The sequence below is a fragment of the Leptospira ognonensis genome (assembly GCF_004770745.1).
Lineage (GTDB): Bacteria > Spirochaetota > Leptospiria > Leptospirales > Leptospiraceae > Leptospira_A > Leptospira_A ognonensis.
In genome coordinates this window covers 171,479-229,149 of the sequence record NZ_RQGD01000014.1, presented here as the reverse complement: position 1 = coordinate 229,149, position 57,671 = coordinate 171,479, and the positions used below count along the sequence as shown (strand labels likewise).

At 40.8% G+C, this 57,671-nt stretch carries 51 protein-coding genes (2 of these 51 running past the window's edge); 24 read left to right on the top strand and 27 right to left on the bottom strand.

Features of this window, described 5'->3' with window-relative positions; genetic code table 11:
• Nucleotides 1–99: the start of a DNA polymerase IV gene (gene dinB / locus EHQ58_RS04855; protein WP_135622716.1), read on the bottom strand. The gene continues 981 nt to the left of window position 1, outside the view; the window shows 99 of its 1,080 coding nt (coding positions 1–99); its start codon is at nucleotides 97–99; its stop codon lies off the left edge, out of view.
• A 46-nt stretch (nucleotides 100–145) separates the two neighbouring features.
• Here dinB and EHQ58_RS04850 point away from each other — a divergent pair, with 46 nt between their 5' ends.
• Nucleotides 146–1,273 carry a PP2C family protein-serine/threonine phosphatase gene (locus EHQ58_RS04850; RefSeq protein ID WP_135622714.1) on the top strand — a complete coding sequence of 376 codons (1,128 nt, stop codon included), beginning with the start codon at nucleotides 146–148 and terminating at the stop codon, nucleotides 1,271–1,273.
• Nucleotides 1,270–2,781: a PAS domain-containing sensor histidine kinase gene (locus EHQ58_RS04845; RefSeq protein ID WP_135622712.1), complete on the top strand. Its 1,512-nt coding sequence runs from the start codon at nucleotides 1,270–1,272 to the stop codon at nucleotides 2,779–2,781. Before EHQ58_RS04850 ends, EHQ58_RS04845 begins: the two co-directional genes overlap by 4 nt.
• 1 nt (nucleotide 2,782) lies before the next feature.
• On the opposite strand, the gene EHQ58_RS04840 is transcribed toward EHQ58_RS04845, so the two are convergent.
• Nucleotides 2,783–3,181, bottom strand: coding sequence for an ExbD/TolR family protein (locus EHQ58_RS04840; RefSeq protein ID WP_135622710.1), 399 nt, complete (start codon nucleotides 3,179–3,181; stop codon nucleotides 2,783–2,785).
• A 4-nt stretch (nucleotides 3,182–3,185) separates the two neighbouring features.
• Complete coding sequence (locus EHQ58_RS04835) at nucleotides 3,186–3,638, bottom strand: MotA/TolQ/ExbB proton channel family protein (protein ID WP_135622707.1); 453 nt, start codon at nucleotides 3,636–3,638, stop codon at nucleotides 3,186–3,188.
• A gap of 17 nt (nucleotides 3,639–3,655) precedes the next feature.
• Between EHQ58_RS04835 and EHQ58_RS04830 the strand changes: the two genes are divergently transcribed.
• The 4 genes from EHQ58_RS04830 (at nucleotide 3,656) to EHQ58_RS04815 (ending at nucleotide 9,580) form a co-directional block, all read left to right on the top strand.
• Entirely contained in the window at nucleotides 3,656–4,381 is a 726-nt protein-coding gene (locus tag EHQ58_RS04830; RefSeq protein WP_135622704.1) for a ubiquinone/menaquinone biosynthesis methyltransferase, read from the top strand.
• Nucleotides 4,382–4,564: 183 nt separating this feature from the next.
• On the top strand, nucleotides 4,565–6,394 hold the full coding sequence (locus tag EHQ58_RS04825) for an LruC domain-containing protein (RefSeq protein WP_135622701.1): 1,830 nt from the start codon (nucleotides 4,565–4,567) through the stop codon (nucleotides 6,392–6,394).
• 166 nt (nucleotides 6,395–6,560) lie between these two features.
• Nucleotides 6,561–8,351, top strand: a complete 1,791-nt coding sequence (locus EHQ58_RS04820; RefSeq protein WP_135622699.1) for an LruC domain-containing protein — start codon at nucleotides 6,561–6,563, stop codon at nucleotides 8,349–8,351.
• A gap of 68 nt (nucleotides 8,352–8,419) precedes the next feature.
• Complete coding sequence (locus EHQ58_RS04815; RefSeq protein WP_135622696.1) at nucleotides 8,420–9,580, top strand: AMP-binding protein; 1,161 nt, start codon at nucleotides 8,420–8,422, stop codon at nucleotides 9,578–9,580.
• Here the strand turns inward: EHQ58_RS04815 and EHQ58_RS04810 are convergent.
• The 5 genes from EHQ58_RS04810 to EHQ58_RS04790 all read right to left on the bottom strand — a co-directional run bounded on the left by EHQ58_RS04810 (nucleotide 9,577) and on the right by EHQ58_RS04790 (nucleotide 14,368).
• The gene (locus tag EHQ58_RS04810; protein ID WP_135622693.1) at nucleotides 9,577–11,448 is read right to left on the bottom strand and encodes a hypothetical protein; all 1,872 of its coding nucleotides are present in this window, start codon (nucleotides 11,446–11,448) and stop codon (nucleotides 9,577–9,579) included. The genes EHQ58_RS04815 and EHQ58_RS04810 overlap by 4 nt on opposite strands.
• Before the next feature lie 256 nt (nucleotides 11,449–11,704).
• Entirely contained in the window at nucleotides 11,705–12,172 is a 468-nt protein-coding gene (locus EHQ58_RS04805) for a TraR/DksA family transcriptional regulator (protein ID WP_135622691.1), read from the bottom strand.
• A 6-nt stretch (nucleotides 12,173–12,178) separates the two neighbouring features.
• Nucleotides 12,179–12,340, bottom strand: coding sequence for a 50S ribosomal protein L33 (gene rpmG / locus EHQ58_RS04800; RefSeq protein ID WP_135622688.1), 162 nt, complete (start codon nucleotides 12,338–12,340; stop codon nucleotides 12,179–12,181).
• A 34-nt stretch (nucleotides 12,341–12,374) separates the two neighbouring features.
• Nucleotides 12,375–13,316 (bottom strand): bile acid:sodium symporter family protein, encoded by a 942-nt coding sequence (locus tag EHQ58_RS04795; RefSeq protein ID WP_135622686.1) that lies wholly within the window; start codon nucleotides 13,314–13,316, stop codon nucleotides 12,375–12,377.
• Nucleotides 13,313–14,368, bottom strand: a complete 1,056-nt coding sequence (locus EHQ58_RS04790) for an aminotransferase class V-fold PLP-dependent enzyme (protein WP_342776210.1) — start codon at nucleotides 14,366–14,368, stop codon at nucleotides 13,313–13,315. The genes EHQ58_RS04795 and EHQ58_RS04790 overlap by 4 nt, the downstream gene beginning before the upstream one ends.
• A gap of 202 nt (nucleotides 14,369–14,570) precedes the next feature.
• On the opposite strand from EHQ58_RS04790, the gene alr reads away from it, so the two are divergent.
• Nucleotides 14,571–15,701 carry an alanine racemase gene (gene alr, locus EHQ58_RS04785; protein WP_135622806.1) on the top strand — a complete coding sequence of 377 codons (1,131 nt, stop codon included), beginning with the start codon at nucleotides 14,571–14,573 and terminating at the stop codon, nucleotides 15,699–15,701.
• A gap of 10 nt (nucleotides 15,702–15,711) precedes the next feature.
• Nucleotides 15,712–16,599, top strand: coding sequence for an alpha/beta fold hydrolase (locus tag EHQ58_RS04780; RefSeq protein ID WP_135622680.1), 888 nt, complete (start codon nucleotides 15,712–15,714; stop codon nucleotides 16,597–16,599).
• Here EHQ58_RS04780 and EHQ58_RS04775 read toward each other — a convergent pair whose 3' ends face one another.
• Nucleotides 16,600–17,667: a PP2C family protein-serine/threonine phosphatase gene (locus EHQ58_RS04775; RefSeq protein ID WP_135622676.1), complete on the bottom strand. Its 1,068-nt coding sequence runs from the start codon at nucleotides 17,665–17,667 to the stop codon at nucleotides 16,600–16,602.
• A 95-nt stretch (nucleotides 17,668–17,762) separates the two neighbouring features.
• On the opposite strand from EHQ58_RS04775, the gene EHQ58_RS04770 reads away from it, so the two are divergent.
• Entirely contained in the window at nucleotides 17,763–18,464 is a 702-nt protein-coding gene (locus EHQ58_RS04770; RefSeq protein ID WP_167883535.1) for a lysophospholipid acyltransferase family protein, read from the top strand.
• Between the two features lie 8 nt (nucleotides 18,465–18,472).
• On the opposite strand, the gene EHQ58_RS04765 is transcribed toward EHQ58_RS04770, so the two are convergent.
• Together EHQ58_RS04765 and EHQ58_RS04760 are read right to left on the bottom strand one after the other, a co-directional pair.
• The gene (locus tag EHQ58_RS04765; protein ID WP_135622670.1) at nucleotides 18,473–18,784 is read right to left on the bottom strand and encodes a hypothetical protein; all 312 of its coding nucleotides are present in this window, start codon (nucleotides 18,782–18,784) and stop codon (nucleotides 18,473–18,475) included.
• A 10-nt stretch (nucleotides 18,785–18,794) separates the two neighbouring features.
• Nucleotides 18,795–19,757: a DUF1554 domain-containing protein gene (locus EHQ58_RS04760; protein WP_167883534.1), complete on the bottom strand. Its 963-nt coding sequence runs from the start codon at nucleotides 19,755–19,757 to the stop codon at nucleotides 18,795–18,797.
• A 131-nt stretch (nucleotides 19,758–19,888) separates the two neighbouring features.
• Here EHQ58_RS04760 and EHQ58_RS04755 point away from each other — a divergent pair, with 131 nt between their 5' ends.
• The 6 genes from EHQ58_RS04755 to EHQ58_RS04730 are packed head-to-tail and all read left to right on the top strand — an operon-like array spanning nucleotide 19,889 to nucleotide 24,923.
• The gene (locus EHQ58_RS04755) at nucleotides 19,889–20,914 is read left to right on the top strand and encodes an SPFH domain-containing protein (RefSeq protein WP_135622666.1); all 1,026 of its coding nucleotides are present in this window, start codon (nucleotides 19,889–19,891) and stop codon (nucleotides 20,912–20,914) included.
• Complete coding sequence (locus tag EHQ58_RS04750; RefSeq protein ID WP_135622664.1) at nucleotides 20,898–21,836, top strand: sugar kinase; 939 nt, start codon at nucleotides 20,898–20,900, stop codon at nucleotides 21,834–21,836. The genes EHQ58_RS04755 and EHQ58_RS04750 overlap by 17 nt, the downstream gene beginning before the upstream one ends.
• Nucleotides 21,837–21,842: 6 nt before the next feature.
• On the top strand, nucleotides 21,843–22,703 hold the full coding sequence (locus tag EHQ58_RS04745) for a hypothetical protein (RefSeq protein WP_135622662.1): 861 nt from the start codon (nucleotides 21,843–21,845) through the stop codon (nucleotides 22,701–22,703).
• Nucleotides 22,700–23,446 carry a type 1 glutamine amidotransferase domain-containing protein gene (locus tag EHQ58_RS04740; protein WP_135622658.1) on the top strand — a complete coding sequence of 249 codons (747 nt, stop codon included), beginning with the start codon at nucleotides 22,700–22,702 and terminating at the stop codon, nucleotides 23,444–23,446. The genes EHQ58_RS04745 and EHQ58_RS04740 overlap by 4 nt, the downstream gene beginning before the upstream one ends.
• A 31-nt stretch (nucleotides 23,447–23,477) precedes the next feature.
• The gene (locus EHQ58_RS04735) at nucleotides 23,478–24,017 is read left to right on the top strand and encodes an NADPH-dependent FMN reductase (RefSeq protein ID WP_167883533.1); all 540 of its coding nucleotides are present in this window, start codon (nucleotides 23,478–23,480) and stop codon (nucleotides 24,015–24,017) included.
• A gap of 33 nt (nucleotides 24,018–24,050) precedes the next feature.
• A complete protein-coding gene (locus EHQ58_RS04730) occupies nucleotides 24,051–24,923 on the top strand; it encodes a DUF4349 domain-containing protein (protein WP_135622654.1) in 873 nt (290 codons plus the stop codon).
• A 56-nt stretch (nucleotides 24,924–24,979) separates the two neighbouring features.
• Here EHQ58_RS04730 and EHQ58_RS04725 read toward each other — a convergent pair whose 3' ends face one another.
• From EHQ58_RS04725 to EHQ58_RS04715, 3 genes are read right to left on the bottom strand one after another with little or no spacing between them, the layout of a single operon-like run.
• Nucleotides 24,980–26,950: a CASTOR/POLLUX-related putative ion channel gene (locus EHQ58_RS04725; protein ID WP_246047153.1), complete on the bottom strand. Its 1,971-nt coding sequence runs from the start codon at nucleotides 26,948–26,950 to the stop codon at nucleotides 24,980–24,982.
• A gap of 53 nt (nucleotides 26,951–27,003) precedes the next feature.
• Nucleotides 27,004–28,767, bottom strand: coding sequence for a GAF domain-containing SpoIIE family protein phosphatase (locus EHQ58_RS04720; protein ID WP_135622651.1), 1,764 nt, complete (start codon nucleotides 28,765–28,767; stop codon nucleotides 27,004–27,006).
• Nucleotides 28,768–28,818: 51 nt separating this feature from the next.
• Nucleotides 28,819–29,472, bottom strand: coding sequence for a TetR/AcrR family transcriptional regulator (locus EHQ58_RS04715; protein ID WP_135622804.1), 654 nt, complete (start codon nucleotides 29,470–29,472; stop codon nucleotides 28,819–28,821).
• A gap of 116 nt (nucleotides 29,473–29,588) precedes the next feature.
• Here EHQ58_RS04715 and EHQ58_RS04710 point away from each other — a divergent pair, with 116 nt between their 5' ends.
• Nucleotides 29,589–31,583, top strand: coding sequence for an oxidoreductase (locus EHQ58_RS04710; protein ID WP_135622648.1), 1,995 nt, complete (start codon nucleotides 29,589–29,591; stop codon nucleotides 31,581–31,583).
• Entirely contained in the window at nucleotides 31,570–33,321 is a 1,752-nt protein-coding gene (locus EHQ58_RS04705) for an acyl-CoA dehydrogenase family protein (RefSeq protein ID WP_135622645.1), read from the top strand. Before EHQ58_RS04710 ends, EHQ58_RS04705 begins: the two co-directional genes overlap by 14 nt.
• Here the strand turns inward: EHQ58_RS04705 and EHQ58_RS04700 are convergent.
• On the bottom strand, nucleotides 33,313–34,134 hold the full coding sequence (locus tag EHQ58_RS04700; RefSeq protein WP_135622643.1) for a carbon-nitrogen hydrolase family protein: 822 nt from the start codon (nucleotides 34,132–34,134) through the stop codon (nucleotides 33,313–33,315). The two genes, EHQ58_RS04705 and EHQ58_RS04700, sit on opposite strands and share 9 nt — an antisense overlap.
• 58 nt (nucleotides 34,135–34,192) lie before the next feature.
• On the opposite strand from EHQ58_RS04700, the gene argB reads away from it, so the two are divergent.
• Together argB and EHQ58_RS04690 are read left to right on the top strand one after the other, a co-directional pair.
• Nucleotides 34,193–35,065 carry an acetylglutamate kinase gene (argB, locus tag EHQ58_RS04695; RefSeq protein WP_135622640.1) on the top strand — a complete coding sequence of 291 codons (873 nt, stop codon included), beginning with the start codon at nucleotides 34,193–34,195 and terminating at the stop codon, nucleotides 35,063–35,065.
• Between the two features lie 12 nt (nucleotides 35,066–35,077).
• Complete coding sequence (locus tag EHQ58_RS04690) at nucleotides 35,078–36,823, top strand: SpoIIE family protein phosphatase (protein ID WP_135622636.1); 1,746 nt, start codon at nucleotides 35,078–35,080, stop codon at nucleotides 36,821–36,823.
• A gap of 5 nt (nucleotides 36,824–36,828) precedes the next feature.
• Here EHQ58_RS04690 and EHQ58_RS04685 read toward each other — a convergent pair whose 3' ends face one another.
• Nucleotides 36,829–38,136, bottom strand: coding sequence for an ATP-dependent 6-phosphofructokinase (locus EHQ58_RS04685; RefSeq protein WP_135622632.1), 1,308 nt, complete (start codon nucleotides 38,134–38,136; stop codon nucleotides 36,829–36,831).
• 84 nt (nucleotides 38,137–38,220) lie between these two features.
• Between EHQ58_RS04685 and EHQ58_RS04680 the strand changes: the two genes are divergently transcribed.
• A complete protein-coding gene (locus EHQ58_RS04680) occupies nucleotides 38,221–39,057 on the top strand; it encodes a hypothetical protein (RefSeq protein WP_135622627.1) in 837 nt (278 codons plus the stop codon).
• Here EHQ58_RS04680 and EHQ58_RS04675 read toward each other — a convergent pair.
• The 9 genes from EHQ58_RS04675 to EHQ58_RS04635 all read right to left on the bottom strand — a co-directional run bounded on the left by EHQ58_RS04675 (nucleotide 39,054) and on the right by EHQ58_RS04635 (nucleotide 53,107).
• Nucleotides 39,054–39,341, bottom strand: coding sequence for a hypothetical protein (locus EHQ58_RS04675; RefSeq protein WP_135622624.1), 288 nt, complete (start codon nucleotides 39,339–39,341; stop codon nucleotides 39,054–39,056). The two genes, EHQ58_RS04680 and EHQ58_RS04675, sit on opposite strands and share 4 nt — an antisense overlap.
• Nucleotides 39,342–39,343: 2 nt before the next feature.
• The gene (gene metH, locus EHQ58_RS04670) at nucleotides 39,344–43,066 is read right to left on the bottom strand and encodes a methionine synthase (RefSeq protein WP_135622621.1); all 3,723 of its coding nucleotides are present in this window, start codon (nucleotides 43,064–43,066) and stop codon (nucleotides 39,344–39,346) included.
• A 58-nt stretch (nucleotides 43,067–43,124) separates the two neighbouring features.
• A complete protein-coding gene (locus EHQ58_RS04665; protein ID WP_135622616.1) occupies nucleotides 43,125–43,424 on the bottom strand; it encodes a DUF362 domain-containing protein in 300 nt (99 codons plus the stop codon).
• A gap of 10 nt (nucleotides 43,425–43,434) precedes the next feature.
• Nucleotides 43,435–44,754, bottom strand: a complete 1,320-nt coding sequence (ahcY, locus tag EHQ58_RS04660) for an adenosylhomocysteinase (protein WP_135622611.1) — start codon at nucleotides 44,752–44,754, stop codon at nucleotides 43,435–43,437.
• Entirely contained in the window at nucleotides 44,738–45,721 is a 984-nt protein-coding gene (locus tag EHQ58_RS04655) for an ArsR/SmtB family transcription factor (protein WP_135622607.1), read from the bottom strand. The genes ahcY and EHQ58_RS04655 overlap by 17 nt, the downstream gene beginning before the upstream one ends.
• A 54-nt stretch (nucleotides 45,722–45,775) precedes the next feature.
• Nucleotides 45,776–48,316, bottom strand: a complete 2,541-nt coding sequence (locus tag EHQ58_RS04650) for a methyl-accepting chemotaxis protein (protein ID WP_135622602.1) — start codon at nucleotides 48,314–48,316, stop codon at nucleotides 45,776–45,778.
• A gap of 69 nt (nucleotides 48,317–48,385) precedes the next feature.
• Nucleotides 48,386–50,932 carry a methyl-accepting chemotaxis protein gene (locus tag EHQ58_RS04645; protein ID WP_135622597.1) on the bottom strand — a complete coding sequence of 849 codons (2,547 nt, stop codon included), beginning with the start codon at nucleotides 50,930–50,932 and terminating at the stop codon, nucleotides 48,386–48,388.
• Between the two features lie 63 nt (nucleotides 50,933–50,995).
• Complete coding sequence (locus EHQ58_RS04640) at nucleotides 50,996–52,123, bottom strand: Lsa36 family surface (lipo)protein (RefSeq protein WP_135622592.1); 1,128 nt, start codon at nucleotides 52,121–52,123, stop codon at nucleotides 50,996–50,998.
• Between the two features lie 54 nt (nucleotides 52,124–52,177).
• Entirely contained in the window at nucleotides 52,178–53,107 is a 930-nt protein-coding gene (locus tag EHQ58_RS04635) for a DMT family transporter (protein ID WP_246047147.1), read from the bottom strand.
• 43 nt (nucleotides 53,108–53,150) lie between these two features.
• Between EHQ58_RS04635 and EHQ58_RS04630 the strand changes: the two genes are divergently transcribed.
• Nucleotides 53,151–53,438: a hypothetical protein gene (locus EHQ58_RS04630; RefSeq protein WP_135622588.1), complete on the top strand. Its 288-nt coding sequence runs from the start codon at nucleotides 53,151–53,153 to the stop codon at nucleotides 53,436–53,438.
• 43 nt (nucleotides 53,439–53,481) lie between these two features.
• Here the strand turns inward: EHQ58_RS04630 and EHQ58_RS04625 are convergent, their stop codons facing one another.
• A complete protein-coding gene (locus EHQ58_RS04625; protein ID WP_135622583.1) occupies nucleotides 53,482–53,760 on the bottom strand; it encodes a TIGR04454 family lipoprotein in 279 nt (92 codons plus the stop codon).
• Nucleotides 53,761–53,825: 65 nt separating this feature from the next.
• Here EHQ58_RS04625 and EHQ58_RS04620 point away from each other — a divergent pair, with 65 nt between their 5' ends.
• The 3 genes from EHQ58_RS04620 to corA all read left to right on the top strand — a co-directional run bounded on the left by EHQ58_RS04620 (nucleotide 53,826) and on the right by corA (nucleotide 57,128).
• Nucleotides 53,826–54,167 (top strand): VOC family protein, encoded by a 342-nt coding sequence (locus EHQ58_RS04620; protein WP_135622578.1) that lies wholly within the window; start codon nucleotides 53,826–53,828, stop codon nucleotides 54,165–54,167.
• A 270-nt stretch (nucleotides 54,168–54,437) separates the two neighbouring features.
• Nucleotides 54,438–56,165: a M61 family metallopeptidase gene (locus tag EHQ58_RS04615; RefSeq protein WP_135622574.1), complete on the top strand. Its 1,728-nt coding sequence runs from the start codon at nucleotides 54,438–54,440 to the stop codon at nucleotides 56,163–56,165.
• Nucleotides 56,166–56,171: 6 nt separating this feature from the next.
• Nucleotides 56,172–57,128: a magnesium/cobalt transporter CorA gene (gene corA / locus EHQ58_RS04610; protein WP_135622570.1), complete on the top strand. Its 957-nt coding sequence runs from the start codon at nucleotides 56,172–56,174 to the stop codon at nucleotides 57,126–57,128.
• On the opposite strand, the gene EHQ58_RS04605 is transcribed toward corA, so the two are convergent.
• Nucleotides 57,125–57,671, bottom strand: the 3' portion of a protein-coding gene (locus EHQ58_RS04605; protein WP_135622566.1) for an SDR family NAD(P)-dependent oxidoreductase. 191 nt of this gene lie beyond the right edge of the window; only the last 547 of its 738 coding nucleotides appear in the window; the start codon falls outside the window, past its right edge; it ends in the stop codon at nucleotides 57,125–57,127. The two genes, corA and EHQ58_RS04605, sit on opposite strands and share 4 nt — an antisense overlap.

Genomic DNA, 57,671 nt, shown 5'->3' with positions numbered 1-57,671 from the left:
TCCACCAACAACGACTGGTTTTCCTTGCCATTCTTTATGGTCACGCTGTTCAACGGAGGCATAAAATGCATCCATATCAATATGAATGATCTTTCTCATTAATTTTATCTTGCAAAATCTTCTGTCATAATATCAATTTAAGTTAGTGCAGGAAATTCCATCAAAAATTCTGGTCGTCGATGATAACGAGACGAACGTCGAAATTATCACCCATATCCTCCTTGAAGCCGGATATGAGATCGCTGTCGCTTACGATGGAGAATACGCACTTGAACTTGCAAGTGCATTGGATTTAGACCTCATTCTTTTGGATATCTTATTACCAGGTATCAGCGGACTTGAGGTAGCAAAAAAGCTCTCCGAAATTGAAAAAACGAAAAATATTCCCATTCTGTTTCTTTCTGCCCTGAACGAAACTGGTGACATTGTTCGTGGTCTAGAAATGGGGGCCGTCGATTATATTACAAAACCTTTCCAGGAAGCAGAAATCCTTGCCCGGATCAGAACTCACTTAAAAATAAAAAAATTAGAAAAGGAAAGAATCGATTTATTACAAGCCATCCAACAGGATCTGGAAGTTGCTAGATCCAATCAACAAAACTTAGTTAGCTTTCATTTCCCTCCATCTAAAGATTTCAAAATTTATTCTTCCTATAAACCCATGGACCTCGTCGGTGGGGACCTCATAACTTATGATCTGCTTACTTCAGGAGACTTAGATATTCTATTTGGTGATGTCACAGGCCATGGAATAGCAGCGGCTATGGTTTCTCTCATGGCAATCATTACATTTAAAACCATGAATAAGTCCTTTTTGACACCTAGCGAATGTTTATACTGGATTCACAACACATTGACACCCATGATTTCGACTCATTATATTAGTGCGATCTACCTAAGATATAATTCTACGGATAAACTTTTGTCCTATTCTATGGCAGGTCATCATGCCATGCTATTAATTAGAAACGGCGAATTGATCAAACTCGGAACAAAAGGTTTCTGTTTGATGATGTTCCCACATCTCCTAACAGAGAATAGAGAGTTTAATCTTGAATCAGGAGATCGATTGTTTCTTTTTAGCGATGGAATGTTCGAAGTACCAGATGAAGAAGAAAACTATTTGGGTGAAAAAACATTCTACGACATAGTCGAATCATTTATCTCGATTACAGGTCGGGCATTTTTAGATGCGATACAAAAAAAGGTACTTGAGCATTCCAAACAGAAAATTGCTGACGACATGACGATGTTGGTGTTAGAATTGTTATGACAAAGAAGGATCGTTTTTTCAGAAAATTTTATTCGCTTTTCAGAAAGAAGAAAAAAGCCAAGTCAGTAGAACTTGAACAAAAGTTAGTCGAAAAGGAAAAACAATATCAGGATATTTATGAGACTGCCAATTCGATCATCATTAAATGGAATCCCGAATTTAGCATCCTTGCCATCAATCCCTACGGAGAAGAATTTTTTAATGTAAAAAGCAGAGATATTGAGGGAAAAGACTTAGTGAGAGATCTTTTCAATGTCCATTCCGAAAAAATTAATGCGATGAAATCTGTTCTCTGGAATATTTTTCATCTTCCGGATCAGTTTATCATTCAAGAGTACGATGTTTATCTAAAGAATAACGAGAGGCGCACGATTTCATGGTCAAACCGTATCTTTAGAAATGAAACTGGATATCCTTATGAAGTCTTATCCATTGGCAATGACATTACGAACAGAAAAGTAGCAGAAGAAAAGTTAAAACGTGCCGTCGAGGAAGCGAAAGCGGCAAACAAATCAAAATCCATTTTCTTCTCAAAAATTACGCATGAGCTAAGAACACCCTTACATGCTGTGATTGGTCTCTCTCAGATCTTAACAAAAGACCAAGAACTACCACAACATCTGAAAGGTTATGTGGACTCACTTCATCAGAATGGCCTTCATTTACTCAGCATGATCAATGACCTTCTTGATATTTCTAAGATCGAGGCAGGCAAAATGACAGAAAACAAGGAAAGATTTTCCATCCCACAGCTTTGGGACACTTTATTTTCCTTGTTTGCTTATCGATTTTTAGAAAAAGGCATTACCTTCCGATTAAAAAATCAAGAAAATATCCATAATAAATTTTACTTTGGGGACTTGCAGAAGATCCGCCAAATTCTTGTTAACTTAATTGGGAATGCCTTAAAATTCACAAATTCGGGACAAGTTTGTTTAGATATCATTATAAAAGAACCAAATAACAAATCTTTCGATCTAGTAGAGTTTAAACTCGCGGATACGGGCATTGGTATACCTTCCGAACAGTTTGAAATCATTTTTGAAGCATTCCATCAAACCGAAATTGGATCTTCCTACCAGGAAGGAACAGGTCTTGGCCTTTCCATTTCACATCAGTTAGTTGAGCTTTTGGGTGGGACCATTTCAGTCACTAGCGAACTTGGGAAAGGTTCTGAATTCTCCTTTGAAATCCCTTTAACGATTTTAGATTCCACGGAAGAAAATCAAAACCAAATCACAAAAATAAAGTTTTTGAGTTCGGATGATTTGAAATTGGAAAAGATAGAAGAGATTCGAGAAGTGGACCAAGTGAAAGTCTTTTTGGATTCTTTAAATGAGCTCACAAAAAAAGAGCTTATAGGCTTTATTCGATTGCAAGATTTTCAAAGACTACTTGAAGCACTAAAGAATGTGAAACAAATCTCTCAAGCAAAGAATCTTTTAGAAGAAAAAGCGAGAGAAAGAAAGTTTAAATTTTTTATTGAATTGATTCAATCCTTAAATTAACCTACCTTCTTGTTGCAATTTGGACATTCTCAATTGATTTTTCTTTCAGTGCATTCGTAATCTCGAAAAAGTCACCAAACTTTGATTCACTATCGACTTCTAATATCACAGTCGGGCTTTCCTCCACTTTCACTTCCGCAGCGATATAATTAATCAAATCCATTTTTTCAATTGGCCTACCATTCAAAAAAAATTCACTTAATTTTGAAATTGAGATTTTAATTTCGTTTTTTGAATCTCCGACAATTTGGGCTTCTGATTTCGGTAGATTAAACTCAGAATATGTGTACGATTCTGAAAATCGAACAGATACCATAAGAAATATCAGAAGTATAAAAAGAATGTCTATGAGACTACTGATCTCTATTTGTTTTGATCTTTGTCTGCGTTTTCTTATCATCAATTTAAAGTTTGGTGCGGTAAAAAATTTCTTGTAGTTTTGAGAGCATACTCTCCAGAATTTGCGAGTATAACATGCACGGGATAGCACAAGCGAGCCCGGCAATCGTCGTAACAAGGGCGTCCTTGATGCCACCAGCAAGCACGTCAATCGTTGCTTTTCCCGATAATTGCATTTCTGCAAAAGAAGAGTAAATGCCAATCACCGTACCAAAAAGACCCAGCAACATTGAAATTGATGCGAGGGAAGGTAGCCAGTCTAACAAGCGCTCAAGCGAAATGATCATGACTGAGAATAGTTCCTCTGAGATCGGATCTTTCTCTGGAGAATCAAGAAGTGATTTTTGAAGTGCTTTTATTTTGGACCATGTAAAAAAAAATAAAGCCAAGCTCGTGACAGAAAAAGTGAATAAAACAAATAAAATGAAATTTGCGCCAAAAGAAAATGTCCAATTCATGGAGGAAACAACCTTTTATGAACCAATATCAGCTACCTACTCCTGAAAAGAAACCTGAATATGTGAAAACCAATTTTGATCATATTGCTAAAGCATATGACCGCTTCAATGATTGGAACAGCTTTTTCCTTCATCGAAAATGGAAAAATTGGATCATAGAGAAAGCAAAGCGGGAAATTCCTGACATTAAAATTGCTCTTGATCTTTGCTGCGGAACGGGAGACATCACATCCCGTTTATCTAGAATGCCAGAAATTCTTGAAGTGACTGGCTTGGATTTTTCGGAGAATATGCTATCCTTCGCAAAACAGAAAATTGGTGAAGGAAAAAATGTAAAACTTGTGCTAGGTGATGCAATGAATCTGGCAGACTTTAAAAATGATAGCATTGACCTGATCACTATGGGTTTCGGCCTAAGAAATGTATCTGATTTAAAAAAATGTCTCCTTGAAATTAAGCGAGTCCTGAGACCGGGTGGAGTATTTATCAATTTAGATGTAGGACGAGTCCGACCATTTTTCTTAAAGTGGTTTGCTGATTTTTATTTTTTCCAGATCGTCCCTATTTTCGGTTATCTCATTTATGGAAAAAAGCATGAGATGTTTGATTACTTACCACATTCATCGACGACATACCCGGACCAAGAGACGTTACAAAAGATATTATTTGAAATCGGTTTCTCGGAGGTTCATTTCCAAAATTTTGTCTTCGGAAATGCTGTTGGTCATGTAGCCAGAAAATAATGTTTCCGGAATTTTTCTAGGGTACGTACGAAATTGTGTTGCAAGAGTATTGCAAATCTTAGTCGAAACAAGGGAATCCTGCAAATTCAATTGGAGATTTCGCTAATTTTTCTCAAATCCACTTGATTTTTGCTACAAAATCTGCGATGATGTTAGGAGAGTTCGCTCTAACCGAGGTTTATCATGCTGAAAAAAATTTTAATTCTGATCCTCATCACAGGATTTCAAATGTCCTGTTCTTCAAAGAAGAAAGGAATGCCTTTATTCTTACTCATGCTTGGCGGTGGAACTGGCGGGTCTACAGACTCTGTTCCTGCATCGACTTCCACGATAGAAAATGCAACTGATGGGAGTGCCTTCACGGTTGTTCCTACTGACGCGTCCACATCTGATACTGGAACGACCACTCCTCCTCCACCCTCATCGAATACCACTTCTGGAAACGGGAATGACACTTTTACACCAGACTCCTCAGGGAATGCTGGGTCCACCCAAGTTTCGTCAAACATTCGGTTCCAAGTGGTCAATGACACGTTTCAATGGGACAATACAATCAGCACAAACATTACCATTCGTGTCTCTAATGAAGACGGTGCGATTCCTGGAATTACAGTAAAAGTGAGCGAGGATCAGTCCACAGCAGGTCTGGTTCAATTTTTATCTCAAGGTGTTACAGGTGCCAACGGAGAGGTGACCATTAGAATCACTGTTAGACCAAACGTCAGCGAAGTGATTGTCACGGTATTCGGAATCAATCCGAAAACAGGCCAACCACAGGAAATCACAGGTCGCATCCCGATTCAAGTTCCGGCTTCCACTGTGGCAGATGGAGGTTCTAATACCGGCAATGGAGGAGGATCCAATGGCGGCGGGACTGTTGTAGTATCGCCTGACATAGACCTTACGACTGGTAATTTTGGTGGAAGCAATGGTTGCGTTACCTCAATTGACTCAGACTGTGATGGCGTTTTAGATGCTGATGATGATTATCCGACAGACCCCACTCTCGGTTGGATCGTTAGGTCGGGAAGAAATACTTTGGCTTGGGAAGACTATTATAAAGTCAGTTACATCCAAAATGGAACACGGAATCCTAATAACGATATGGATCTTAATGACCATGTCACCGTTTTTAGCACAGAAACGGATTATACGCCTGCAGGGAAAGTGAAAACCATACGAGGTATTTTCACTCATGTCGGTAAAGGTGCCGGATTCAATCACGACCTAAGATTGTCCCTTGACGTACCTACGACTGCGAACGTGAGCATCAGTTATACGAGCCGAGATGGCAATCCCATTGGAAACATGAATTGTTCCTTAGCACTTGCCTCGGCAGCCAATGCTGGAGATTGTGTTGGTGGTAATTTGACCTCTGCTCAGTTGAAAAATGGTATTTTGATTTTCCCAAATTCGAGCAATACTCTCTATGGAAATAAAAATGCGCCAAATGTAGGCGGAACCTTGAACTTCGTCTTAGGTATGACCGCAAACTTTACCATTACATTTGCCGAAGCCGTGGATTTGAATGCTGGGAAAAATCTTTCTGGTGGTCACCTTAACTACTTCCTCGCTGTCAGTGGAACAGGTGAAAAAATCTTCCGTCCTGGGTTTTATCACTCCTCTGGTGAGAACTCCTATGACCTTTACATAGACCGAATCACTGGGTTTCCCTTTGGCGTGATCGTTCCCGGAGTTTTCAATTATCCACGAGAAGTAACGAACATAATGGATCCAAACAATGAAGGAAAAACGGGATACCCTGCCTTCAAAGAATGGGCAAGCTCGAAAGGTAGCGTTTCTCGAAACTGGTTCGAGCAAATCATGACCGAAAATCAGAAAGCTTACATCGTAGACCTAAAAACCAATTACACAACCAAACCATATACAGCGGTTCTGATCGATTCTGTCCATAAATTTGCATGGCAGATCGCGTCAGGACTTGTTCTGATTGGTTTTGCTTTTGGACTTTATTTTAGAAGGAAACTTCTCCAATCCTTAGCACTGATCTAAAGTTAGTTGGTATTAAGAAGACATAAGGGCAGAAATGATAAATTTTTTTTCTGCCCTTTTAGTACTTTCAACAAGAAATCCTATGGATTTCCCTAATTTTTTTTGAATCATTATTGATTTTTTTTCTATTTCGTCGTATATTTCACTATAAGCAGGTCCATCTCACATGAAAAAGATAATCTTAATACTAACCATCCCGCTCCTTCTTTTCGCTTGCTCGAATAAGAAAAAAGGGCTTTTGCTCTTTCCCGGACTCCTCGGGGGAGATACAAGCACTTCCACCGAAACCCCAGCTGCAGCAGCCTCTACCGGCTCGAGTGATTTTACGGTTGTCGGACTTGATGCAACTACTACCACGACAACGACAGGTAGTAGCTCAACAGCAACCGAAACGAGTCCTACACCGAGCACAGGCACATCCGATGCAACAGCTTCGACGCCGACCACGGGGGAAGAAACAACGCTAACGCCAGCTCCTACTCCTACCGAGCCAGTCGTAGCAGAAACCACTGTCACCACTAATACCTCAACGTCTGTCGTGAACCAATCCAATGCCAACGGCGGTTTTAGTTTTGAAACAAACATTACTGTCCCTGTGACTGTGACTGTCGTGACTGCATCGGGTCCAGTAGCCAATGCACCGGTGACTGTTTCCGAATCACAATCCAATGGAGAAGTGAATGTTTTAGGCCAGGGTACGACAGATAGCCAAGGAACGGCCGTCATTCCGATTTCTGTTCCACCGACGGTAACACAGGTGAACATCAGTGTCATCGGCGTAAATCCAACGACGGGAGAAGTCCAAGAACTCACTGGATCCGCACCTGTGCAAGTTTCCTCGGGAAATACTGCGTCCTCTGGAACCGTTGCTGTGGCTCCGACAATCAACCTCGAAACAACAAATTTCCAACCAACGGGTGGTTGCGCGACTTCAATCGACACAGACTGCGATGGTGTCATCAACCAATACGATGAATTCCCTTCTGATCCTACACTCGCGGCAACTGCAAGATCTGGAAGATACACGATTGCGTTTGAAGATTTATTTCCAAATGCGGGGGATGCTGACCTAAATGACCATACGACTGTATACAGCACGGAACTAGACAAAACTCCAACAAACAAAGTGAAAACGATTCGTGGTACGTTTACTCATGTAGGAAAAGGTGCTGGTTACAATCATGAACTTCGACTCAAATTAGATGTTCCCGTAGGAGCAAAATTTGAAGTATCCTACTTAGATGGTTCTGGCAATCCATGGAATGGTTGTGCAGCTGCAACAAAATATGTAGCAGGTGCTAGTGGAGATTGTACAGGTGGGAACTTATCCGCTGCTGCTCTCAAGATAGGTGTTCTTATCCTTCCAAGTTCCGATAAAACACTTTTCGGGAAACAAAACTCTCCTGCTCCAGGGGCTACGTTTGCAGCAAAAGATTTCGTTCGTGGCGTAACAGCTAACATTACCATAACGTTTGATGAAGCAGTCGATTTGAGCACTACTAAAAACACGGTTGGTGGACATCTAAACTGGTTTCTCGCGTTCAATCAGAAAACCAATGGTGTTTACAGACAGATTTTCCGACCAGGCTATGTGTTTGACGGATCAGGAAAAGACGTTTATATCGACTCGAAAGGTTTTCCTTGGGCCATCATCGTTCCTGGGGTATTCAACCATCCTACAGCAGGGTCTGACATTCGTGCCGCGTCTTCAACAGGTTATGCTTACTTCAAAACTTGGGCTGAATCGCAAGGTGTCGAACATAAGGATTGGTACACACAAATTACAAATCCTGTATATGTCGTACGCATTAAAGACTTTTACACAGATAATGGTTTTTCTGCTTACCTAATCAAATCTGTTAGAAAAAACATTTTTGAGGTGTCCGCAAGTCTCATCGTCATCGGTGCGGCTATGGGTTTCCTATTGAAGAAAAAACTGAATACGAAAACCGCTTAACAAAAGATAACGGTTCTCTCACTTTCAAAAACCCTTCCCAAACCAACTGGGGAGGGTTTTTTTGTCTTATGGCAGTTCTCCGCTTCGCGGATTTATCGTATTTCACTGCAGGACAGTGGGAAGAAGACCTAAAGTTTGCGAGGGAACCAATACTCGTAGACCCAAAATGGGAAAATACAATCCTCGCAGAATCCCTTCTCTCTCAGTTGGATTCGCTTCCGTCTCGGGAACCAAACGTGTTTTGGATGGCAACCTCAGGAAGCACCGGACATCCAAAATTGATTCGAAAAACAAAGGATCAGATTTCCTCAGAAGCACTCTATTGGAAAAACAATCTAGAATCCGCGCTAGGATGGAAATGGGTGCCTTCAGATCGGTTCCAGGTGACAGTTCCCCTCTGCCATCTCTATGGCCTTATATGGGGCTATGAACTGCCTCGACTCCTGGGAGCAGACATCCGATACTCATCGCCCTCTGCCATCCTGGAAATCGAATTTCTGGATTCGGACGTTCTGATTGCCATCCCATACACCTTACGGTCCTGGAAGGAAAAACACATACCATTACCAAAGCGGATCATCAGCTCGGGTTCTAAATTTCCGGTTCCTTTAGCTCAAGCCTTTCGTGCAGAGGGAAAAGTAGACATCAGAGAGATCTATGGATCGACAGAAACAGGCGCCATGGGCTTCCGTAACCCCATGTGGAAGGCAAGGTTTACTTTGCTTCCCAACGTTACTCCCAGACTTGTGTCGATGAAAGAGGAAGAAGTCTTGCTTGTGCGAAGTGAATTTGTTTCAGAAGTTGCTTGGGAGCTGAAGCCAGATACCGATAAACCGTCGCATTGGGAGGAGACAAAGCTAACAGATGAGAGCGGATTCTTTATGACCAATGACATAGGAGACTATTCTGAAATTGGATGGAATTATTTTGGAAGAATTGACCGCCTTATCAAAGTGAAGGGGAAACGAATTTCTTTAGATATTGTTGAATCCCTGATTGCATCTATGCCTGAAGTGGCAGATGTTGCTGTGGTTAGTTATGCCGATCAGGAGGATACAGAGATAGCATGCATGATCCGTTCGAATTTGAGTCCTGTCGAGATTCAGAAAAGTTTAGCCAAAGACTTACCTGCAAGCCACCTCCCCAAAAAAATGGTTTTGGTAGAAAAAATACCAAAACTTCCAAATGGAAAAACGGATTACCGCTCTGTTATGCGGGGATTCACTTAAAGCCTAAACTCTCCATATGCTGAAAAATAATTTTTAGAAATTTTGAGAATCGACTTTCGACTTGTCCGTAGGAAGACATATTCAGAGCCTGCAGGCATAGTCCCTTTCCAAATGTAACGATTCCCCGTTGCCGGTTCCATTACAGATTCAAAGAGCGTAACACGTTCCCCGTTTTTCCAAATCAATTCAATTTGTAAGTCTTTATCATCCGTGCGAACAACAAAATCACCTTTACGAAAACCGGGCTCCTTAGCTAATCTCCACTCATATTTATTTCCGTGAAATTCATGTTCTACGCTACTTCCCAGTGCAAAAATTGATGCCTGGATTTGATAATTTCCAATCTTCTCTTTTCTAAATTCAGACCCGTAACCGAGCTTAGGAATGTCCCCCGTATAAAGCAAAAAATAATGAAGGGGTAACCCTATTGCTAAAATGAGAGTTGTATATTTAAACCATTTAGAAATCCGAAGGATACGACTCCCCATCGGTACCTCAGCTAAAGGATAAAATAACAAATACAATACGAGAAATCCACCATCGGCATGTTGAACTTGCATTCCAAATTGTAACGGAATTAGTAACAAAAGGATACTCAGATAACTCATTCTTTCCCAAACGAATAGACCAGTCAATAATAGCAAGAATGTCAGGCCAAAAATACCTTCATCGTATAACACAGACAAAACAAAATTGGGCGGCACATCGATCAACCCTGTAGAAATCTTTGTCCCAATTCTTGCAGGATCTTGAAGCATCACAGGCAGCGATCCAAGCCCGTTTCCAACCCAAGGCTGCGCTAAGATTCCCTCCCAAGTCACAAGAAGTAACTCATAGCGCGTCTCGTCGAAACTTTTTATAGCAGTCATACTTTTGGAATCGAGTATCTCGGTTTGAAAGTTGACATATCGCTTTCCGAGCTCCTGGACTGGGCTTGGAGACGATAGTTTTGAAAATGACCAAAGTAGAAGCGCAAACAATAAAGGTGTAAAAACAAAACTTACGCCTCTGACAGTCCAGAGTAGTTTCGTATGATGAATCCACTTGGCGGGTAAAGTCCAGATAAGTGAAATAAAAATAAAGGCACACCAAATCACCCAAAATGTTTTTGCTTGGTGAAAACCAAAAACTGTTAGGATTAGAAATAAGCATGCGACGATTAGATAACTAAACTTCTCCTTGGTTTTAGCTGCCTTTCTATATAAAAAAATAATAAAAACAATCCCGAGAAGAGGTAACATCCAAGACGACGATCCCGAATCAATAAAGAGTCCTGGGTAACGAAAGGCCGATAGTGATGTATTGGAACCTGCGGCTAAGAATGTAGGTAAATAATAGTTCTGAAGATAAATTACAAATATCTGAATGAAAAATCCAACTGCAAGACCAAAGAACAGGTGTTTTTTGATGTTTTCTCTGTTCGAGGAACTGGCAAAACGCTCTTCAGCAAAAAAATAAAGTAGAGGCAGTCCGATACTAACTAATATTGTCGTCGGAACGGAAAGAAATGTTCGAGACGAAATGCCGTCTAAGTAAAGATAGTCGGGAATCCCGAACCCTTTTAAAAAAGAAAATCCAAATCCCTGTAAAAATACACAAAAGAAAAGTATGGAAAGCCAAAACAAAAAGTAAAAGGGAGTTTGAAAAAAAATACTCTCCTGTTTCACCGACAATGGATTGCGAATTTGCCATTGAGTGACAAAAAAATCAGACTGTTTCGGAAGAGGCACTTCTCCCATACCGGAAAAAATGAGAAGAGTCTCTCGAAACAAGATACCAGAAATGGATCCTATAAAGAGGCCAACTAAGTCTGTTAGGTGGAAAGCCAAATTTGGCTCAGCTAGCCAGGCGATTCTTGCAAGTACCACTGCTCCAAGTGCTGTAAAAATCCTTCCAAATTTCCTGCTGTGGAGTTGGGGCAAAAATCCAAAGAGAAACTGAAGGAGAAAGGCAGGATAAAACCACTGAGATGCCAGGGGAAAAACAAATCTATAAACGCTAAAAAAGAAAAGGGAATAAAAACTGAAAAAGAGAATATTTTCGAGAGGAAGTAATTTGAAACGTTGTAGGTATTTCACGCTACACGTGAGTTTACGGGAAAGCTACTAGCAGGGCAAATGAAATTTAGTCGAGAGAATCCATATCCATGGAGGCAGTCGGGTAGGAAGAGAGAGTGTCCATACGGTGGTGACCACCTGCCCTAGATTTACTTTTTGCCATTTGTTCTGCATACTCTACAGTAAAACGTGTCCAAGGCAAAGCCTTCAATCTTGCTACGGGGATTTTTTTTCCAGTGCCTTCGCAAACGCCATACGAACCGTTATCGATCTTCTCAAGGGCAAGCTCGATCTCTTTTAAGGTGTCGATTTCATTTTCCGTCAGAACAGAACTAAGGGCTTCAAAATTCAATTCCGAAGCAATGTCAGCAATATCACCCATCTCTTTCAAGCCAGAGGGAGAGCTCGTGTCTTCCCATTGGTTGAGTTTGATGAGCAGGGATTCTTTTTTCTCTTGGAGAAGCTCTCGCACTTCTTCAATGAACTTTTTATCAACCCCTTTCTCTACTGATGCCTTTGCTTGCGGTTTTGCCATTTCTTATTAGACTTTAGATTCTTTGTGATCTGTATGCTTTCGGCAAAATTTACAATATTTCTTTGTGACTAATTTTTCCGACTTAGTCTTCTTATTTTTTGTCTGAAAATAGTTAGATCTGCCTGGAATTTCACAAGGGACGCAGGTTAGTTTTATGATTTCTCTCATAATTTATGCCATTACGGTGGAGACAGGAGAATCGTCAAGAAGCAATGCGTACATTTTCTTCCGATTTTCTCCAGATTCCTGCTAAAAAACTTCCAATCAGCGAATGCATCAAACTCGAAAGGGCACTGGGAATGGCGGTATTTGGGTCAAGGAAATGTGTTTTTGCGAGAACTGCCCCTAGCCCTGAGTTTTGCATCCCTACTTCGATCGAAATCGTTCTCTGAATGGTCACATTTTGATAGAAAACTTTTGTGAGCAGATAACCCAGAAAAAAGCCACCTGCATGCAATAAAAAAACAGAGAGGAAGATTCTAAAATCGGAATGTAGAATTTGATTTTTTCCCGCCGCGATGATAGAAGCCACAATCATAGCTATTAGCAAAACCGAAAGTAAGGGTGAAATGATGGTCATGCGAGAAGCAATTTTGGGAAGGAAGGATTGTAAAATCACACCTAAGGAAACAGGGAGCAGGATCACCTTAAACGTTGTTAGTAGAAGTGGCACAGGATCGATTGCCAGTCGACTCCCGATCAAAGCGGAGGCAAGCATGGGAGTGAGGAACACTGCGATTACCGTTGAGACAGAAGTTAAGGTAACACTCAAAGGTAAATTCCCACGAGCAAGGTAGGTGATCACATTGGAAGCCGTTCCTCCTGGACAGGAAGAAACAAGTATGAGTCCAATGGCATAGGAGTCAGATAAACCTAACAAATTTCCAATGAGATAGCCAAGCAATGGCATAATTGTATATTGTAATACGGTTCCAAGTAGGATGGGTCCTGGAAGTTTGAAGATACGAAGAAAATCCTCCCATTTCAAAGTGAGGCCCATACCAAGCATGATCCCACCTAAACTGTAGGTAATCCAAGCTCCTTGGAACCATAGGAAGTATTCTGGAAACAGAAAGGCAATGCCCGTGAAGGCAAGGAGGATCCACGGAAACGCATTTACGATTTTATCTAAGATCTGTATCAAAGGGCTAAGTATTCCTTCAAAGTTTTTTCTAAAATCCCGATATGAGTTTCCGTGACAGGTATATGCGGCGCAAGTCTCAATCTTCCTAGCCTAACAGCCGTATAAATCTTTTTCCCTTTTAAGAAGGTTTGGATGGCCTCTGGTTGGAAGGTTTTGCCCGAAGCAAATCCAGTAACACCGATGATACCGGATTTTGCATTTGGGAAATGATCCGAATCCAAAGTGAATCCGAGTCCTCTTAACATCTGCGACATCTGATCGGAAATTTCGTAAATACGATGCATGACTTTCGGATAGCCGATGTCTGTCAGCATACGAAGGGATGCTAAAAAATAAACCCAGTCATTGAAATTGCCGGTGCTATGTTCAAATTGGTCGGCAGGAGGTTTTCGTTCTTCCCGGTAAGGAAGGTAATTGGAATCGTTTTTGACGCTCCCTGCTCCTTTGAAGATGATTTCGAAGTTTTTTGGTACTTCATCTGAGATAAAAATGACTCCCATCCCCAGTGGTCCAAGCAACCACTTCCAGGCGGCAAAGACAGCAAAGTCTACTTTCCATTTTAAAAAATCAGATGGCACATGACCCACTGACTGACTCCCATCTACAACGAGAAGTGCTCCGTGCGTTTTGCAAAGGCTTGAAATTTTTTCCATATCAAAGGGCATACCCATACACCAGTGAACAGGCGATATACTCAAAAGAGACACATTGCCCTTTTCAAATTCCGCTTCTAAATTTTTAAGAAATTCATCTGGAGTATTTCCGATAGGAATGAAATCAATACGAACACCCTTCTTCTGCCAATGTTCCCATGGATAAACATTGCTCGGATATTCGTTTTCAATGATTAGAATTCTAGAGTCTTTGGGGAGCGAAATGCTATTTGAATAAAGATTCATTCCTTCTGAAGTATTGTGCACAAGACCAATGTTATGCGGTCGGCACTTTAATATTTGAGACATATATTCCCGAATCTGCTCCTTCACTTTTGGTTCCGAATATCTGGGTGCAAAAACACCGAACTTGGAATACTCATCAAAAAAGTCCGCCATGGTCTCCTTGGCATACGTGGAAATCGGAGAAATGCCGCAAAAATTGAGCCAGATCGAATCCGATTGGATGGGATATAATTGGGAAACGGCCTCCCAATTGGAGGGAACCGGGAATGGTGGTAAAATTGTGTTCGGATTTGCCATGCTTAGAGAGAAATATCTGAAGCGACAGGTGGGAAAAGTAAAAAATTATGGAAGAGATATGTTATCTTGTGAGGTAATCCTCTCAAAATCAGCACTCGAGCATAATATTTCTTTGTACAGAAAGCTCACTTCTGAAACTACAAAATTTACAGCTGTCGTGAAATCAAATGCCTACGGGCATGGACTCTTAGAAATGGCAGGTCTCGCACTTAGTGCGGGAGCAGACCTTCTGGGCGTCAATTCTCTAGAGGAAGCAGAAACCCTTCGTGCTAAGTTCCCACAAGCGACCATTCTCATCATGGGAAGTATTCCCAATCTTTCATTGCGCAAACATAAATTAGCTGATTCCAATTTTTGGGTGATGGTTTCCCGACTCGAAGAGATGGAAGAATTAAGCACGCTCTCACCTGCTCCGAAGATTCATTTGAAACTAGAAACAGGTATGTCTCGGCTCGGCTTAGATATGATACAAATCGAACAGATCGCAGATGAAATCAAAAATAGAAAATTAAAACTCTCAGGTCTTGCCACTCATTTTGCCAGTACGGAAGATTTCACTGAACATTCTTTCTCAATGAAACAATTGCAAAAATTTCTGGAAGGGGTAAAAGTATTTCAGGAACGAGGTTTTGCGGATTTGATCTTACACTGTGCTTCCTCTGCCTCGGCCATGTTATTCCCTGAGGCGAGGCTGGACCTGATTCGAGTGGGGATTTCTATGTATGGGTTATGGCCAAGTTTAGAAACAAAACTCTCTCTATCGATGATGGGAAAAGACATTGGGACCTTAAAACCAGTGCTTACTTGGAAAACAAAAATTCAGCACATACAAGAACTTCCGACAGGTGCTTTTATCGGATATGGATCTACTTTTAAAACTACCTACCCCACAAAACTTGCTGTCATTCCTGTAGGCTATTATGAAGGTCTGGACCGAAAACTATCAAACACTGGCTATATGTTAGTTCATGGAGAAAGGGCACGCATTCTCGGAAGAATTTGTATGAATATGACGATGATAGAGATCACACATATCCCAGATGCAAAGCTCGGAGATGAGGTCATCATTCTTGGTTCTTCGGGCCATGAGGTCGTTACAGCAGATGATCATGCCAATTGGACAAATACGATCAATTATGAAGTCGTCACACGAATCTTGGACCAATTTCCAAGAACCATCACACACTAAAGGATTTCACATGACAACGAGACAAAGTTACGATTGGAAAAATCATCGAATTACCTATCGGAAGCACCCTTCCAAGAATGCAAAATCGAAAGAAAAATTTGTATTGATCGGGGGTTGGTGTTCGGCTGCCGGATATTGGACACTCAACATTCCTTTTTTCCAAGAACTCGGTGAGGTCATTGAACTAGATCTTGTGGGTCATTACCCCGCTGAAATTTTAGATCCGAAACAAAAACTGACACTGCAAGAATTTCTCGAAGCCCAGGCCAATGCCATTTGGGAGAGTGCTGGAGAAGCAAACATAACTCTCATCGGACACTCCACTGGCGGAATGGCTGTTCTTGCCATTGCCTCCCTATTTCCATCTCGTATCAATCAGGTAGTATCGATTGCTCCTTTTGTCCATGGACCAATACGAGGTCCACTTAAGTTAGGTGTTATGGGACTTCGCACCAATCTTGGATCCATTTTTGATTTTGGTTTTAGATTGGGAAGGTCTCTTCCAAAGGCACTCAATTTCGGATTTTCATTTGGAGTTTACGATTCCAAGTCTTTTCATGAAAACCCAGAGATTAAAAAATTCATCGAGGATTACTATCCGCAATTTGACAATCTAAACCCGCGAAGCATCCTTATGATCTTAGAGATGTTAGACCGGGCTGACATACGACCCATTGTATTTGGCAATGAAGTGCCTACTCTCATCATGAGAGGGGAAGATGACCCTGTGGTACCTGGTGAAGACATCATCGAAATTGAGAGAACTACCCCCAATGTCAAGGCAGTTCGTTTTGCCGAATGTGGACATTTTGTACACCTAGAAAAGAGAGAACTTGCAGAAAAAGTGATGCTGAATTTTTTTATGAGTAAAAAGATTCCCTCAAAAAGGAAAAACTAATTATAAAATTTCGATACCTAATATCAAGGTATCGTCAATGAATGCTTTTTCATCTGAATATGATTTCACCTGGTCTAAAATGAGATCCAGCGATTCTTCCAGTGTTAGGCTCTGTTGGTTCACTTCAGTAATGATATCTATTACCCCTGGCACACCTAGAAGCTTCCCCTCTTTATTGCGAACCTCTAGTAAACCATCCGTGATCAGATAAGCCCGATCTCCCGTGACTAAATCTACATCTAACTCAGAATACTCTGCCTCTGCCATAAGACCTAAAGGTATGCCAACTAGCTCGCCAATCTTTGTCTGTTTTTGTTCCTGTAGATAGAAAAAAGGATACGGATGCCCGCCACGGGAGAAGCGGAAACTAACTCCTGATTTATTAAACTTTAAACATGCATATAGGGCCGTAAAATAATAATCATCAGGTAGATAGGTAATCACTTCTTCATTTAAATTCTCTAAATACTTTTTTGGTTCTGTTCCAAAGTTTCTACAGGTTTTATTGGAAAGTACTCGTACCAAGGATGTGATGAGGGCGGCAGAGATTCCATGTCCAACAACATCACCGATGAGTAGGGAAAGCTCGCCATTCTCTAATTTGATTATGGAAAGAAAATCACCGCCTATAGAAAAGAGAGGTTGGTATCTGTAAGCGATGCGAGCCTCAGGCATCTTTGGAATATCAGGCAGTGAAAATTCTTGAATGAGCTTTGCAGATTTTAGATCTGACTGATACATATCGATCATGTCTCGCAAATGATTTTCGATAGCCTTTCCCTTAATCACTTCCCTTTTAAAGGTTAGATTCGCCTCTTCAAGTTTAATTGTAATTAGTCGATTTTTCTTTTGGTTTAAATCAATAAGCCAACCGAAAAATCCAAGAGCTATAGGCGAAGTATCAATGAGCCATAATAATGGGCTAATGGATTGGGTATAAATTAGATTTTCAAAAGAAATAGAACGTATTTTAAGATAAGATTCTAGAATGGTACAAAAAAGTATGAAAGGAAAACTCAAGGCTATCCCATAAATCGAATACTGAATTCCCTTTAATTTATTTATCACGATCTCATTCCCTTACGTATTGCAAAGCCTGATGATTAAATTGCGATTGATTTGTGTTATGTCAAATGCATTGTATCGTCAAAAGAGGTAATTTTTTGATACGATTTATTTGGACTTATTTTGTTACTTTTTTCTACCTACTCACTCTAAAATCTAAACTCACAGATGACTTTTTTGCCAATGCAACCTATGGTACGAGGATTGGGGAAAAAGCAGTCGCAGCAGCAGGCTATCGCGTTAAAGTCATAGGACTTGAGAACTTACCGGGTGAAAATGGGATCCTCTATGTTGCCAACCACCAATCCTTTTTCGATATTTTTGCCTCACTATTTATCATCAAACGTCAATTAGGCTTTATTGCTAAAAAACAGTTAAAAAATTTCTTTTATGTCGGTCATTATGTAGAAAAATTAGGCGGAGTGCTTATTGACAGAGATGACATCAGAAGCCAGGTGGAAGTACTCACGTTGCTTACTAAAAATGTCAAAGCAGGTTATAATGCTTTTATCTTTCCCGAGGGCACTCGTTCTCCTGACGGCACCTTATCAGAATTTAAGGGTGGAAGTTTTAAGATTGCCCTCAAGAGCAAATGCAAAATCGTTCCGATCACATTTTTTAACAATTATGAAGTGGTAAAAAACCGAGGCGACAAGGTGATCAAGGTGAAAATCGATCCTGCCATATCCTATCCAGACTATGAGAAAATGAATACGGCAGAACTCAGCCAATTCATCCAAGGCAAAATCCAAAGGAATTTGGATCACGGATTTGATGAGAAGGTGGCGAAGTCGATCTAGATTCTATCCTACAGATGCCAATCCTCTGGCCTACCGGTAAACGCCCAGTTGATGCCCTTCTCTGTTTTCGATAACAGATATTTGCCCTTGCCTGTCACATTGATTTCGAGCAAGTTGCCCATATTTCTTTGTCCTGTGACCTTCCATTCTTGCTTGTCTCCTTCCCCTGCTGTTGCAGCACCAAAGGGCAAGGTTTGCTGGCTCACCGAGCCGGAATAATGGAAAAAATTTGTAACAACTAACGATAGTTTGTAGGAATCCTTTATGCCTTCGTAAGAAGAGGATTCGGAAAAAAGATAGGTGCCTGAAAAATCGATCATTGTTGTTCCTTTATTGTTCTACGCAAACGATTCGTGTACCAGCGTTGCAATTGCCCGAAATCGAACCTACATTCATTGTTCCCGTTGTAAAAGTCGCCGGACTTGCTGAGGCATTTGAAGTCCATTGGGTGCAGTGAGAAGAAACACCACTCCTAGTCGTCCATCCGCTGGTATTGATGCCAGACATAAGAGTGAGACTACCTCCCGAAATCGCATCGTTAGTCTGCCCCGTTGTCCAGATTCCCAAACTATTCGTTGTATTTACGGTTAGCCCATCCTCAGCGCGAGTATAAATCGTATCCGGTTTTAGGATCCAATCCTTATGTTCAGCAATGCCCGTGCTACAATTTGAATTTACACAAGCAATTCTGCTAGTATCATCCATCAGAAAAGCTTTGTAAATGGCTGCACTTGGCGAAGCTGGTTTACTCGAATCTGCATTACATTTTGCATCCGAACCTGAGATCCCTCCACGCGCGCCATCATAACTGGAAGCAGTCACAAACATCCTACACGGCGAACAAAACGGCGTTGCCGACGATTCTGGAGAGACATCGCTCTCTGCGGTATCTGACTTTGCCACTACCACATAATAATAGGATGTATTGTTCACTAACCCCGAATGCGTGTAAGGTGACGTGACCGAAGTGAGAATGGTGCCATTGGATTTTGTCACCCCCGCACTGGTTTTATACACCAGGTTGTAAGAGGTCGCTCCCGATACAGAGGCCCAAGTTAATGTATTTTGCGTATTGCCAGCCGTGAGCACAGGTGCGCTCGGAGTGGGTAAAGAGGTTACGGCAGCAGTCTGTACCGGAGCAACGGGAGGTTTACACAAATCTAGTTGCCCTGTCAGACAGAGGAATTCTTGTCTCTGCCAATAGGACTTATCTCCCACACTATTTGGATTCGATACGTCTGGTTTGACACATTGGGTCAAAACGACCAAGGAAATGCAGAGGAATCTTCTCATGCTTTTCATTCTATACCCTAGGAATTTTTATTACAAGTAGTTATTCTTGAAAAATAAAATTCGCTCTGATAGTTCTGATTTACGAAATAAAGACGGTTTTGTTATCCTTGCCCCAGTAGTAGGAGATCCTCATGTTTGGAATCAAATTCGTTAAGTTCGAGCCTGGCTTTTATATATTTAAGTACAAAGGTGGGAAAATTACAAAAGAGGGAGAAGGACTTTCCTTTTACTACTTTGCTCCTACAACTTCGCTTGTCGCCGTCCCGATCGGAAGTATTGACGTCCCTTTTATTTTTAATGAGAGCACTCAGGACTTTCAAGAAATTTCAGTCCAAGGACAAATCACCTACCGAATTTCTGACCCGAAAAAAATCTCTCAACTCTTAAATTATACTTTGAACAATGCGACCTATGGTTATCTCTATGATGATCCGAACAAATTGTCCCCACGCCTCATCAACCTCGTTCAAGTTGTCACTAAAAACCAAGTCAAGCGCCTAACATTAAAAGAAGCACTCGGTTCCTCCGAAAATTTAGTCAATCAGATTTTAAAAGATGTATCCCAAGACAAAATGGTGCTCGCACTCGGCGTGGAAATTCTAGGTGCCTCCATTTTGGCAGTGAAACCAAACCCCGAAACAGCAAAAGCACTCGAAGCAGAAACACGAGAAACCATTTTGAGGGAATCTGACCAGGCCATATTCCTCAGAAGAAATTCAGCTGTCGAAAAAGAAAGAGCGATCAAAGAAAATGAGCTAAATACAGAAATTGCGATCGAAAACAAGAACCGGGAAATCAAAGAAAAGCAAATGGAGTCTGAAAAATTGGTCCAACTACGAACCCAAGAGTTGGAAGAATCCGATTTAAAATTTCGCATAGAGCAAGAGGAAAAAAACAAAGCACTGATTGCCTTACAAACAGTAAATCAAAAACAAACCTCGGATGCGAAAGCCTATGCGATCGCCAGTGTCATGAAAGCTTACCAAGGTGTGGACCCAAATATCCTCCAAACACTTGCAAGCGTTGGCATGGATCCAAATAAAATGATCGCACTTGCTTTCCAAGGGATCGCAGGCAAGGCAGACAAGATCGGACAATTAAACATCACCCCCGATTTACTAAACAATCTTCTGAAACCAAATGAAGAGACTCATTGAAAATCGCATCATCATCGTTCGGCGCCAAACTAGACTCGATGAGCTGATTGTTAGATTCAATACCATAGGACAAGCCAGATTTTACATAGAACATCTAGGTTCAAGCTTCGAAGAATATGAGGCTGAGCATCATAAATATTACGAATCTCTGGATAGCGTTAAGAACCTAGTCACCTCCATCGCCAAAATGCAGGTGATCGATCGGTCTTTTTTGCCAAATTTCATTTTTGCAAAAGATGATATCATCGTGGTGGTTGGACAGGATGGAATCGTTGCCAATACACTTAAATATTTAAACGGCCAATGTTTGATTGGCATCAATCCAGATCGAAGTAGATGGGACGGGGTGCTCCTGCCCTTTGACCCACCAAACATTGCAGATGTGATTATGGAGGTAGCTCAGGAAAAACGAGATTTTAAAACTGTGACCATGGGTAAGATCCAATTGCAAAATGGACAACAAATGCTCGCGGTAAATGATTTTTTCATTGGCCAAAAAACGCATACCTCTGCTAGGTACTCCATCCAATTTAATGGCAAAGAAGAAAGTCAATCTTCCAGTGGTATCATCATCTCCACAGGACTTGGCGCGAGTGGTTGGATGAGAAGTGTAAGGACAGGAGCTAGCGGCATCACAAAACAATTGACGACTCAAAAATTGGAAATCAAATCCAATCCAGAAGATACCTGGTCCAGTGACTGGTTGACTTTTTCTGTGAGAGAACCTTTCCCGAGTAAAACAACAGGGACAAATATACTTTATGGAAAAATACAGGCGGGCAAAATGATGACGGTTCGCTCCCAGATGGGCGAGAATGGTGTGATATTCAGTGATGGAATCGAAAAGGATTTTTTAGAATTCAATTCTGGAATGGAAGCAAAAGTATTTGTTGCCGATCTCAAAGGAAAGATCATAATCTAAATCAGCATGAAAAAAATTTATCTCTGCCTACTCTCTAGCCTAACACTGCTATTCTTTGCAAATTGCCAAAAACTGGATTCTCTGTTGCATGAACCTGCTTTAAGTCCAGAACAATTCTTGGCAAGTCACCATTGGACTCAGATATCTTTTGGTTCCTTATCCTTCATTTTGGACCAACCCTCTTCTACTTTTTTTGTTTATTTTCTAAGTCTTACCTACTTGTATGCCTGTTATGTTTTTTGGAAAGCTCCCCATCTCGATTGGTCAAAAAAATTCTGGAGCCTCGGATTTCTTTTTACAGGGATCGCAGCCATCCTTGCCGGAACCAGTTACCAAGCATTAGGCTATGAACTGAAATGTGAAGCTAGAGCTATCTGCAAATGGACAACTTGGTGGGAGATCAATTACGAAATCCTACAAAACATAGGAATGAATGGATTCCTAGCTGCCGGTGCCTTTTCGCATGCAACATCGAAAACTAGGCGCGCTCTTTTGTATTACGCCGTGTTCAATTCTATCATTTATGCCTGTTTGGTTTTATACGGTGCTCTAACCGCAGATCGTTTTTTGGTTTCCTTCGAATTTTTAGAACTGTCCTGCCTTCCAAGTGTCCTCTTTTTCTTAGTGAGCACGATTTTTGGATTTCTGAAGAAGAGAGACAGTATGAATTTTCATTTGATGAATACCTGGCTATTTCTTGTTCTGATCATGATCTCTTATGTAACATATATGGAATTAGGCCTGACATCGCTTTTATGGGAGAGACACATCTGGTTTAGTGAAAATGACGTACTCCATGTTGGTTTAATTGTTTGGGTCTTTTATATCGTAAAATTTATACCTGAAAAGGTGCGTGATAAATCATGATACTGATGCCCTTGCCTGAGGAAGACTTCGATCCCAGTGAAACCAGCATCCCTTGGAAAATTTTACGGGAGAATCAGATTCGCATAACCTTTGCAACACCGACTGGCAAACAGGGCAAGGCTGATCCAAAAATGCTTACTGGAGAAACCCTCGGGATCTTTAAACCGGCACTGATGGCGGGAAAGGACGCAAGAGAAGACTACCTAGAAATGTGCGAGGATCCAAGTTTCCAAAACCCCATTCCTTACGAACAAATCTCCTCTAGTCAATTCGATGGGATTCTCCTACCCGGGGGCCATGCAAAAGGTATGCGTCCCTACTTAGAGTCAAAAGTATTGCAAGATACCATTGTGGATTTCTTTGGGGAAAATAAGCCAGTGGGAGCTATCTGTCACGGTGTCCTTCTTGTCGCAAGAAGCATCGATCCGAAAACGAACCAATCTGTGATCTTTGACTACCAAACGACATCTTTACTAAAAAAACAAGAATTGTTTGCATACAATCTTACAAGGCTTTGGTTAGGTGATTACTATCTCACCTATGCAATCACTGTCGAAGATGAAGTAAAATCCTATTTAAAAAGCACAAGCCAGTTCCAGAAAGGAAACTCTGGACTTTTTAGAGATTCGACTGAAAATACAAAATCAGGATTTGTCGTAAAAGATCGAAACTATCTTTCTGCTAGGTGGCCTGGAGATGCTCATTTATTTGCGTATGAATATCTCAAAATGTTAAAATCTTAATTTTGGATTCGTTCGAGTAGAGATCATACAAATGAAAAAAATCCTCGCCATCTCAGGCAGTACACGTGCCAATTCTTCCAACAAAGTTTTAATCGATGTCATTAAGGAGATGTCAAAAGATAAGTTTCAGATGGAAAAGTTTCCTAATGTAAATCTCATCCCTCATTTCAATCCCGACGAGGACTTTGATAATCCGCCGGCAGAGGTGGTTCAGTTTCGAAATCTGATCCGTGCTGTGGATGCCGTTCTCATCTGCACGCCTGAATATGCCATGGGTGTCCCAGGATCCCTGAAAAATGCGATCGATTGGCTAGTATCTTCCTGCGAATTTTCTAAAAAGCCAACGGCACTCATCACAGCTTCTTCGCTAGGCGAAAAAGGTCATGCTGCATTAATTGAAACTTTGAAAGTAATCGAGGCAAATGTGGTCCCCGAAACCCAGCTTGTGATCTCGTTTATAAAAACAAAACTAGTCGATGGTAAACTCATTGATAAAGAAACAGAAAGTCGTGTGCGTTTCGTCATGTCCAAGTTATATGAATTAATTGTTGCTAAGGAAGGGCCACACTAAAAGCATATACAATCATTTAGAAGTAAGGGTTTTATGAATCAGAAATTATTTTTTGCGACTATATCTTCCGTTGGAATTTTTTTAATCTTATTTGGATTTAGAATTTCTTATGGCTACTACTCTAAATCTTCGCTTGTGGAAACCGAATCAAATACCTTCCTTCAAAGTTCGGCTCCTAGAGAGATACTACCACTCAAACAAAATATTGCTTCCAAAAAAATCAAATACGAATCTACAACAGGCACCACTCCACGAAGCGTTGATCAGAAATATGAAAAGATTGCAACCGTCGAAACGAAATCGACGGATATTTCTTCTGATGAAAAGAAAGTCAGAGATTTTGTAAATGCAAGTGGTTCCATCATTCAATATGAAAATAATTCTGGCCTCAAAGAAAACCAATCTCGCGTCATTAAACTCGCAATAGGTGTCCCACCAGACAAATTCGACTCCATGGTTGAAGAATTTAAAAAAATTGGAACAACCGTTTTACTTACGATTGATAAAAAAGATAAAACGAATGAGTATAAAGACTTGCAGGCAAAAAAGGAATCGCTCCTTAAAATACGCGATTCACTCATCAGTCTCAAAGGGAAAGGTGGACGCATTGATGAATTTATCAGTCTAGAAAATCGTATTCTAGAAATAGAAGATGAAATTCAGAAGTTTGGTATCAGTTTAGGTGAATTTGATTCTGAAAATGAATTTTGCACAGTAGTTTTGACTTTGTTTGAAAATAAACCTTCTGTTGCCATTAGCCTCCTCCATCGGATTCGCGTGGCACTCGAATGGTCGATTAAATATTACTTTCTAATCACCTTTGGATTTTTATGTTTCATCGTCGGCATTCATTATGCATTCATCGTTTTTGAGAAACTGAGAAGGATTGTATCAAAAGAAGGATAAAATTTATAGGCACTTGGGCAAACATCAAACAATGCCCAAGTGAGCCAGACAATTTACTAACGTTCGTCATCCGAAAGAACGATCAATTCATCATTGCTTGTCAAAGAAAACTTTTGATCGTGTTTCGGTATCAAATAAACTCCATAGTTCTTCTCTTGCTCTCTTTCTTCTGAGGCCAGTCTGATACCAAAACATACTTCGCCTCTTTTCTGTGCAGCATGAACGCAATCCGAAAAACTAACTTCTGCAGGTGATAAAGGAAAATATACATCTGCTTTTTTTAAATAAATTTCAGAACCTTCAGGTGAAAACAGATGATCGTAAACCCGCATAACTTGAGGTTCCTGGGAAACTTGAGCAAATATTTTAGACACAAATTGATTTGAAATCAAAAAGTCTTTAACACCAGTTTGTAAGACTAGTTCAATATTTTCCGAATCCATTACTTCTGTGATGATTTTTGCCTCAACTGGATTTCCCGTAGATTTTTCTTCGCTCCTAAAGAATTGGCGTAACTGCATGAGTATCGATATTGATTCTGCATCGATTTCTTCTGCTGTCGCGCCTTCCCCCGCGAGTAAAATCACATTATTATACTTATGCGGAGCAATTTTCTTAAGGATCTCAGGGGAATGAATATCTGCCACGATAAGTCTCAACTTGTGAGAGTTATGTTGCTTTTGGATCGATTTGAAAGTTGTAACGATGGTCTCTTCAGGCTCATGAACTATGATATCAATCTCAGAACCTGGGCTAATGTACTTTGCATATTCGGAGATGATGAGAGGACTTTTCACATTCCAACCGGCGATTAAATGTCTCTCCTTACCTACCTGAATCTTCTTTTTTGGCAGCGGGAAATCCTGAGGTTGGCTAACCTGTGAGGGAAAAAACTGAATCGAGGAATCATCTTCGGCCAAAATGATGGCATGGTCTGTCGGTTCAGGTAGATAGCTACCATCTGGATTCAAAAGGATCTTTCCATTTTTCTTTCTAAATCCAAAGGGAACACAGCCGTTAAAACGAAACTGCACATCGCGGAATGTCAAATTTTCCCATCCACCTTTTGGTTGGAAAAAATATATTTCGTTGCCTTCGAATCCGACAAGATTGGAATACACAATGGACAATCCAGAAGTGCGTGATGTTTGCACGAGTAACTTGGAAAGAATACCATCCTCGTCCATTGTTGTGATACGACCAGGTTCGACACTTTCCGCAAGTCGTCGCTTTCTGGCACTGTGCAATTCGGCAACTATGGGTGGAAGTGGATGTCCATCTTTACTTGCGGCAGCAACAACTGCCATGATTGTTTTTAAAACGCGAGCATCCGCGATCGATTTTTCTGAAGAAGTGGAGGACGAAGATGCTGCATTGAGAATGACGATGGTTTTCGCAGAATCGACTCCCATCTTTCTCAGTGCTTCAACACTCGAGGTATTACCACAGCGCGTGATGATGCGTGTCGTTTTTCTTTCTTCCAAATGCTCGCTGAAAAAATCATCCATAGTTTCTTTGTCTTCTTCCGCAAGGACGACAATAGCTGCATCTCTTTCCGATTCATTGGCTATGATTAGCTCTCGAGCGATTTCTACGATACGCTCTCTAAATCCTAATATCAATGTATGATTTGATTCAATGACCGTACTTTTGCCTTTTCTCAAAGCTTCGATGCGCTGTTCAAATTGACTTGTAATGAACGCAACTAAACTTGAAAACAAAACAAGACCAGCAAACACAGTTAAGATGCCGATTACTTTATTTATTATGCTCGAATCGCCATCTTCGGCAACAGCACCCGCATCTGAGATTTGTAAGAAGACACGCCAAAGTTGATCAGTTGTTCCTTGGACTGTTTCTTCTGGGAAAAATACGCTAGCACCGTATCGCAATATAGACATAAAAAGAAAAGCCGCAGCAAATAGACTGAGCAAGGCAAGGAAAATAGAAAATCCACCTCGTGCCATAAAATTATCTACCGCATAACGTATGCGTTGTTTGAGAGAAATTTTTCGTTTCTGATACATTAGCTGATTACATCCATAATTGATTTATAATAAATTTCAAAAAAATTGCTACTTTATTTTCTATCGATTAAAAGCAAAGTCACATCATCTTCAAAAATTTCTGTTTTGGTATGATTCCGTGCAGATTGAACCAAAAAGTTTGTCGCTGTTTGCGTATCAAGAGAAACTGAACTCAGAACATCAGACTCAAGTAAGTGTTCATCATATTTTTTCCTTCGATCCACGCTGCTGTGCTCCGATAGTCCATCCGTGTAAAGTACGAGTCTATCCCCCTTATGAAATGAAAATTCTTTTTCTTCATAGAATAGATCTGGGATAAGCCCTAATATTTTACCTTTGAGCGCAACGGGATCAAAGGTTTTTGTTATGGCATTTATTTTTAAAGGAGGATGGTGGCCAGCATTTCCACAAAGGATGGTGTTCTTTGATAGATCTATAATTCCATAAAAAGCAGTCAAAAAATTGCCTGCGAGTTTTCCATACAACATATGGTTGAGTGTGGTCAGAAACTTTGAGGGGCTGAGTTTGAGTTCCGGTTCAATATTTTTAAGCACCATATGCGTCATTGCCGCAAGCACTGCCGCCGACAATCCGTGTCCCGAGATATCGGCGATTAAAGTGGCATATAAGTTTTCACCAACTTCTGTTACATCATAAAAATCACCACCGACTTGTTCGACTGGTAAATGCGAAACACCAAAAGACAATTCCGGATTTTCAGGTAAGCGGCTCGGCATAATCCGAACCATCATCTTCTTTGCCCGTGAAAGCTCACGCTCCTTATCAACCACTTGGTGGAAGAGCTGTGCATTCTTAATGGTTAAGGCCAATCTTCCTGCAATCTTTGAAAGTAGATCCATATCATAATGATTGAAAGCATAACCAGAAATCTTATTATTGATGCTGATTACACCTAACAACTCATCTTGATAGATTAAAGGTGCCGAGATCAGTGATTTGGATTCAAATGTATAGTGAGCCAGTTTATTGTACCTGGCATCTAGTTCCAGATTTTGTATGAAAAGACGTTCCTTTTCACTCGCTACCCAGCCAGCGATTCCTTGGCCAAACGGAACGCGAATCTGATCGAAGGCGTCTTCGGGAATCCCTTTCGCCGCAAGTACACTTAGTATACTTTCTGTATTATCAGCGAGATAAATGGTGCCCGAGGTAGCTTCAAGGTATTCGAGCACACGATTTAACATCCATTTGCCGAGTTCTGGCAAACTTTTTTCCGATACCGAAAGCTGTTCAAATTCATATAAGAGTGATAATTCTAAAATCCGTTTTCGTAAACTTTCTTTGATCGTCGCATTCTGTATCGCAGTTGCTGCGACTTCCGACAACGAGGTCAAAAATTCAAGATCATTTGGACCGAAAACTCGATCTTCAGTTTTGTTGATGACTTCTAGGGTTCCTATCAACTTATCTTCAACAAATAAAGGTACACAGATTAATGATTTTGTTTGAAATCCTGTTTTCTTATCGATTTCTGAATTGAATCTGGGATCCGAATAAGCATCATCGAGAGCGATCGGTAACTTGTCCCTCGCAACGATTCCTACGATCCCTTCCCCTAAATCTAATTTCGCATATTGCTGGATAATTTCCCCTTTATCACCCAGAGCAACTTCGCAGTATAAATACTGTTCTTCCTCATCGAGAAGAAATAAGGAGCATGCTTCTGCTTCTAAAAGGTCTTTTGAATATAGCATGATGAGCGGAAGCAGTTGGTGCAATTCGAGATTTGCATTGAGTACTGCGGAGATGTGAAGTAAACTTCGAAATTTATCGCGGCCGAATTCTGGAGAGGTCATAAAATTATCGCTCCATCATATTTTCAAGTTGGATGGTCCATTGTCTATGCCTTATTCTGCTTTCATTCCTAAATACGCATATTCTGTGACCGATTGGATCAGGTCTTCCATCTCTTTTTGATTCTTTTTGATCTTCATTCTACCCTCCAAAAATAACATTGCGATTCCGTGGATCATGGCCCAGGAGGCCAAGGTTTTTTCTTTTGCCTTTCCTTGTTTTAGATATCCGAGCCTTTGTCCCATCTGGATCATCTCACGTAACTGACGATAGGTTCTCCTGGATACCGAAGCGAGAGATGGGTACTGGCTTAGGTTTAGACCAACGCCACCAAACATGATGCGCGCAAACTGTTGGTTGCTGAGTATGAATTGAACATAGTTTATACCCAAAGCTCGAAACCTGCCAATGAAATCATTATCCGTTTTTTGTAGCTCCTCTTGGTAGGATATAAAATACCTTTGAAACCCGAATTCAGCAATCGCAGCAAAAAGTGCATTTTTATTCGCAAAATGATGGTACATAGCCACATGGCTCACTCCCGCCTTCCTTGCGACAGAGCGAAGGGATATCTCTTCCAAAGACTTTGATTTTAGAAGCTCAGCACCAGCAAAGATGAGATCCTCTCTGACTGTGACTCCCTCTTTTTTTAAAGGCCTTCCCACACCTAGGTGTTTTTTCTGACTCGGTTTTTTCTTTTCCGTCACGTTAGCGTAAAATACAGAAACAAACAATTTCCGCAATCCATATTTTACCAGCGGTAAATTATGGGTAGACAAAGGTTCCGCATATATTACCACTGGTAAATTAAAAAGGAACCGATATGAATCCACATTCTTCTACACCTAAAATTGGCAATTTGACACTAAAGAACCCTTTTATCATGGGTTCCATGCACCTCGGTTTCGAAGGCAAAACAGGAGTCGCTTATAGACTTGCTTCCTTTTACAACAGGCGGTTTGAGGGCGGTGTTAGTTTTATTGTTACTGGTGGGATTAGCGTCAATGAAGTCGGCCGAGGTTCAAAACATTTTTTTAACATCCAAAATCCTGAACATGCACACGAATTAAAAGATATGAATTCCCTCACCAAGGGCAAGGGAACCATGTGTGCCCAATTATTTCATGCAGGAAGGTATGCGGCTGACAGATCTTGCGTGGCTCCATCAGCGATAAGAGCACCTATCAACCGCTACATTCCCAAAGAACTCACGGAAGAAGAATGTTGGGAGACAATTAAGGACTTTGGAATTGCGGCAAAAATCGCTAAGGACTGTGGCTTTGGTGCCGTCGAAATTATGGGTAGTGAAGGTTATCTTTTAAACCAATTTTTTTCGGGAGTTACCAACAAACGGGATGATTTTTTCGGAGGTGACTCTGAAAGACGAATGAACCTATCAATCGAGGTTGTAAAAGAGGTCAAAAAAAACCTACCGGATGGTTTTCCCATTGTATTTCGTATGTCGGGTATTGATCTCATTCCAGGATGTCCCACCTTCGAGGAAGTTTGTGAACTTGCCACCAAACTTAAAAATGTTGGCGCATCTGCTTTGAATATTGGCATTGGTTGGCACGAATCCCGAATACCCACAATCAGTCAGCTTGTTCCGAGAGGTGCTTGGGCTAGGATTGCCGGACAAATCAAAGAAAAAGTAACGGGAATTCCCATCATAGCTTCTAACAGAGTGAATGATCCGAAAACGATGCAGCACATTTTCGATCACCAGTTAGCGGATATTATCTCAATGGCGCGTCCCTTTCTTGCCGATCCAGATATCATTCGTAAAATTGAAACAGGTTCCGAGAAACGAATCAATACTTGTATTGCCTGCAACCAAGCATGTCTTGACCATGCCTTTCAGGAAAAAGCGGTTTCTTGCATTGTGAATCCAGAGGCGCTAAATGAAGAAAAATACATTTATTCTAAGCCAGTTGCCAAAAGGAAGGTGGTTGTCGTTGGTTCGGGACCTGGTGGTCTTGAAGCGGCGAGAGCTTGTGCCAAACTTGGGCACAGAGTGACACTCCTGGAAAAATCAAGTTCTCTTGGAGGCCAGTTTCAAATTGCCGCTGAAATCCCTGGTAAATCAGAATTTAAAGAAACCATTCGCTATTTTGAGAATGAACTGCCAGCACTGGGCGTAGAGATACTCTTACATACCGAAGGCACAAGTAAGCTACTCGAGTCCTTAAACGCAGACCAAGTGATCTTTGCCACAGGAGTGACACCGCGAAAGTTTCAAATCCCTGGTATGGATCAACTTCCGATAGGTACTTACGTCGACTACCTTTCTGGGAAATTTATCCCAGGGAAAAAAGTGGCAGTGATTGGTGGTGGCGGGATTGGCGTGGATGTGGCACATAAGCTAACAGAAGATCATGACCCTACATTTTCTTCTTATGATGAAAAATACAATATCAAATCCTTTGTGAATGTTGGCATCCAAAAGCACCAAGCCCAAAGGGAAGTCGCCGTCTTTCGAAGATCAGGAAAACATGGTGCGGGACTTGGGCCAACCACCTTTTGGGCACTCAAACAAGAGTTAGATTCATCTGGAGTGCAATTTTTCACAGGACTTGATTATAAAGAAATCACAAAAGAGGGATTGCTTGTTCAGTTTAAGAATGGGGATTCCTTTTTATACCCTTGCGATTCGATTTTACTTTGTGTAGGTCAGGAAAAAGAAAATACACTAGCCACTGAGTATGCTAAACAGCATCCCTCAAAAGTGGTGTTGATCGGTGGAGCAAAAGATGCTTCCGGTGTGGACGCCAAACGGGCATTTTTAGAAGGACTTGAGGCAGCTCATGCTATCAAATAATTATTTCACAGAAGATCCCGATCTCCAGCTTATTTTTGAAATCATGGTCGACTGGGAAACAGTCGTAAGGGATTGCGAAGGTGAGAACTTTGCCGATCACGCGTTGTATCAGAAGACTGGCGATTCTCGGTACCAGATGGCTCCGGCAAATACGAAAGAAGCGATTGATCTTTACCGTGCAAGCCTCGAGTCCATGGGAGCATTTTTTGGAACCAAGGTATCACAGATTTCTGGCACCATCGATAAACAGGGACTTTTATTTCAAGATGGTAAGGTGGTATTCCCGCCAGAACTCCTCCGAATCTATGAGGAATTTCGAAATACCGGACTTATGCCTTATTCGATTTCTAGGGAGGCAGGCGGGCTTGCCATGCCTGCAACCATGTGGGCCTTTTTTACAATGATCATGGCAAGGGCCGATGTATCCTTTTGTATGACCATCACCTTACTCAACTTAGCCCAAATCATTGCGCGTTATGGAACGAATGAGCAAATTGAAACATTTGCCGCAAAAGCTTCTTCAGGTGAATCCTTGTTTGCCATGGCGCTCACGGAGCCAGATTACGGCTCAGACTTAAACAACGTGCGAACCACCGCGACTAAAAGAGAAGATGGAAAGTATGTACTAAACGGAACCAAAAGGTTTATTTCGCAAGGTTGCGGTCTTGGTGATCATCCTGCTCTTCTTCTAACACTTGCTAGAACAGGAAAACAAAATGGGGGCGCTCGCGGGCTTTCCGTATTTCTTGTAAAAAGTTCTGATGTCAAAATTGCAGGGATAGAAACGAAAATGGGCATTCACTCCTCGCCTACCTGCGAAGTTGTGTATGAAGAGAGCCTAGGGGAAATTTTGGGGGAAGAAGGGCAGGGTCTCACCAAGTATACGTTAGGTATGACTAATTTTATGCGTCTTGGCAGTGCGGCCGGAGGACCAGGAGGAGCTGCCGGAGCATATTTTGAATGCCAAAAGTACGCAAACGAGCGGGTCCAATTTGGAAAACCTATCGCTGAGATCCCAGCAGTAGCCGAGATGCTCGGGAAAATCAAAAGAGAAACAAACGCTATGCGACTTTTAACTCTAGAAACGGCAAGGGTGATCGATTCCTACCAACACCACCAAATCCGATTGGAAAAAGCTGGCCTTGTGGAAAGAGCAATTCGGAAGGAAGAGCGCATCCAAAAAGGATCAAATCTCGCAGCACTGCTAACATCAATTGCAAAGTATTATTGTTCTGAAGAAGCAAATGTCTGTGCGAGTCTTGCTGTACAGATCCATGGTGGAGCCGGATATACAGAAGATTATGATGTGGCTCGGATGTTCCGGGATTCTAGAATCAATACAATCTATGAAGGGACAAGCCAAATCCATGTACGCATTGCTACAGGAGGCATTCTTGCTGGTATGTCCTCGGAAGGATTGTTTCGAAAGTATATAGAAGAGCTGTTGCAAACAATCCCAAAACCTTCGTCTAGACTTCTTGAACTAACCGAAATTTTTGAAAATGCTTTGGTCTCTTTCCGCGAACTGGGAGAAGAACTTTGCAAAGAAAGAGTGGCCGAAAATTTGATGGTCATCACGGCAAGAACACTAACCGCCTTGTTATACGAGAAGGCATTGGTAAAAATTGAGGACCAGGCGATTTTAATTAGATGGAAAAGTGAGTGCAGTGAATATCTCATCGATTGCACAGCGATTGCGCTTGCCTGTCGGTATAGGATTCAGAGTGTCTTAGCCTAAGAACAATCGATGATCGAGGGCAGGAAAATTTTTTCTTGTTTCCATTACCTTCGCAATATCAATTTCTGCAATCGCATAACCCACATCTGTCCCTGCATCGGCAAGGATCTCTCCCCATGGAGAGATGATCATCGAATGTCCATACGTCTTTCGTTTCCCATGTGGATCATGCGTACCTGTCTGGCCAGGCGCCAGAATGTACATTAAATTTTCAATTGCACGCGCTCGAAGGAGCACCTCCCAGTGAACAATCCCAGTAGGAACGGTAAACGCGGCCGGGAGAAAACAGACTTCGCACCCTTTTTTCGAAAGATTACGAAACAATTCAGGAAATCTTAGATCATAACAGATGGCAGATGACAATTGACCAAGTGACGTCGGGATCACTTCAGGCAATGAACCTCCACTTTCCGTGGAACGCGACTCTCTATAATTGACACCGTCGCCAACTTCGGCATTAAACAAATGGGCTTTGTTGTACTTGAAAATCTCAATGCCTTCATCTGAAAAAATAGAAGCAGTATTAAAAACTTTTCCATTCCCAGCATCTGTGGGATAGCCGCCACCGAGTAAATAAATACCTAAATCTTTTGCAGTCTCCGCTAGGAACTCTCTGGTCTCGATTTCAATTTGCCCGATCAAACTTTTCTTTTCTTCTTCAGAACCCATAAAGGAAAAATTCTCGGGAAGCCCCACGAGTTTTGCTCCCGCCCTCGCTGCCTGCTCTACGAGTTTTCTGCTCTGTGTTAGGTTACTTGCAATTCGGGCATTGCTCGAAACCTGGATGACTGCTGCTTTATATTTTTCTGGCATAAAAAAAAAGTCCTTTTAATCAACGGGTTCTCGTTCCATGTCCTGGAAGAGGCTCTCCATGGAAGAAAAATTGGAAAAAATAAATCACATCTTAGAAGCATTGCCCTATTTGATCAAATATTCAGGCAAGACCATCGTAATTAAATACGGTGGGGCAGCAATGGTTCAAGAAGATTTACGTGCATCCTTCGCTGAGGACATAGTTTTATTAAAATATTTAGGAATCAATCCCGTTGTTGTTCATGGTGGCGGACCGGAGATCAACCAACTCATTAAATCTCTCAATCTAAACACCCAATTCATCCGAGGCCATCGCGTGACAGATGAAGCAACCATGGAGGTCGTTGAGATGGTCCTTACCGGAAAGGTAAACAAACAGATTGTCTCCCTGATCCAAGAAAAAGGTGGAAAAGCTGTTGGATTATCGGGAAAGGATGGGAATCTCGCTTATGCCGAAAAATTCCTGATGGAATTTGAAGATGAATCAGGAAAAGTCCAGTCCCTAGATTTAGGACTCGTGGGTCAGGTAAATGAAGTCAATCCCTCGATACTATTCACTCTACAGGCAGAGGGATTCATTCCCATCATTTCTCCCGTGGCTATGTCAAAAGAGGGGCAGACGTTGAATATCAATGCCGATACGATGGCTGGAGCCATTGCTGCTTCACTCAAAGCAGAAAAGTTAATTTTACTCACGGACACTCCAGGCATACTCATCGATGGAAATCTAGTCACTGGACTCAACAAACAATTAATAGATGGATATATCAAGACCGGCGATATCTCAGGAGGGATGATCCCGAAGGTAGAATGCTGCCTGGATGCACTTGATGGTGGAGTCAAAAGGACACATATAATTGACGGCCGCGTAGCTCATTCGGTTTTAATTGAGGTCTTGACAAACCAAGGAATAGGCAGTCTAATCGAATAATCCACCATTGCTATGCCGACAAAACAACTCACACTTAATCTCATTTCTGACATAACAAGCAGGATCAATTCGACAGAAAACTTGGAAACTCTACTCGGTGAGATCATGGGCATCACTCGAGATGTTTTAGATACCGAGGGTTCATCTTTACTTCTTTATGATAAAGAAAAGGATGTGCTAGTTTTCGATACTACAAGTGGACTCAAAGAAGAATCACTCTCTCAACTAACCGTACCTAGGGGAAAAGGCATAGCGGGGATGGTACTTGAAACTTTGGAACCCGAAATCGTCAACGATGCAGCAAATGATTCTCGTATCTTTAAAGATATAGACAAAAAAGTGGGCTATGTTACTCGAAATTTAATGTGTGTTCCCATGGTGACACAAAATGAAGTTCAAGGTGTACTCGAAGCAGTCAATACACTCGATGGTCGAAGTTTCACAAATACAGATATAAAAATTCTAAAATACCTTTCCAATATGGCAGCCATTGCCGTTAGAAATAGAATCCTCATTGACCAGTTAAATTCTCGTGCCAACGAATTAAACTGCCTCTACCAAATCTCGCAAGCCCTCTCGAACATCCAAAACTCTGAGGAGTTTATGGACCTTGCCGTAAAAACAATATCAGAGATTTTACATGTGGATCGAGTGGCGTTAAAATTTGAAAAACTTGAGGCAAAAGGTCTTCCTCGGTCTAAGTCGAAGGGCTTTTCAGATGTATTCCAAGACGACGAAGTCCAATCTATCCTCTACACCGACAAAGAAGATTGGATGTTTAAAGGATTTAAGGTTGTTTCTGCAAGATCTCCCCAAGGCATTAGTTTGACTCAAAAAGGCATCTTCCAACATAGCTTGATCGTACTCCCGATTCTCAAAAACAAGCAATGGTTAGGGTCTCTTACCGTTTCTGACAAAACTTCACGAACAAAATTTGATGATATGGACATCAAAATCTTACGTACCCTTTCCAACCAAGTTGGGGAAGCCTACACGACACTCCAAGTTAAGATACAAAGTGAGCGACTCAAAAACATCGATCGAGACATGCAGACTGCTGCGATGATCCAGAAGCACTCTCTCCCGATCATCCCGAAACAATACTCCTTATTAGAATTTGATACCTACTACCAAGCCTCACGCGAGATAGGTGGAGATTTCTACGATATGGTAATCCATGGTAAAGATGAGGTGAGTGTCATCATTGCCGACGTTTCCGGGAAAGGGACACCTGCTGCCCTCTTTATGGAAATGTCAAAAACCATCCTTCAACAGGAAGTGGCGAAGTCTTCTTCCACTAAAGAAGCTTTAACAAGAACAAACGAAATCATTCAAGACAAATCAGGATTTTTAATGTTTGTCACAGCTATGCTAGTTCGTATCAACATGACCAAAAAGGAAATCATGTATTCCTCAGCAGGCCACAACCAGCAGCTGATCTACCGCAAAAAACACCATAAAATCCAGCATTTATCTGGCAAGGGACAGCCTATGGGGATCAGCAATTGTGAGTTTTCGGAACACGTTGTTTCATACCAACCAGGGGATCTGATCGTGCTCTATACGGATGGTGTGACAGAGGCAATGAATATGAAAGAGGAACTATTTTCAGAAGAGAGATTAGAATCTGTTGTCCTATCTCATATCAATGACCACCCGGAAGTGATCCGAGCAGCCATCTTAACTAAGGTGGGAGAGTTTATCGGAGAGGCCGAACCTCACGACGACATCTCCCTTTTTATCATCAGGCTAAATTAAAGAAATCACTGAGTCGCCTTCATACTGTTTGGTTGACCAGTGGAGGCAAGTAGCGCTCTCCAAAGGGTACTTTTTTCAGGTCGTAACACTTTTCTTTCCGCTATGGCCAGAGAGATTGGCATGACGGTAAAAACATTATTCCAAATACCGACGACACATCCTGTTTTTCCTGCGAAAGCCGCATGGACTGCATTTTGTGCTAAGAATCCGCAAAAAACAGAATCTTCTGCATTTGCAGGGACAGACCTGATGATATAACTTGGGTCGATGTACTTTAAATTTAATGGTATGTTGTCTTTCTTGAATGACTCAGTGATTTTATCTTTCATAAAGAGACCTATGTCCGCCAACTTCTTGTTACCTGACAGATCTTTTTCCCCTTTATCTTCGAAGTATTTTTGGCCAGCACCTTCTGCGACGATGATCACAGAATGGCCTCTCCTTTTGATTCTCTCTTTTAGAATTTCTAAAAATCCACCCTTCCCTTCCAAATCAAAATCAGATTCTGGGATCAGAACAAAATTAACATTCTTTGAAGCAAGTGCCGCATTCACTGCAATAAAACCAGAATGGCGTCCCATAATTTTTACTAGACCAATCCCATTCGGTGCGCCTTTGGCTTCCTCATGCGCACAATTCACAGCCTCTACCGCCTTACTGAAAGCAGTCGAGAAACCAAATGTTTTTTGAACATAATTGATATCATTGTCTATCGTCTTCGGAATGCCAACGACAGCTATATCTTCTTTTCGCTTTTTGACTTCATCTTGAATGGCTTGGGCACCACGCAATGTCCCATCTCCACCAATACAAAACAACATTTTAACACCATACAAACATAAGGTGTCAACCATATCGGTAGTCGATTGATTCCCACGTGAGGAACCAAGAATGGACCCTCCAAAATTCATAATGTGAGCAACTTTATCGGGAGTTAACTCGACAGGCCTGTGTCCCGATTTTTTTACCATCCCTTCATAACCAAAAGGAAATCCGAGGATTCGCGGAACCTTATAACGATAATGAAGCTCCATAACAAGTGCCCGAATTACGTCATTGATACCAGGACATAAGCCTCCGCAGGTAACGATGGCTGCAGTCACCTCACCCGGAGCAAAATAAATTTTCTCTTTGGGGCCCGCCTGTTCAAAAAATACGGGGTTGTTTTGAACGGTTTTTAAGGCATCTTCTTGGCCTGAAAAGATGGTTTGAAATAGAACCACGGATTTTTCATCGGTCCAATAATCATATCCGGCAGGATTCGGAAAGGTACATTCACCAAACTGTTCAACGAGCGTGTCATTTTCATTCATTCTCGCTTTTTATAGCAAAAAAATAAGAACTGAAAAGCAAATTTCATTGCATTCCTGGGAATTTTAACCGAGAGTCAATCTTAGATGAGAAGAAACCTAGTCATAAGCATCTTACTTTTGCCAAGCTTGGGATTCACGCTCCTCTCTCAAGGGTTGCCCTTCTTCTCGAGTTATTCCATCTCAGATCCGAGGCCGAGTCTTTTCCAAGTGAATGGATTTTCGAATGAATCCCGAGGCCAATATACACTTTCCATACCTTTTCGGTTTCCAGCCGAGTTAGAATTGGGTAGGCCAGCGAATTTGCCGACGGCACCCTCTTCCTATGATCCGCTTGCACAAATTCAGATATTCTCACCTGTGCTTCCATTTGGAGCAAGCCAACCCTATCGTAACCCTGAGGGAACTTTTGATATGACCAGTCGGTCTGCAAATTACAGTGCCCTATCTTATCAACCGAATGTAACCTATATTAGTTATAGACGTGGCGTGAGTTTTGATATGGGACTCAGTTTTGGCCTCTCCCTCAATCAAGGTGGACTTGCCTATTTGGATGTAAGTGAAGCAAGACTTCGAGTTAAATATACACTGAATCGGAATATATTCTCCTTCGTGAAAAATTCTCGTTGGGAATTATTTTTACAACTTTCCGAATTACATAGATTTGATGGTGATAACATCTCTCGTCAGTTCAATACAGCTTTAAAAATTCAGGACCCTGCGAAATCAAATTTTGTGGGGCGCCAAATTTATGTTTCACCAGGGATTAGTATTTCAAGTAGTAATATCGTGCTAGAAGGTATGGTTAAAGTGCCATTAAACGCGAGAGAAGCAAATAAAACTTTGGACGATCTATGGTCGCCTGAAGTGCAAGGGAATTTAGGTCTCAAGTATTTATTTCCAGTGAAGGCAACAGCAAACTAAGACATCATTTTTTTCTTCCAGGCCAAATAAACGTCCTGCTTTAACAGTTTTTCTTTCCCTCGGCCCAGCCTGAGTTTATCTTCTGCCCCAGCAATGATCCACGTAAGTTTCACTTCCTCAACTGGACAATTGACTTCTCCACAACTTGCCTCAAAAACAGTGACATCCATTTCAGGTTTCAGAGTGGTGAGTTCAAGTAGCCATTCAGATAACTTTGGATGGAAAGAAAATCCATCCTGAAGTTTCACCTGCCCTACTTGTTTCCAACCATGATCATGAGACATGACTAAGTAACAGCCGTTACTTTCCGACTCGGATCATAATTGAGGTAAGGAGATAGCCATTTTTCAACTTCTGAGACATCCATCTGCTTTCTTTTTGCATAGGACTGCACTTGGTCATCATTGATCTTTCCAATCGCAAAATACTTTGCTTCTGGATGAGAAAAATAAAAACCACTTACTGAACTCGCAGGCCACATGGCACAACTTTCGGTGAGCTGAATGCCTGCATTCTTCTCAACATCTAACAATTTCCAAAGTTTTTTCTTCTCTGTATGATCGGGACAGGCCGGGTAGCCTGGTGCTGGTCGTATGCCTTGGTATTTTTCGCGAATCAGGTCGTCACTGTTTAATCCCTCGTCTTTACCGAAGCCCCATTCATCTCGCATCCACTTATGCATATACTCGGCAAATGCCTCTGCAAAACGATCAGCGAGTGCTTTCACCATGATGGCATTATAATCATCATTTTTAACTTCATATTCTTTTGCAATTTCATCAACGCCATGGCCAGCAGTTACCGCAAAGAATCCCATATAATCAGCAAGAGCGGAAGATTCTGGTGCAATATAGTCTGCTAAACTTATGTTCGGATGGCCTTTCAATCTGGTGATTTGTTGGCGCAACATCGGATAGAGACCAAGGCTGACTTTTTTAGTTTCATCTGAAAAGATTTCAACATCTTCACCATGACTTACGGCAGGAAACATTCCGACCACTGCCTTTGGTTTGAGTCGCTTGTCTGCGAGCATTACTTTGAGCATATCTTGTGCATCTTTAAAAAGTTTGGTAGCCTCTACTCCAACGACTGGATCTTTTAAGATGTGAGGGTATCTTCCTTTGAGCTCCCATGCGAGAAAAAAGGGAGACCAATCGATAAACGGAACGAGCATATCAAGAGACACATCAGAGATAGTCTTAACACCGATAAAGGAAGGCTTTGGTGGAACATATCCACTCCAATCAATTTTCATCTGATTGGCAATCGCTGCCTCTAAAGGCAGGAGAACCCTTTCGCTTTCTCTTGCATAAAAATCCTCGCGGATCCGCGATTGTTCTTCTCGAATGCCTTTAAGGTATTCATCCTTGCCTGCCGGGTTTAAAACTCCGTTCATGACGTTTACAACTCGGGAAGCATCTAATACGTGTATGACGGGCTGAGAATATTTTTCAGAAATTTTAACTGCTGTGTGCGCAGGAGATGTCGTAGCACCACCGATAAGGAGTGGAATTTTGAACCCTTGTCTCTCCATCTCGCTTGCTACTTGGACCATTTCATCGAGTGAAGGTGTGATGAGACCTGATAAACCTATGGCTTGTACATTTTCCAGTCTCGCTGTCTCAAGGATCTTCTCCGTTGGCACCATGACACCCAAGTCGATCACCTGATAGTTATTACACGCAAGAACAACTCCAACTATATTTTTCCCGATATCATGTACGTCGCCTTTAACAGTCGCAATTAGGAATTTTGCTTGGACAGATTCATCTTTTTGATTTCGTTTTTCTTCTTCCATATAAGGCAATAGATAAGCCACGGCCTTTTTCATAACACGAGCACTCTTGACAACCTGAGGCAAAAACATTTTGCCAGCACCAAACAATTCTCCAACTACTTTCATCCCGTTCATGAGCGGGCCTTCTATTACTTCTAATGGTTTCGAAAATTGTTGTCTTGCTTCTTCTGTATCGACCGTTACGAATTCATCAATACCTTTTACAAGCGCATGTGTGAGTCTTTCTTCGACGGAAAGTCCTCTCCATAAATCGTCCTTTTTTTGAACTTTTGCTTCCCCATGAAAAGTTCCTGCTGCATCTATCAAACGTTCTGTGGCATCTGGCCTTCGATTCAACAAAACATCTTCAATTAATTCTAGTAAATCTTTCGGAATCTGTTCGTATACTTCGAGCATACCTGCATTGACAATTGCCATGTCCATACCAGCCTGAATGGCATGGTATAAAAATGCAGAGTGCATAGCTTCGCGAACAGGATTATTACCTCGAAAGGAGAAGGATATATTGCTCAGTCCACCAGAAACTTTGGCTCCAGGACAGAGCTTTTTGATCTCGCGTGTTGCTTCGATAAAGTCAACGGCATAGTTATTGTGTTCCTCGATACCAGTTGCCACAGTCAGGATGTTCGGGTCAAAGATGATATCTTCCGGATGAAAGTCAATTTTTGAGACAAGTAAATCGTAAGCGCGTTTGCAAATACGAATTTTCTCATCTTTAGTAGCTGCCTGACCTTTTTCATCAAAAGCCATAACGATAACAGCAGCACCAAACAGTTGTACCGTTTTTGCGTGTTTTAAGAAGGTTTCTTCCCCTTCTTTTAATGAAATGGAATTAACGATTGGTTTTCCCTGGATGCACTTTAGACCGGCTTCCAAAACCGACCATTTAGAGGAGTCAATCATGAACGGAACTCGAGCGATCTCAGGCTCACCGGCTATCAAATTTAAAAATTTTGTCATAGAGCCTTCGCCATCAAGCAAAGCCTCATCAAAGTTGATGTCTATGATATTGGCACCAGCTTGTACTTGTTGTAAGGCAACCTGCACTGCTTCCTCAAAATTTCCATCTAGGATCAATTTTTTAAATTTTGGAGATCCAGTTACATTATTACGCTCACCAACATTCACAAATCCTTGTTCCTTCGTTAGATGCAGAGGTTCAAGTCCCGCTAGAGAAGTATACCTAACCTTTTCAGTTAAAGGCCGAGGATTTATATTTTTCACGGCCTCTGCTGCTGCTCGGATATGATCCGGAGTCGTGCCACAGCATCCACCTACAATGTTTAAAAATCCAGACTTGGCAAAGTCTTCCATCCAATCACCAAATTCCTTCGGTGTTTGGTCGTATCCGCCAAAGGCATTCGGAAGACCCGCATTGGGATAACAGGATACATAAGATTCTGCAACCCGAGATAGTTCAGCAATATAAGGTCTCATTTCACCAGCACCTAATGCACAGTTGATGCCAACTGCAAGTGGACGAGCATGACGTATGGATATATAAAATGCTTCTCCTGTTTGCCCAGAAAGAGTACGTCCCGAGGCATCTGTAATTGTAACAGATAAGATTACTGGGATCCGAATTTTTCTCTCTTCAAAAACTTTTTCAATGGCATAGATACATGCTTTTAAATTTAAAGTATCGATATTAGTTTCAGGGAGGAGTAGATCAACTCCACCGTCTATAAGTGCTGTTACTTGCTCATAAAAACTATCTACTAATTGGTCAAATGTCACAGCTCTAAAAGCAGGGTTATTGACATCAGGAGATAAGGATGAAGTTTTAACTGTTGGTCCGATGGAACCTGCAATGAACACATCTTGTTTTCCCGATTTCTCTTTAAATTTTTTGACCGCATTTTTCGCGCAAGTTACCGCCGCCAAATTCAAATCACGGACAGCGGATTCCATTTTATAATCTGCCTGAGAAATCGAATTGGAACTAAAAGTATTTGTTTCAATGATGTCTGCACCGGACTCGAGGTATTCTAAATGCACACTCTCGATAATATCTGGCCTCGTGATCGCCAACATATCATTATTGCCTTTGACTGATAATGTCCAATCTTTAAATCGTTCCCCGCGGAAATCTGCTTCTTGCAGGGAATGCCTTTGGATCATTGTGCCCATGGCACCGTCAAGGATGAGTATCTTCTTCTGTAGTAAATCTACGAGGGTTTTTGCTTCCGGGTTTGTATATTCGAATTTCATAATTTTATAATTTCAGTAAAATAAACATGCAGGAGTATTTCATCCTGCATTTAAAAACCTATTTGCTGGTATCAGCACATTTTGGCCCTTTTAAGGGGGGCTTTGTATTTACAATGATTGGGAATTTAGAAGCTTCTTTCGCATTGAGTGCGATTGAATCTTTAAATTTCTCAGGTACATCATAATCTGGAAAAATCGCATCGATTGGGCATTCATATTGACATGCATTACAATCGATACAAGTATCAGGATCGATGTACAAGGTATCCGCAGCTTCATGGAATGCCTCTACAGGACAAACCGCAGCACAGCTAGTATACTTGCAATCGACACAAATTTCTGTTACTACATAAGCCATTATCTACTCCTTAGTAACGGTAATGCTCAGGCTTAAATGGACCTTCTACTGGAACTGCGATGTACTCCGCTTGTTTAGGAGTGAGTTTTGTAAGTCTCACACCTAACTGTTCTAGGTGAAGAGCTGCCACTTTCTCATCAAGTCTCTTAGGTAAACGATATACACCGATCTCATATTTGTTATTCCAAAGTTCCATTTGCGCAAGAACTTGGTTTGTAAAAGATGCAGACATCACGAATGATGGGTGTCCAGTTGCACAACCTAAGTTTACAAGTCTGCCTTCGGCAAGAACGATGATGGACTTTCCATTAGGGAAAGTATATTTATCAACTTGTGGTTTGATTTCTTTTTTGATTACACCCTTTTCAGAATTAAGACGTGACATTTGGATTTCAGTATCAAAGTGTCCAATGTTGCAAAGGATGGAACCATCTTTCATGCTTTTCATGTGTTCAAGTGAGATGATGTCATCATTTCCAGTAGCTGTCACTATGATGTCAGCGTTTTCAATGATATCTTCTACGCGAAGAACTTGGTAACCTTCCATCGCAGCTTGTAAAGCACAGATAGGATCGATCTCTGTTACCACGACTCTTGCACCAAAGTTACGAAGCGATGCAGCAGAACCTTTTCCAACATCACCAAAACCACAAACGAGTGCTACCTTTCCAGCTAGCATAACATCTGTTGCTCTTTTGATACCGTCTGCCAATGATTCACGACATCCATAAAGATTGTCAAATTTTGATTTAGTAACGGAATCGTTTACGTTGATTGCAGGGATTTTAAGTTCACCTGTACTCAATTTCTTATGTAAACCGATAACACCTGTAGTCGTTTCTTCTGAAACACCTTTTATTTCTTTCAAAAGGTCTGGGTGTTTTTCATGTACATAGTGAGTGAGATCATGACCGTCATCAAGGATCATGTTTGGACCTTTACCTCCATCAAAGTAAAGAGTCTGCTCTATACACCACCAGTATTCTTCTTCACTTTCACCTTTCCATGCAAATACCGGGATTCCCGCTTTTGCAATTGCAGCCGCTGCGTGATCTTGTGTTGAAAAGATATTGCATGAAGACCATCTGATTTCAGCACCTAACTCAATCAATGTTTCGATGAGTACAGCTGTTTGAATTGTCATGTGCAAAGAACCTGCGATTCTTGCGCCTTTCAATGGCTTTGTTTTTCCAAATTCTGATCGAAGTGCCATTAGACCTGGCATTTCTTTTTCGGCCAAAATAATTTCCTCTCTACCCCATTCGGCAAGTGAGATGTCTCTTACTTTGTATGGAAGGTTTTCCGTTCTCGTGCTAGTTGCTGTGGACATAAAGTCCTCCTTTTTTCTTTGCTTTAATTGTTAAAATTTTAAAAATAGAGTCCGTTTGAATTTCGCTTATTGATTCCAAAATAAATCCAGCATTTGTAAGCCACGACTCTAAGAGTTCTGGCTCAAAACCTAACCAAAGATCTGCGAAATTATCTCTCATCATCTCTTGGTTATGTTTTACTAAGTCAACCAAGCAGAAGATTCCGTCGGTTTTTAAAACGCGTGCCACCTCTTCGATGACAGCGGGTGGATGTGATATATGATGCAAGACCATACTTCCAACAACTGCTTCGGATGAGTTGTCAGGCAGAGGCAATGATTCCAATTGAGCTGTAAAAAGTTTTACACTTTCATTGTTCCCGAAAGCAGCTTTTGCCGCCTCAATCATTTTGGGAGAAGAATCGACGCCAAGCACTCGTTTGGCTTTTGGGAGGAGGTATGGGATGAGACCTCCTGGGCCGCATCCGAGGTCTATGATTTCGTGCAATTGGTTTGGAAGGTTTTCTAAAATCCAAGATCTATAAACCTTAGGATGTAAAATTTCTTCTTGGAGAGACTCCCAGTCACCTGCAATGCGGTCAAAAAATCCTTTCGACTTCCTTTCTCGATTTTCTAAAATGATACTCACTTGTTTTTGGTCTCTCTCTCGCTCTGGTAGGTCTTCTTTATAGGAGAGGATTAGATTCGTTAGTTCAGTGCAAAACGGAACCAGTGATTCTGGCAAATAGGAGTAAACGAGGGAACCCTCTCGGCGTGTTTGGATGAGTCCCGCTTCCGTTAGAATTTTTAAGTGTCTGGAGATGCGAGATTGGCCCATTTCCAAAATTTCCACGACCTCGTTCACGGAAAAAGCGCCAAAACTCAATATATGCAGGATTCTCACTCGGGTTTCATCAGAAACAGCTTTCAGGGAAGAAAGTAGACGTTTCGAAGTAAAACCGGCGATTTTTTGCTCTGTTGTTGCCATAAGCGAGATATCTAGATATCAAGAATTCTTGATATCTAGATATGGCAAGCCATTTTATGCCCTCAATTGGAAGAAATTGATTTTTTTACGCAAGTTTTCGGATAGATTTGCGATCCCAGTGGAGGAAGCCGTCATTTCCTCGACTCCGGCTGCGTTCGTTTGCGTCAGATCGTTGATACTGAAGATGGCCTGAGCCACTTCCCCAATGGCCTGTTTCTGCTCTTCCATAGACATCCGGATCATTTGGGAGATCTCATTTACACTTTCTACTTCACTCACCACGCTTGCATTCCGACTCAATTGGTGTTTTGTGCTCTGTTGGATGGATTCTGTAACCTTTTGGAAGGAAGCGACTCCTTGGATGATATTTTGAATCAGATTGATGGTAGAGCCAATGATCGTCGTTCCTTTGGAAATTTCCGCATCATTGGCCTCTATGAGTTCGCTGATATCTTTGATGGAACTTGCCGTTTTGATCGCAAGTTTTCCGATCTCATCGGCAACAACAGCAAAACCTCGCCCATAACTGCCTGCACGTGCTGCTTCAATCGCTGCATTTAACGCAAGCAAGTTGATTTGTTCTGAAATATTATTGATGATTTCAATCACACTGCCTATTTGTTCTGAACTCTCTCCTATTTTTGAGATAGAATTTTGCATTTGGTCAAGAGACAACTGTCCCTTTTTTGCCTCATCGGTTATCTTAGTAAACTCTATGGTCGCCTTAGTAACTTCGCTACCTGTCAGTTGAATCTCATTTGTAAGCTCATTCATCTGCTGCTTTAAATAATCTACTTTTTTGAACTGAGATTCAGCTTGCGAATCAACGGACTGAACGGCTGCAGAAATTTCCTCGATAGAGGCAGAGATTTCTTCAGCGGATGCTGCTTGCGTTTGTGAGTTTATCGAAAGACTTCCGAGCGAGGCTGACATTTGTTCTGCGGCCGCTGCCATTTCATCTGATATAGCCTGATTCACGGAAACGACCTCAGAAACTTGTAATAAAGTTTTATTCAGTCCCTTAGCTAATTTTCCAAATTCATCTGATGAAACCAAACTGGCATTCTGTGTTAAATTTCCGATACCCATATTTTGCAGAATGCTTTCAATGCCTTGGATTGGTTTAAATTTAATATAAAAGACAAAAAATGTTGCAAGAGCAATCAAGAAGGCACCGCTAAGACTAAGTAGGACAAGACCATCGAGTGAATCATAACACTCTTTTTCAATTTCAGCTAAATCGATTGTCGAATAAAATTGGTATCCATATTTTGAGCTCGTTTTTTTCCTTAACAAAAATTTGGAGCCTTCCCAATTATTTACAAATGCTTTGGTATCGCCCGCTTCCTCTGAGAGAGTCTCGAATTCAGTATCCTTAAATTTTACTAACAAATACTTAGGATTTGGATGCCAGACCATTTGCGAATCTCGGTCTAAGATGAAAGAGTAACCTGTATTTCCAATTTTAATGTTCTTCAGCAGATCCTGAATCGCATCATCCATACGCATCGGAAGACCGAGTATACCTACGACCTTTCCATTCGCTTTGATTGGCGCACTGACCATGATTACCAGTTTTTTTGTGATGGGTGAATTCTCTACTTTCCCAAAATGGATTTTTCCTTCCAGCGCGTGAGAAATGTTTTCCTTAATATTTGGATTCGTACCAAGTTTATATCCAATCCCTGTACCATCTGGTAGACCCGTTGCCAGCACCGCATAACCATCTTCCACAGAGGCTACAATACTATTTTCTAAATAAAGCGAAGGGTTATCATAGACCTTTCTTAAAATAGGAGTAAGAGCGGTGTAATTTTTTTTCACCATTGCTTCTTGGATCTGAGGGAGCTCTGCAATTTCGTTCAGCTTTGATTCAATGTTTGCAAGAAGTACATTCATCGACGCCTCATTGCTAAGATTAAAATTGTAGAGCTGATTCGAATATGCCTTCTCAAGAGAATTGGAATTGATTTTGTATGAGATCATTAAATAAACATCGCTCATGATAATGATCATAAGAGATATCATCACGGGAATCGAAATGCTAAGGCGACGATAAAATGGCTTTTTGTTGTCCTCAAGCTCTCGGTCGAAGGCACCTTGCTGCAAAAGGAAAGAAGAAGTCCCTTCAATAAATAAAAATGACAAGATAACATTTAACAAAGCCGCAAAGATAAACGTATTCTCCAGATAAAAGGATTGAGACTTTGTGGTTTGTGCATGCATCTCAAAAGGTATGAGGACTATGAGTGCCCCACATATCCATTGTAAGATACCGATGAGAGCAAGCCAGATTGGCATTTTGGAAACTCGGTTCCAAATCTTATGGTAAAACTCCTCCGAAATCTCAATCCCAGATTCAAGATCATTCAAATACTTTTCTACATCATTCAGGAGTCTAGGGAAAAGTATGATGGGAAAAATTTGAACAGCGACTGCAGCGCATACTAAGCTATAGATAAAAACACGTAATTGGTCGCCTTCGGGGGAGACCAAAGTATACATCAGCAAGGCGCCGAGAGGAACGACCACACCCATAGAAAAACCGACCGAACCACCGATCACTTTTCTCTTATATTTTTTAAATAAACTCATATTCGTTGACCTAACGGTCAATCTAGTAAGCTAGATTTGCATTGGCAAACATTTATCCCTTGGTCGAAGCTAAGACTGTTTCAATTGAAAGAAATTAATCTTCCGCTTGAGAGTATCGGCCAGATTGGCAATCCCACTCGAAGAAGCTGTCATCTCTTCGAGACCCGCAGCTGTCGACTGAGTCAAATCGTTAATATTAAAAATGGCCTGGGAAACTTCTCCAATGGCATTCTTTTGCTCTTCCATCGAAACTTTGATCGCCTGACTGATTTGATTCACTTTTTCCACTTCTTCAGTGACCTGAACATTGATCTTTGCTTGTTCCATAGTATTCTTTTCAATCGACTGTGTTAGTTGTTGAAAAGAGCTCACACCGGTAATGATCGTTGTAATGAGTGAAATTGTCGTTTCGATCGTTTGTGTTCCGTTGCTAATTTCTAATTCATTTGCCTGTATCAATTCATCGATGTCCTTAATTGATTGTGCTGTTTTATCCGCGAGCTTTCCAATTTCATCGGCCACGACCGCAAATCCACGTCCATAAACTCCTGCCCTAGCTGCCTCGATGGCGGCATTTAATGCGAGTAAGTTAATTTGTTCGGAGATACTATTTATGATCTCAATCACATTGCCAATTTCAGCCGAGCTATTGCTAATCTTTGAAATACTATTTCGCATCGAATCCAGTGAAGCTTGACCCGTTCTTGCCTCATTAGTAATTTGTGTGACATTCAGTGCCGCATTTCCAACCTGTTTTCCTGTGGTTGCTATGATGTCCGAAAGTCGATCCATTTGTATTTTTAAAAAATCAACTTTCTTAAACTGTTCCTCGGCTTGCGAGTCAACACTTTGAATGGCAGCTGAAATTTGTTCAATGGACGCAGATATCTCTTCCGCTGCGGCAGCTTGTGTTTGTGCATTGGCAGAAAGACTATTTAAGGAAACGGACATCTCTTCTGCCGAAGAAGCGAGATCCTCAGAAGCAGATTGGTTCGCACCAACTACATCGGCGATTTGGTCGATGGTGTTATTCAGTCCAAGTTGCATACGTCCGAATTCATCTACGCTATCGACATTTGCTTTTTGAGTTAAATCTCCTGACTGGATTAAGTCAAGAATGCGGTCAATGGAATCAAGACCTTTCAATCGAGAACGCAAAACTAAAATGACAACCAAATTGATAAAGATGGAACTCATAAATGCAATGATGCTTAAATTGATAAGTGCAACTATTGCCTGTTTTTCTACGTCTTCCACTCCGATAGTTGTGACAAAATAATATTGGTATTTGGAATTGTATTTCGAGAGCATCGCTTTCTGTTTGCCCTCCCACATGTAGAAGATTATTTGTTCGTCATTGTGTTTATACATTTCTTCCGCAATAGGAGTTTTTGAGAAATCGTATCTTTCATATTGAGGGTTTGGATGCCAAATGGAAACCAAGTTTTTATCTAAAATGAATGCATAGCCGCTATCACCTAACTTCAATTCTCCGACTGATTTTTTTATGAAATTCCCTACCCGGAACGGGAAGCCAACCATTGCTATTATCTTTCCACTTTCAGATTTTACAGGCATGGTTAGAAGTATAACAGAAGTCTTGGTGATCGGAGACTGAAAAACAGAGCTAAAATGTAAATTGCCCGCTAAGGATTGTTTCAAATTTTCTTTTGCATCTTCCGATTCTTGGATTGGATAGCCGACACTTGCGTTCTCTGGCAATCCTGAGGCTTCGATTTTGTATGGCGCTTCCATGGAAGCGACAAATACATTTTCGAAAAAGGACCCTCTTTCTGCAAATAATGCCTGTAATATTGGCGTAAGCTCATTCCATTTCTTTTGTTCAATTAACTTCTGATGAAGGGGATTTTTTACAAAATCCCGAATGGCATTTTCTTTTTCTGAATAAAAATCGGAGACATGAACGGAATTATTTAAATTTAAATTATAGAGTTGGTTTTTATAACTCAAATCGATTGCCGACTTCATTGAATTGAAACTAACAAGAACCAGGGCGATCAATAATAATTGTAATAATGCAGATATTAGCAATGGAAGGTTGACCTTCATGCTTTGGTACTCTAAAGATTGAAATTCGATTTCACCTTGAAGTTCAAAAAATCCATCTTTAAAGAGTCCGTTGATTAAGTAGGCGGAGGTAACAAAAGAAACAAGAATACTGATAATAGCGACAAACAAAACGATTCCGATTAAATTTACAATTTGGCTTTTGCTCGTTTCGTTAATGAGTAGGAAAGGGATAACGACAATGATAATAGAAACAAGCCATCTCATCGAATTGATGAAAAAAACTCGTTTCGGAAGGCCTACAGCGCGGTTTCTTGCAAAGAGGAATTCCTCAGTAGGAATCTTGACTCTCTCTTCAAATTTTCCTAGATAGATTCTTAGGGGCCTTAATTGCGAAAGAATGAATAGTTGTAGGATCTGAGAAACGACAATCGAGACAATGCTTCCAATTAGCATTGCTTTGAATTGAATCGCAGAAGGATCAATAAAAATGAAGACGAAAATAAAAGCGAATGGGACGAGAAAAATTAAATTTATTACTTCAGTAAGGAGAAAATATTTTCTAGAAAATTTTCGATAAGAATTCATGATCCCATAATCTATAATCTATGAGAAACGAAAAGGGATTTTTATGAAATCCCTAACTTTCGATCAGAGAGAAAACTTTACACCAAGATTGGCAGAGTAAAGATCCTTTCCTCCGTACAATCCCTCTAATATCACTTTGATGACATAGATATCAAGTTCCAGTCCTGCGATTCCATATCCCATGTTGCGCTTAATTTTTGCATTTCCGTTCAGGTCCAATCCCAACGTTCCCGATGGACTTACGGCAAGCAAGGCTGGATCGATTTGAGATTGGTACTCGCGCGGGATTTCGATCGTGCTCGCTCCATTTGCTTGGATGAGGAGTGGACCAGATCGCGAGAGAGAAATCTGACTGTCCCCTGAATTCCAGCTATATCCGCCGCCAACGATCAGATTGGCAATCCAAAACATGCCAATTCCAGTACGAATATCTACGTTGGTGGTTCGCACCTTTGTATGGTAGAGAAAGTTTGTATCTCCTCCCCATTTTGCAGTCACTCCATTGGAGACAATGCTTGCTGCTTTTCCCTCTAGGTACTTAAAATTAAAATCTTCTTCCATCACGTGATGGCCTGCACCCACGTTGATTCCATTCCAAGTAAAGAGGTTCATCAAAAAACCTTCCTTTTCCATAACTTGGTATCGGATCATTCCTCCATAACTTTTGGCAGTGATCCTACCTTCATAATTCTTGTTATTCGATAACCCTTGGAGTTGCTTATTGGAAACAACCATATCCATTCCGTGAAGAAAAATGCCGAAACGACTCATCCAATGACGGCTATCAAAGCCGAGAATCCAACCAGGATTAAAATCAACATTTACGTTAGGGATCACAGACCCACCAACGTTTGGAAGTTTTGGAAGCTTTAGGCCAGGCTCTTCGATGATAATATCATCTTTTTTAAATCCGGCGGCAGAAATATTGCCACCTATCTGAATCTTTCTGACGGTTCCCGTTCCCACATTCGAAGTTCCAATGTTTGCAAGAAATCCAGCTTCCGTGTTTGTTTTTAATACCTCATTTAGATACTCTGTTTGAAGGCGTGTATAGGAGGAATTTAAAGTACTTGTGATGCTTGACGGGAGGTAAGAGCAAGCTTGCCCAGTACAAGTAAACTGAGCATACAATCCGTTGTTTGAGACCATCATGGTTCCGAATAGAATTAGGAAGCCTAAAGTCTTTTTCATAATCACTCCTTTCATTATCTAAAGAATTCAACAAATGAAAGAAGAAAATCTTTCTTAAGTCGCAATTTGCTTCGGTTTTTTTTGATTTCCAATGAGAAAGACACCAGAGAGAACAAAAACTGTGCCAATTATATGGAAAAATGTAATTGTTTCGCCCAAAAACCAATAGGCAAGGAACAAAGTTGACATAGGTCCTACAGACCCGATGATCGCCGCGGCCTTCGAACCGACTCTCTCGATTCCTTCCGAGACGAAAATAGCAGGAAGAACTGTATTTACTGTGCCCATAAAAAAAGCCAAAATATAAAATTCGAAAGGTTGTATCAGTTCTTCATACCGACCGAAAAGAGCAAAATGTAAGAAAACGACGAGTGAGGAAATAGCAAGAGCATAGGCCGTGTATCGTTTGGCACCTAACCTAGGAATCATCTTCCCGCTCCCCATCAAATAGATAGCATACGTTAGGGCAGATAATAGAATAAAGAATGCGCCAAGTGTGACATCTTTTGTCTCGCCTACTTTTAAGTCTTGGCTATAGGCGATTCCGACTCCCGTATAAGTAAGGAGGAGAGAAAAAATCTCCTTAAAATGAATTTTCGTTTTTAAGAAAAAGAAAGAGAGTACTACAACAAGAGTGGGATAAACAAATAGGATGATACGCTCAAGTCCTGCAGTGATGTATTGAAGACCGACAAAATCAAAAAGACTTGCTAAATAGTAACCCACGATTCCCATACTGATCACGGAAATCCATTCCTTTCGCTCAATTCGAGTCGCCCCTTCTTTCTTCTCTTCTCTATAAGCAATCCAAACTAAAAATGGAAACGCAAATAACATACGAAAGAATAGAGAGGTTACGGCTCCTAAAGGAAACTGGTAAGTCAGTTTTACAACGACGGCTTTTGCCGAGAATAAAATCGCACCAATAAGAACTAAGATAGCACCATTCATCTCTCGCGTCGGAAGCTTGAATTTTTCTATCATTACTCCATTTTGAAAATCAGACTTCTCACCGATACTAAATTAGATGCAACTCCTTCGGACTTATAACATATTATTCTTTTTTTGTGTGCTTTTTGCTGTTAATATTGAATCAAAAGAAGAAGAAATCTCCAAACCCTTGTTACGCGTATGGCCAGCATTCAGGCCAGAAGAATGTGAGGATTGGGCCATCATGCCATTTATCTGCAAACGTTGTCTATGGGAGGGGAAACAATATGCACAAAGGATATTCTTTTTCGAATCAGGACCGTACCGTGAGCATGGTTGTTATTTGGAACCTGAAGGATTCATATCCATTTCGGAGAGAAAGTGACCTCAGAGATTTGCTCCTGAGGCCATGGTTGTTCAAATAGGTTCTATTTTTTTACGCAACCCATAATGCCAGTCAAACCAGGTGCATTTTTCAAACAGTTAGGGTCAAATTTACCTTCCATACACTGTTCAACCATTTTCGTTTTTCCTTGTTGGAGGCCAGCAAGAAGTGGTGCCGCTTGCGGATTCTTTTTAGCTTCTTCTTCAATCGCTACAAATGCAGATGTTAATGCTGCATCACATTCTTCTTGCGTATAAACTTTTGATTTACAGTTTGCGAAAGCCAAGCTTAAAAAGAGCGCAAATACGAGTGTTTTTTTCATGAAAAACTCCGAGGGTTTTATTTCTTGATACTATTCAAGGATGAAAGTGTTTTGAAAAGTAAAAAATGATACACCATATTGCGATCGGAACCCCGAATGTTCGAAAACTAGCTGATTTTTACCTGAAATTGCCGCATGCCGAAAAGTTGAAGGAATGGCTGGAGGCAGACGGCACTCTTCGATCGATTTGGATCCAGTTCTCAGAAACGATCTTGATGATAGAAATTGGCGAAAAAATGGCACCACGTGCTCTCGTATTTGGTTTTGAGGTCGATGATGAAAAAAAATGGAACATCTTATTAGAAACGATTCCACTATCACATAAAACAGAATTTACGAAATATTTCTTAGATCCCGATGGGAACCAATTGGGCCTCAGTTCCTATCCAGAAACATTGCCAGAATGAGGAGAAATCTTTCCAAGCGACTGCCTATAGCCTGAAAGAGACCAACTTTCAGAACTTGGAAAGACTGTGACTGGTCGGTTTTGCAACGATGCTTGAGGCAGTTATTGCCCAGCCACCTCGCGGGTCAAAAATCTTGTGTTGTAACAACTACTATCCAAATGGACCACCTCCTTTGCTCATACCTTAGCTAGCTCTTTTCTCATACTAAGGCAGGTGAGTGTCAAGAAAACATTTGGCAAAAAACTGAAAAAACAGGATGCTCAGATAAATATGAAATCTGCTAATTATACTTATTTAGTAAAAATTTTTGATGCCTATCAGCACTATTTCGAAGTCCAACTGGAAATTCAATCTAACAAGCAAGAGGTGATCTTAAATTTACCGGCATGGACTCCTGGTTCTTATATGATTAGAGATTACTCAACACATTTGCATCAATTTTCAGCTATAGATAAAATGACTGGGAGAAGCTTAATATATGAACAGACAGGTCTACATACCTGGAAAGTCACAACTGAATCGAATCTAACAGTAATTCGATATCTCATTTATGCTTTTGAAGATTACACTGTGAGAACGAACTATTTGGTTTCAGATTTTGGCTTTATCAACTCTGCAGGCCTTTTCCTGTATGAAGAGGGAAATATAAATGAACCAGTGATTATCAAAATGGATACCTCAAATTACTTTTCAAATATTTTTACTCCGCTGAAACGCTTAGAAGAGGAAAATCAATATTTTGCAAATGATTTTGACGAACTTTACGACTCACCGATTCATTTATCCAATCAGAATTCTATTTTTTTTGAAGCCGAAGGATGTGAGCATGAGCTATTCATAGAAGGAAATATTTCATTTCCATTTAAAGAAAAATTAGCAGCAGATCTAAAGATAATCACAGAAAAGCAAATCCAACTGATGGGAGGTTCCCCAAATAAATACTACTTGTTTATCTTAAATCTTTCGCAGCCTGCTTACGGAGGCTTAGAACATAAAGCATGCAGTGTAAACTATTTTAGTCCCGAACAGGTCACCGATGAGGATGAATATAAAAAATTATTGGAACTACTTTCACATGAATACTTTCATTTATGGAATGTTAAACGAATACGTCCCATTGCACTAGGACCTTTTGACTATCAAGTTCCAAACTTGACGCGAGAGCTCTGGATTGCCGAAGGAGCAACGAGTTTTTATGATATATATTTTCTTTATACTACGAATTTCCTGACAAAAGAAGAGTTCATCAGTAGATTGCAGAGCGATATATTCTCCATGGAGGAGACTGATTCGGAAACTTGGATGAGTCTCGAAGACTCATCTTTTACGGCTTGGAATAAATACTATAAACGAAATGGGAATAGTCATAATACTTCTGTTTCTTATTATACAAAGGGAGGTGTTTTGGTTCTGGCGATGATCTTGTTTTTATTAAGGGAAACAGAAAATCGAGTTACTTTTCTAGATATTTTAAAATCTCTATACCAAAAATTCCATGTGGAAAAACAAAGGGGATTTACCAAACTTGAATTTTTTGATACGGCAAAACAAATTTCGGGAATTGATCTGAAGTTAGAATTTGAGAGATACTTAGTTTCTCCGATAAAGTTTCCCATTGATCATTATTTAAGCTTCATTGGTTTAACTCGAATAGAAACCGATTTAATTGCAGATATCGGATTTCGGGTAAAGGAAAAAAATGGAAATTTGTTTGTGGGGAAGTTAATTGGACAGATACATTCGCCATCAGTAGATATCCAATTAGAAGATGAAATATTAGCGATTAACGGCAAAAGAATGAGCAAACTCAATTTTGATCGAACTGAAAAACAACTCAGGCCGAAAGAGAGAGTTCATATCCTACTTTCGAGATTTGGACAAACCAAGGAAGTAATGCTCGAAACTGGAACGACTTACAAAACAAAAAAATTCGTGTTATCAACTGATATTGCACCCGAAATTAAAAGGGTGCAGGAAAATTTTTTTTTACAGAAGTAAGATAATATGCCAGGAAGATTTAACTATATATTGAGTCCCTCCTCGAAAGAGGAAATTTCTCCAGAACTACCGCTACCATTGGCAAAACATGGCAAACATTGGATTCACATAACAGCAGAAAACGAAGAGCAACTTACAGTTCTCTTTGAGAAACACAAAATTCACCCTCTTACAATTGAAGATATATTAAATCCAAACAGCAGGATTAAATTAGAAAAATTTCCGAATTATATTTTTTTCATATTTAAAGGATATCAGTTTGAAAAAAATCTTCTCATAGCAAAAAACTTCAATTTCATTCTGACTGAAAATCAGATCATATCGATTACCCTGGATTATAGAGACAGTATTGGCGAACTCATAGAAGATTGGAAAACGAATCATAAGATACTAGCACGTGGATACGAGTTTATCGTTCATAAAATTTTGGACATCGAGACGGATCATACCCTTCTCATTGCACAAAAAATTGAGGAGCGAATCGAACATTTTGAAGAACAAATATTCACAAATGCCAAAACTCTTGATATAGGCAATGTCTATAGCTTAAGAGGAAATTTGCAAAATATGAAGAAGGGCATCAACCAGAATAAGGAAGTTCTTGAGGACGTTGAAAAAATTAAAAATTCATTTTTCAGCGATGAGGCAGATGCTTTTTTCCGGGATGTTCGAGATCATTCGATTCGAATTTTGGAGTTAGTGGATAGCAACATTGAATCGATATCATCTGCGCTTGAGGCTCATATCGCCTTATCCAGTCGCAAAACAAACGAAATCATGAAGATCCTAACGATTATGACTGCCATAATGTTACCGATGTCGCTCATCGCTGGTATCTTCGGAATGAATTTTCAGTATATTCCTGCCCTCAACTGGGAGTATGGCTATCATCTTTCCATCGTAATGATGATCTTTACAGGAATCATCATGATGCTTTACTTTAAACTGAAACGATGGTTTTAGATTGAGGTAATGCCGCCGTCAACCGTCCAATTTGAACCCGTAATATAGCCAGATTCTTTTTGGATCAGGAAATTTACTACACGAGAAATCTCAGATGGTTCAGCTATACGCTTAACGGGAGTTTTGTTTATTATTTCTTGTCGATGATCGGCAATTTCATTTTCTTTCACACCCATCTTAGTTTCAACATAACCCGGACTAATACAATTTGCTGTAATACCAAACTCACCCCATTCATGCGCAATTGATTTTACAAAACCAACAATCGCGTGCTTTGAGGAGGAATAAGCAACAGATAAAGCAGACCCAACAAGAGAAAGAGAAGAAGCAATGGCAACGATTCTACCTTGTTTGGAATCCTTGAATTTTGGAAGAAGTAACTTTGTTAGGATATAAAAAGAATCAACATTTATTCTAAAGATGGATTGCCATTCTTCCAAACTAACATCCGTTATTTTTTGGTAAGGACCGCCATAACCTGCACAATGTATCAATCCATAAATTTCTCCAGATTGACTACATTCTGATACTAATTTTGTAAGA

Bases quoted from the DNA above. Each gene is read 5' to 3' on its own strand.
- EHQ58_RS04655 (WP_135622607.1), bottom strand. From the start codon at position 45,721: ATGGCAACAACAGAGCAAAAAATCGCCGGTTTTACTTCGAAACGTCTA.
- EHQ58_RS04640 (WP_135622592.1), bottom strand. From the start codon at position 52,123: ATGAAAAAGACTTTAGGCTTCCTAATTCTATTCGGAACCATGATGGTC.
- EHQ58_RS04625 (WP_135622583.1), bottom strand. From the start codon at position 53,760: ATGAAAAAAACACTCGTATTTGCGCTCTTTTTAAGCTTGGCTTTCGCA.
- EHQ58_RS04835 (WP_135622707.1), bottom strand. From the start codon at position 3,638: ATGAATTGGACATTTTCTTTTGGCGCAAATTTCATTTTATTTGTTTTA.
- EHQ58_RS04705 (WP_135622645.1), top strand. From the start codon at position 31,570: ATGCTATCAAATAATTATTTCACAGAAGATCCCGATCTCCAGCTTATT.
- EHQ58_RS04845 (WP_135622712.1), top strand. From the start codon at position 1,270: ATGACAAAGAAGGATCGTTTTTTCAGAAAATTTTATTCGCTTTTCAGA.
- EHQ58_RS04685 (WP_135622632.1), bottom strand. From the start codon at position 38,136: ATGAATGAAAATGACACGCTCGTTGAACAGTTTGGTGAATGTACCTTT.
- EHQ58_RS04805 (WP_135622691.1), bottom strand. From the start codon at position 12,172: ATGGCAAAACCGCAAGCAAAGGCATCAGTAGAGAAAGGGGTTGATAAA.
- EHQ58_RS04650 (WP_135622602.1), bottom strand. From the start codon at position 48,316: ATGAGTTTATTTAAAAAATATAAGAGAAAAGTGATCGGTGGTTCGGTC.
- alr (WP_135622806.1), top strand. From the start codon at position 14,571: ATGTTATCTTGTGAGGTAATCCTCTCAAAATCAGCACTCGAGCATAAT.
- EHQ58_RS04645 (WP_135622597.1), bottom strand. From the start codon at position 50,932: ATGAATTCTTATCGAAAATTTTCTAGAAAATATTTTCTCCTTACTGAA.
- EHQ58_RS04665 (WP_135622616.1), bottom strand. From the start codon at position 43,424: ATGGCTTATGTAGTAACAGAAATTTGTGTCGATTGCAAGTATACTAGC.
- EHQ58_RS04635 (WP_246047147.1), bottom strand. From the start codon at position 53,107: ATGATAGAAAAATTCAAGCTTCCGACGCGAGAGATGAATGGTGCTATC.
- EHQ58_RS04690 (WP_135622636.1), top strand. From the start codon at position 35,078: ATGCCGACAAAACAACTCACACTTAATCTCATTTCTGACATAACAAGC.
- EHQ58_RS04745 (WP_135622662.1), top strand. From the start codon at position 21,843: ATGAAAAAAATTTATCTCTGCCTACTCTCTAGCCTAACACTGCTATTC.
- EHQ58_RS04825 (WP_135622701.1), top strand. From the start codon at position 4,565: ATGCTGAAAAAAATTTTAATTCTGATCCTCATCACAGGATTTCAAATG.
- EHQ58_RS04725 (WP_246047153.1), bottom strand. From the start codon at position 26,950: ATGTATCAGAAACGAAAAATTTCTCTCAAACAACGCATACGTTATGCG.
- EHQ58_RS04675 (WP_135622624.1), bottom strand. From the start codon at position 39,341: ATGTCTCATGATCATGGTTGGAAACAAGTAGGGCAGGTGAAACTTCAG.
- EHQ58_RS04730 (WP_135622654.1), top strand. From the start codon at position 24,051: ATGAATCAGAAATTATTTTTTGCGACTATATCTTCCGTTGGAATTTTT.
- EHQ58_RS04830 (WP_135622704.1), top strand. From the start codon at position 3,656: ATGAACCAATATCAGCTACCTACTCCTGAAAAGAAACCTGAATATGTG.
- EHQ58_RS04720 (WP_135622651.1), bottom strand. From the start codon at position 28,767: ATGACCTCTCCAGAATTCGGCCGCGATAAATTTCGAAGTTTACTTCAC.
- EHQ58_RS04755 (WP_135622666.1), top strand. From the start codon at position 19,889: ATGTTTGGAATCAAATTCGTTAAGTTCGAGCCTGGCTTTTATATATTT.
- EHQ58_RS04780 (WP_135622680.1), top strand. From the start codon at position 15,712: ATGACAACGAGACAAAGTTACGATTGGAAAAATCATCGAATTACCTAT.
- EHQ58_RS04700 (WP_135622643.1), bottom strand. From the start codon at position 34,134: ATGCCAGAAAAATATAAAGCAGCAGTCATCCAGGTTTCGAGCAATGCC.
- EHQ58_RS04620 (WP_135622578.1), top strand. From the start codon at position 53,826: ATGATACACCATATTGCGATCGGAACCCCGAATGTTCGAAAACTAGCT.
- EHQ58_RS04710 (WP_135622648.1), top strand. From the start codon at position 29,589: ATGAATCCACATTCTTCTACACCTAAAATTGGCAATTTGACACTAAAG.
- EHQ58_RS04615 (WP_135622574.1), top strand. From the start codon at position 54,438: ATGAAATCTGCTAATTATACTTATTTAGTAAAAATTTTTGATGCCTAT.
- EHQ58_RS04765 (WP_135622670.1), bottom strand. From the start codon at position 18,784: ATGATCGATTTTTCAGGCACCTATCTTTTTTCCGAATCCTCTTCTTAC.
- EHQ58_RS04630 (WP_135622588.1), top strand. From the start codon at position 53,151: ATGCAACTCCTTCGGACTTATAACATATTATTCTTTTTTTGTGTGCTT.
- EHQ58_RS04815 (WP_135622696.1), top strand. From the start codon at position 8,420: ATGGCAGTTCTCCGCTTCGCGGATTTATCGTATTTCACTGCAGGACAG.
- EHQ58_RS04760 (WP_167883534.1), bottom strand. From the start codon at position 19,757: ATGAGAAGATTCCTCTGCATTTCCTTGGTCGTTTTGACCCAATGTGTC.
- EHQ58_RS04840 (WP_135622710.1), bottom strand. From the start codon at position 3,181: ATGATAAGAAAACGCAGACAAAGATCAAAACAAATAGAGATCAGTAGT.
- EHQ58_RS04740 (WP_135622658.1), top strand. From the start codon at position 22,700: ATGATACTGATGCCCTTGCCTGAGGAAGACTTCGATCCCAGTGAAACC.
- EHQ58_RS04680 (WP_135622627.1), top strand. From the start codon at position 38,221: ATGAGAAGAAACCTAGTCATAAGCATCTTACTTTTGCCAAGCTTGGGA.
- ahcY (WP_135622611.1), bottom strand. From the start codon at position 44,754: ATGTCCACAGCAACTAGCACGAGAACGGAAAACCTTCCATACAAAGTA.
- metH (WP_135622621.1), bottom strand. From the start codon at position 43,066: ATGAAATTCGAATATACAAACCCGGAAGCAAAAACCCTCGTAGATTTA.
- EHQ58_RS04750 (WP_135622664.1), top strand. From the start codon at position 20,898: ATGAAGAGACTCATTGAAAATCGCATCATCATCGTTCGGCGCCAAACT.
- EHQ58_RS04790 (WP_342776210.1), bottom strand. From the start codon at position 14,368: ATGGCGGACTTTTTTGATGAGTATTCCAAGTTCGGTGTTTTTGCACCC.
- EHQ58_RS04735 (WP_167883533.1), top strand. From the start codon at position 23,478: ATGAAAAAAATCCTCGCCATCTCAGGCAGTACACGTGCCAATTCTTCC.
- argB (WP_135622640.1), top strand. From the start codon at position 34,193: ATGGAAGAAAAATTGGAAAAAATAAATCACATCTTAGAAGCATTGCCC.
- corA (WP_135622570.1), top strand. From the start codon at position 56,172: ATGCCAGGAAGATTTAACTATATATTGAGTCCCTCCTCGAAAGAGGAA.
- rpmG (WP_135622688.1), bottom strand. From the start codon at position 12,340: ATGAGAGAAATCATAAAACTAACCTGCGTCCCTTGTGAAATTCCAGGC.
- EHQ58_RS04820 (WP_135622699.1), top strand. From the start codon at position 6,561: ATGAAAAAGATAATCTTAATACTAACCATCCCGCTCCTTCTTTTCGCT.